Below are 50,287 nucleotides of genomic sequence, written 5' to 3'. Positions count from 1 at the left end.
GCTGTTCGTCAGATACCCACCCAGGCTCACCGTCCAGCCCACCCCAGCGTTGAAATCCTCCGAGACCCGAGCCTCGAACGCCGCCTCCGAGAAGGAGAACGGACGCGTCTCCACATCCCAGACCTTGGCGTTGTAGGTCAGACGCAGGCCGTAGGAGAAGCCGCCACCCAGCGGGTACTGGCCGCCCAGCGGCAACGCCAGCACCAGGTTGCCATTGAACAGGTTGACCGAATCCAGACCCGAGTAGTCGTAGACCTCCCCGGGGGAGAAACCGCGCGCTTCCACCGGCTTCGGCTGGGCAAGGGCCGGGGCAGCGAGCGCGAGAAGAAGAATGAGAATCGCGGCAAGGACGAGGCGGCTCACGGCGACACCTCCTCACCGGTCCAGATCAGCTCAAGGGTCGACGTGTCGATCACCACCAGCACATCCTCCGGCTGCAGAGAGCCCGGCAACTCCGAGCCACCGTCCCGGGAGGCGAGAGACGACAGAGACAGGCTCACCGAGCCATCCTCGAGGCCGTCGCCGTCCGTCAACGAGCCGTCACCGATCGACTGGCGCCAGCCCGAGGTCCCAGGACGCACCAGGAATGCCTCCACCTGGCGGTGCGGCAAGGTCAGTGACTCCCCCGAGGGATCGAGCGCCGTCGCCGGCAAGCTCGACACCGAGCCCTCCCAGCCCGGCGACGGGAGGACCGTCACCGCACCGGTGGAAAGATCCGCCACCCCCCAGGAGGCCAGCGCCGGCATCCCGCCGGCGGGCTCGTAGGTGATCCGGCCATCGCCGTCCGCATCGCTCAACGTCTCCGAGTAGGTCGTCAGCACCCGGTTGTAGCCGTCTCGGCCCTTGCCCACTCCGAAGACCCAAAGCTCCGAGTCCGCCGGGACCCGGGCGATCGTCAGGGACTTCGATCCCGACAACAGCTCCAGGCCTGATAGCGAACCGCCTACCGTCAACGATCCCAACACCGCCAACATCAACGCTCGATGCATCACGTCCAACCTCCCAAGAAATGCCCTCTGCTCTAGCCCGTCCTTCTCACCGGCTCTCTGCTGCAAGGCCGTAGGTCACTGAATCTGCGGCGTTATCCGCCGGCTGCACTCCTCGCAGTACGTCCAGTACGGCTGCGTCGCGGCACCAACGGATGTCTTGCATCTCCAGCAACCTACGACCTTTCGCCACGAGATCCGATAAGAAGGACGGGCCAAGACAACGTAAAACTGGATTCAGTTCCTTGCCAAAGCGCTACAGCAAGCCACGTGCCATGGGAGCCTCCGCCGTTTTACAGGCGTTTTCGGCGATCAGGCCCGAAAAAGATGTCCGAAAGATGTCCGGAAGACGTCCGGAAGATGTCCGAAAGATGTCCGGAAATCTCTTCCGAGCCTTCGATCGGCGGTTCAGGAAGGGAGTCGAGCCCCCGCCCTCAGCCAGGCAGGACCTTTCCCGGATTGAGGATGCCGTCCGGGTCGAAGACCTGCTTGATCGCCGCCATCGCCGCCAGCTCGGCCGGTGATCGGCAGAGCGGCAAATGCTCTCCTTTGAGCCGGCCGAGGCCGTGCTCGGCGCTGATCGAGCCGCCGAGGGTGGCGACTCGGCGGTAGCTCTCGACGTCGAAGGCGCGGCAGCGCTCGGCGAAAGCGCTTTCTTCGAGGCCGTCCGGCCGCAGCAGGTTGACGTGCAGGTTGCCGTCGCCGACGTGACCGAAGCAGGTCAGAGGAAGATCGATCTGCCGGGCCAGAGCAGTGAGGTCGCGATGCAGCGTCGGCAATGCCCTCGGCGGCACCGAGAGGTCGTTCTTGTGCACCCGGTGGCGCTGCGCCAGGGTGTCGCTGATCTCGAGTCGGTGCCGCCAGAAGCGCTCGGCCTCGGCGCCATCGGCGGCGGGCCGATGCGCGATGCCCGACGGCAGGGCTTCGAGCCAGGCAGCGAGGACCGCCGGCGGGGGCGTCTCGATCTCGAGCAGGGCCAGGAAGTGCCACGAGCGATCGAACAGCGGCTGCCCGACCACCTTGGACATCATCTCCTGGCAGGTGCCATCGAACATCTCGAAGGCGAGCACCGGACGGGGCAGCCGATGGCTTCGACGCAGGATCGCGAGGAGCCCTTCGAGCTCGTCCGCGGCGAGCGCGATGAGGGTTCTCTCCTGCACCGGTCGGGTGAGGCGAAGGGTGACCTCGGTGATCAGCCCGAGGGTTCCCTCGCTGCCGACGAAGAGCTGCTTGAGGTCGTAGCCGGCGTTGTCCTTGAGCAGACCACCGCCCAGCTCGAGCACCTCGCCGGCGCCGCTCACCACCGTCAGTCCGAGCACCCAGCGGCGGGTCATGCCCCAACGGAGGACCCGCACGCCGCCGGCGTTGGTGGCGACATTGCCGCCCACCTGGGAGCGGTCGCAGGCCGCGAAGTCCACCGGATAGAGCCAACCTCGCTCGGCCGCCGCCTGCTGTAGCCGGCCGGTGACCACGCCGGCCTGCAGGCGTACCGCCGGAATCTCGGGCAACCATTCGAGGATGCGATCGAGGCGCTCGAAGGCGACCACCGCCTCCCCGCCGGTGGCGGTCGCGCCCCCCGAGTAGCCGCTGCGTCCCCCGGCCGGCACCAGGGGGACCCGGCGCCGCCGTGCCCAACGCACCAGCCGCTGGACTTCATCGGTACTCGCCGGGCGCACCACCAGCGCCGGTCGCCCCTCACCGGCGGGGCTGCGATCCCGGCCCCAGGCGGGGTGCGGTGGCGGCACTTCTTCGGCAATCACCGCGGCGGATCCGAGCAGCTCCGCGAGCTCGGCCCGCCAGCGGCGGATGTCGGCGGAATCCATGGCCCGCAGCTTAACGCCGACGGCGCCGAGCTGCGGGCTGGGCCCTTCCCGAAAAACCTCTTACCAGGTGTCGATGCGGTTCAGGAAGCGCCGGATCGGACGCTCGACGAACCGCCGATGGTCGGCGGAGAAGAAGTGATCGCCGTGGCCGAACTCTTCGATCTCGACGAAGGTGCACTGGTGCGAGCCGAGAATCTTCGCCAGGTCGCGGTTCTGAGGCCCGAAGGACTGGCCGCCCCCCATGAAGAACACCGGCTTGGTGAAGTTCGCCAGATTGCCGGTGAAGGTGCGCTCGCCGGCGAAGCTGCAGTTCAGATCGCGCAGGATGCGATTGTCGAAGTAGTTGTTGAAGATGGTGAGGAAGGCCGTCAGACGGGCGTCCGTCGAGAAGAAGAAGACGTCGGCCAGCGGATCACCGGCAGCGCGAATGAAGTTCGGGGTCTGATTGAGCGGCGTGAAGGACGGCACCGCCAGGCTGAAGACCAGCACCTGATGGTTGGTGGTGCCGGGCGGAAATCCCGGGAACGGCGTCTCGCCGTCCGGATCCGTCGCCGCCAGGTTGGCGGTCAGGCCGATCAACGGCAAGCTCTGGCCGTCGAACAGGAAGCCCTGAGCCAGGAAGTCCTCCATGGTGGCGCAGTGCTGCTGGTTGAGGGCGATGACCTCCGGATCCTCGCTGTAGAGGGCGCCTTCGAGAATCAGAGCGCCGGCGTAGTCGTCGGGATGGGCGTTGATGGTGGCGATGGTCGCCGCACCGCCGAGGGAGAAGCCGCCGATCACCGGCGACCGCCCCGGATGGACCTGCTCGATCTCGCCGCGGATGAAGGTCAAGTCCTCGACCATCACCTGGATACCCCAATCGCCCATCACCGAGCAGTCGACCAATCCGGCCTCGCAGGAACCCTGCTCGAGCAGAGTGCCGCGCGGCGAGTAGCCCCAGATCTCGTAGCCGCGACGCGCGAAGTAGGCGGCGAAGGAGCGACCGTAGCGACCGTCTTCGGTGGTCTCCCAGAAGACGAACGGGTTGGCCAGCGGTCCGGTGAGCAGCAGGATGCCGCGCGGCGGCGGTGTCCAGTAGGGCCCACCGCGGCGAACCAGGCGATGCATCAGGAAGGTGTTGACCGGATTGTCGCCGACCTGCACCACCGCATCGGTGCGCTCGAAGCGGCCGATTCGCGTCGTCGATTCCTCCAGGATCTGGTAGTCGTCGGCCGCCACCGGTAGTGCCAACAGGCACAGCAGGAACGCCGTCCAAGCCACGAGCCTCTTCATCATCGAATACCCCCTCGTTGACTTCCTCGTCGATGTCGTCAGGGCCGCCGGTCCGCCGGCGACCGCACGGGATACCCGCCCCTCAGCCCGACTCCCCAGAGATCACCGGCTCGAGCTGCGACAGGCGCAGGTCCGGCTCGAATGCAATCGCCGACAGGTAGCCGCGCAGCACCGCCTGCATACGCGCCGCCGTCGTCGGCTCGAAGATGTCGATGTCGTGCAGCAAGATGACGTCGAGATCGCCATCGTGCTCGCGGATCGAAAGCAGCAGATCGAGGTCGGTGTCGCCGTGATGGAAGATCGGTACCGACTCGATCTCGAGATCGCCGAGGCGGACATCGCCGTCGCGGGTGCCGCTCTGGTAGGAGAACAGCGCCTGGATCGGCGGCTTGCCGGGATTGGGCTCCGGCGGCTCGTAGCCCGGTGCCACCAGGATGAATGGGAACTCCTGGTGCGAGTAGGCCTCGAGGGCCGTCTCCCGAACCCGCTGCAGGAGCTGGCGCAAGGTGGGATCGCCATCGAGGGAGGTGCGCATCAGCATCAGGTTGAAGAAGCTGCCCACCAGCTCCTCGGTCTGCTCCCGGGGGCGGTTGGCGTTGGGGCTCGCCACCATCACGTCGAGCTGCCCGGAGGCCTGCGACAACATCAGCTTGAAGCCCGCCAGGAGAATCATGAACAGGCTGACGTCCTCACTCCGGCTGCGCTCCGCGAGCGCCTGGGACAGCTCCGAAGGTAGCTGCTCGAAAGACAGCGCCCCCTGGTAGCTCGGTCGCTCCGGGCGGGGGTTGTCGGTCTCGAACTTCATCTGCGGCAGACCGTCCGCGAAGCGGCCGCGCCAGTAGGTGGTGAGCTTCTCCATCAGGTCGCCCTGCAACCGCTCCCGCTCCCACACGGCGTAGTCGGCGTACTGAATCGAAAGCTCCGGCAGCTCCGGCTCCTCGCCCTGGGAATAAGCCTCGTAGAAGGCCGCCAGCTCCTGGTAGTAGACGCCGAAGCCCCAGTCGTCGATCACGATGTGGTGGATCAGGAGCGAGTACCACCAGCGCTGGTCTTCGAGGCGCACCAACACCACCCGGAAAAGGGGCGGAGCGGTGAGGTCGAAGGGCACCGCCACCAGGCCCTCGATGGCGCGCCGCGCCACCACCACCCGCTCGGCTTCCGGAAGCTTCCGGAGATCGATCTGACGCACCGCCAGCCCGGCATCGGGCAGCACCTCCTGGTAGCTGGTGCCATCGGCTTGCGCCCCGAAGCGGGTACGCAGAATCTCGTGACGTTGGGCGAGGGCCCGGAAGGAAGCCTCGAAGGCGGCGACATCGAGGGCGCCCTTGAGGCCGAGCACCGGCGAGAAACGGTAGATGCTCGACGGCGTTCCTTCCTGCTGCTCGACGAACCACAGGATCTCCTGCGACCACGAGAGGGGCGCCGGTCCGTCCTCGCGACGCCGCGGAATCGCCTCGCCGTAGACCGCCCGGTCGAGGGCGCGACGCAGACGCAATTCGAGGACTTTGGCCAGAACTTCCGGCAGCTCGCCGCGACGCTCCGCCAGCTCCTCCGCCTCGGGCAGGTCGAGAACCGGCTGCTCCACCGCCGCCACCGGACCGGCCGCCGCCACTTCCGCCGCCGCCGTCTCCGGATCGAGGTTCTCGAGCTCGTCGAGGACCGCCTCCTCGACCAGAAAGGCGAGCTCCTCCAAGGTCTGGGCGGCGAACAGGGCGCGCACCTTGACCGCCACCCCGAGCAGCTCTTCGAGGCGATGCATGTGGCGGGTGGCGTGGAGGGAGTGGCCTCCGAGGTCGAAGAAGTTGTCCTCGAAGGAGATCGACTCGACCTTGAGCAGCTCGCTCCACAAGCCGGCCAGGATCTGCTCGTAAGGGGTACGCGGCCCGTCGCCTTCCTCCGCCGATGCCAGGGCGTCGCGGTCCGGTTCCGGTAGGGCGCTGCGCTGGATCTTGCCGGACGGGGTCAGGGGCAGGGCCTCGAGGGCCATCCAGTCGCTCGGGATCATGTAGTCCGGCAGCGCTTCCTTGAGGAAAGAGCGCAGCTCGGCGGCGCTCGGCGTGGCGCCGGCGCGGGGCACCCAGTAGGCCGCTAGACGCGCCTCGCCATCGTCCTCGCGCACCACCACCACCGCTTCGGCGATGGCCGGATGATCGACCAGCCGCGCCTCGATCTCGCCGAGCTCGACGCGGAAGCCGCGCACCTTCACCTGGTGATCGATGCGGCCGAGAAACTCGATTTCGCCACTCGGCAGCCAGCGCGCCAGATCACCGGTGCGGTAAAGACGTCCGCCGCCCTCGGCCCCACTTGTCCAAGGATCCGGGACGAAGCGCTCGGCGGTCAGCGCCGGTCGCCCGAGGTAGCCCCGGGCCAAGGCCGTGCCGGCGATCAGCAGGTCGCCGGGCACGCCCACCGGCACCGGCTCAAGGCGAGGATCGACGATCACCATGGCGCAGTTATCGATCGGTCCGCCGATGGTCGGCAAAGCCGGCCAGTGGTTGACCTCGCCGGTCAGCTCCAGGGCGGTCACGACGTGGCACTCGGAGGGACCGTAATGGTTGTGCAGAGTGGCTTCTGGAAGGCGCCGGAAGAGCGCCGCCACCGGCCGATTGACCTGCAGCTGCTCGCCGGCGGTGACCACTTCGCGCAGGTCGGCGGGCAAAGGCGCGCCGCCTTCGACCGCCTCGGCGAGGAACTGCAGGGCGACAAAGGGCACGAAGATGCGCCGCACTCGCTGTTCGGCGAGCAACGTCGCCAGACCCCGAGCGTCGCGGCGGGTCTCCTCGTCCACCAGCACCAGCGCGCCGCCGGAGCACCAGGTCGAGAACATCTCCTGGAAGTGGACGTCGAAGCTCAAGGACGCGAACTGCAGGGTGCGGTCGCCGCGCCCCATGGCCGATGCGGCGAGCTGCCAGCGCAGCAGATTGGCGAGGGGCCGATGCGCCATGGCGACACCCTTGGGGCGGCCCGTCGAGCCGGAGGTGTAGATCAGATAGGCGAGCTGATCGGGATCGGCGAAGGCCTGCGGCGGCGCCGCCCCCCAAGAATCGGGGTCGTCCGCCGGATCGTCCACCAGTAGCCGCGGCACCGCGGCGCCGAAGTCCGGAACCGCCGCACTCGAAATCACCACCGCCGCTGCCGAGTCCGCGACCATGAAGGTCAGACGCTCCTCCGGATACTCCGGATCGAGCGGCAGGTAGACGCCACCGGCCTTGAGTACCGCCAGCACCGCCACCGCCAGCTCGGCGGAGCGCTCGAGGCAGATGCCCACCGGCACGTCGGGACCGACGCCGAGGGTGGCGAGGCGATGGGCGAGAACGTTCGACCGGAGATCGAGGTCGCCATAGGTCACGGTGGAGCCATCGACATCGATCACCGCCGTTTCGTCGGCGAAGGTCGCCGCGGCACTGGCAAAGCGGTGATGCAGGCAAGACTCCTCACCGGCCTGCGCCGTCGCGGTGTCGTTCCAGTCGACGACCACCTGGCGGCGCTCCTCCGGCGACAGCCAGGGGAGCCGAGACAGGGGCTGAGCGGGTTCCTCCACCGCCGCCGTCAGCAGCCGCCGCCAGTGGCCGACGAAGCGCTCGAGGGTGGCGCCATCGAACAGGTCGGTGGCGTATTCGAGAGCACCGCGAAAGCCGTCCGGGTGGCGCGTCAAGGCGATCAGCAGATCGAACTTGGCGGTTCCCGTGGGCACCTCCAGACCCTCGATCTCGACCCCTTCGAGGGCCACCGGCTCCGGCGACTGCACCACGAACATCACCTGGAAAAGGGGCGAGTGGCTGAGGGAGCGCTCCGGATCGATCTCCTGGACCAGCTTCTCGAAGGGCAGATCCTGATGGGCGAAGGCATCGAGGGCGACATCGCGCACCCGCGCCAGGGCATCGCGGAAGGAGGGATCTCCCCCCAGGTCGGTGCGCAGCACGAGGGTGTTGACGAAGAAGCCGACCAGGCTCTCCGTCGCCTCCCTCCGGCGGCCGGCCACCGGCGTTCCGATGCTGATATCGCTCTGCCGGGCCCAGCGGCCGAGTACCACCTGGAGAGCGGTGAGCAGCACCATGAAGGGCGACGCGCCGGCGCGCCGCGCCAGCGCCTCGACGGCCACCGCCAGCTCCTCCGGGAAGGTCACCGGTAGACGGTCTCCGCGGTAGCTCTGCTCCGCCGGCCGCGGCCGGTCCGTCGGCAGGTCGAGCACCGACGGCGCGCCCGCGAGCTGCCGGCGCCAGTAGTCCATCTGAGAGTTCAGGAGAGCGCCGTCGAGCCAACCGCGCTGCCAGCGAGCGAAATCGCCGTAGCTCACCCGCAGCTCATCGAGGCGAGGCGCCCGATCGCGGCGCAGGGCGCTGTAGAGCTCAGCGAGATCCTGCGCCAGCACCTTCATCGACCAGCCATCGCTGGCGACGTGGTGCATGGTGAGCAGCAGGTCGTGAAGCTCTCCGCCGAGCCGTAGCAGGGTGGCGCGGAAGAGCGGACCGCGGGCCAGATCGAAGGGCCGGCGGGCGTCTTCGCTCCGCAGGCGATCGGCCTCGACCTCGGCGCGATCGGCGGGCAGGGTCGACAGGTCGACCCGCCGCAGCAACCCTTCTCCATCGACCAACGGTCGCACCACCGGCGAGCCGGCCTCGTCCGGCAGCGCCGTGCGCAGGGCTTCGTGGCGCTGAGCGAGAGCCGCGAAGGCCGCCACCAGCAAGGCGACGTCGAGGGGCCCGCGCAGGCGCAGCGGCGTCGGCAGGTTGTAGGCGGCACGCTCCGGCAACAGCCGGTCGAGGAACCACAGGCGCTCCTGGGAAAAGGACAACGGCGGCGGCGCCGTCGACGTCGACGGCTCGAGAGGCGGCAGCTCGAAGCCCCGGCGGTCACCATCGCCGACCGCCGCCGCCATCGCGGCGACCGTCGGCGCGGTGAACAAGCCGCGCAGAGACAGCTCGCAGCCCAGGGCCTCGCGCACCCGAGCCACTACCTGGGTGGCGAGCAAGGAGTGGCCGCCGAGCTCGAAGAAGTCGTCCTCCACCCCGATCTGCTCGCGACCCAGGACATCGGCCCAGATTCCGGCGACGATTTCCTCGACCGGATTGCGCGGCGCGACGAATGCCGCTCCCAAGGCATCCCGGTCCGCCTCCGGCGCCGGCAATGCGCGGCGGTCGATCTTGCCCGACGGCGTGCGCGGCAGCTCGTCGAGGGTGACGTAGTCGGCCGGCACCAGGTGGTCCGGCAGCACCGCGGCGAGCGCCTGGCGCAGACCGCGCGGCGAGACCTCGGCCGGCGCCACCCAGGCCACCAGGCGATGATCACCGGCGGCCGCCTGGCGCACTCCGACGGCTGCTTCGCGCACCCCGTCGACCGCCTCCAGGGCGGCCTCGACCTCTCCCGGCTCGATGCGGAAGCCACGCACCTTGACTTGATCGTCGAGACGGCCGAGGTACTCGAGCTCACCGTCACGGCGCCAGCGCACCCGGTCTCCCGTGCGGTAGAGGCGTTCGCCCCCGGGCGCACCGGCGAAGGGATGCGGACGGAAGGCCGCGGCGGTTTCGGCGGGCCGATCGCGATAGCCGCGCCCAACGCCGGCACCGCCCAGCCAAAGCTCGCCGGGAACCCCCACCGGCTGCGGCTCGAGATCGCCACCGAGCACGTAAGCGTGCAGGTGATCGATCGGGCGACCAAGGGTCACCGCAGAGCCATCGACGGCGGCGCAGGTGGCATCGATAGTGACCTCGGTGGGCCCATAGAGGTTGTAGATCTCGGCCTGCGGCTGAGCATTCCGGAGGGCGGCGGCGAGATCGTCCGGAAAGGCCTCGCCACCGGCGAAGAGTCGTCGCAGGCTGGCGCTTTGCCGAAAGGTCGGCTCCGCCAGGAGCATCCGCCAAAGGGTCGGCACCGCCTGCAGAACGGTGATGCCGTGCTCGTCGATGGCGGCGACCAGCTCGGCGGGATCGAGGTGAGCGCCGGGCGCCGCCATCACCAGGGTGGCGCCCTCGATCAGCGGAGCCCACAGCTCCCAACCGGAGGCGTCGAAGCTGAAGGGAGTCTTCTGCAGGACCCGGTCGTCCGGCGCCAGCGGCAGGGCGCGAGCCATCCAGCGCATGTGATTGACGATCGCGCGGTGGGAGATGGTGACCCCCTTGGGGCGCCCGGTCGAACCCGAGGTGAAGAGCACATAGGCCGCCGCGGCGGGTGGAATCTCGCTCCCGGCGCCGTCCCAGACCGGGCCGTCTTTCTGCGACTGGTGCGGCCGGAGCCGCGGCAGGTTGGCCGCCGCCAGGGGCTCGAGATCGACCTCGGCGCCGAGGATCAAGGCCGCCGCGGAAGCATCGCCGAGCATCGCCGCGAGGCGCTCCGCCGGGTAGTCCGGATCGAGGGGCAGGTAGGCACCGCCGGCCTTCAGCACGGCGAGGAGCGCCACCACCAGGTCGGCCGAACGCTCGAGGCAGACGCCGACCACCGACTCCAGCCCCACCCTCTGCTGACGCAGCTCGAAGGCAAGGCGACCAGCCCGCTGATCGAGCTCCCGGAAGCTCAGCTCGCGGCCGTCGGCGTCGATCACCGCCGTGGCCAGGGGCGTGCGATGGACCTGGTCCGACAGCAGGGAGAGCAAGGTCTCGCCCGCCGGCACCGGAGGCCGCTCGCCGGCACCGCGAGCCAACAGCTCTCGCCGCTCCGCCTCATCGAGCCAGGCAAGCCGGCTCAGAGCCTGGCCCGGGTCTGCGACGGCGCTGGCGATCAGCCTTTCGAGCTGCCGCGCCATGCGCTCCGCCGTGTCGGCATCGAACAGCTCCGTCGAGTACTCGAGGCGCCCCCGGAAGCCCCCGGCGGCATCGCGCACCAGCGACAGCATCAGGTCGAACTTCGAAGTGCCGACGTCGAGGCTCTCGATATTCCAGTCCATACCCGCCGGCGAGAGCTCCACCGGCGCGTCGTTCTGCAGGGCGAACATCACCTGGAAGAGCGGCGCGTGGCTCAGGCTGCGCTGCGGCGACAGCTCCTGGACCAGTCGCTCGAAGGGCAGATCCTGATGCCCGTAAGCTTCCAGACTGGTGTCGCGAGTGGCCGCCACGGCGGCCGCAAAGGAGTCCTCCGGAGCGAGCTCGGCGCGCAGCACCAGGGTGTTGACGAAGAAGCCGATCAGGCCTTCCGTCTCCGGCTGGCGACGTCCCGCCACCGGCGTCCCGATGCTGATGTCGGACTGGCCGGAGAGGCGCGACAGGAGAACTTGCAGGGCGGTCAGGAGCACCATGAAGGGCGTCGCTTCGAGCTGCTTCGCCAGCACCTCGACGCCGGTCGACAGCTCCTCCGACAGGGCAAAGGGCAGGCGGGCACCCTGATCGCACCGCTGAATCGGCCGTGGCCGGTCCGTCGGCAGCTCGAGGAGGGGCGGGGCGCCGGCGAGGCGGCGACGCCAGTAGTCGGTTTGCTCGGCGAGGACCTCCCCCGCCAGCCAACCGCGCTGCCAGCGAGCGAAGTCGCCATAGGTCACCGGCAGCGGTGCCAGCGTCTCCTCCGCGGCCCCCGTCTCCTGGCCGTAGAGCACCGCCAGCTCGCGCACCAGAATCTCCAGAGACCAACCGTCGCCGGCGATGTGGTGAAGCTCGAGGAGGGCGACGTGATGGTCGTCGGCGTGGGCGATCAGGCTGGCGCGAAAGACTGGACCGGCGGCGAGATCAAAAGCTGCCCGGGCACGCCACCGCTGCACTCGCTCGCTCTCGTGGTCCCGCGGCGCCGCCGGCAGCGCCGACAGATCGATCACCGTCGGCTGCACCGCCGCCGGCGCCAGAACTCGCCGGTAAGGCCGTCCTCCCTGCGCCGGAAAGACCGTCCGCAAGGGGTCGTGGCGCTCCGCCAAAGCGCTCAGGGCGCGGCCCAGGGCGGCGCGATCGAGGGCTCCACGAAGACGCAAGGGAACCGGCAGGTTGTAGACCGCGCGGTCCGCCGCCAGGCGATCGAGAAACCACAGCCGCTCCTGGGCAAAGGAAAGCGGGGTGTCGGCGGAGCGTGAACCAGCCCGCGTCAGGGGCGGCAAAGCAGGCGCCTCGAGGTCGAGGAGGCGCCGCACCTGGGCCGCCAGCGCGGCCACCGTCGGGGCCGCGAAGAGGGCGCGCAGGGGCACCTCGACGCCGAAGGCCTGGCGCAGCCGGGACACCAGCCGCGTGGCCTTGAGGGAATGACCGCCGAGGGCGAAGAAATCGCCATCGCGGGGCACTGGGCCGAGATCGAGCAGCTCACCGTAGAGGCCGGCGACGATCTCCTCGAGGGCATCTTCCGTCACCGCTCCGACGGCCGGCGAGGAACCCTCCACCGTCGGCACCGGGAGGCGGCGCCGGTCGACCTTGCCGTTGGCCGTCAGAGGCAGCTCGTCGAGCACCGTGAGGGTCGCCGGCACCATGTAGTCGGGCAACGACCGACGCAGCGCCGAGCGCAGCGCCTCGACGTCGAGGCGCGTCCCGGCGGCGGGCACCAGATAGGCGGCGAGGGTCTTGCTCTCGGCATCGTCGCCGCGGGCCACCACCGCCGCAACCGCCACCTCCGGCTGGCGCGCCAGCTGACGCTCGATCTCACCGAGCTCGATGCGGAAACCGCGCATCTTGACCTGGCCATCGCGCCGGCCGCGAAACTGCAACCAGCCCTCGGGACGCCAGACGGCGCGGTCGCCGGTGCGATAGAGACGCCCACCGGTATCGTCGAAGGGATCCGGGACGAAAACCTCAGCGGTGGCTGCCGGGCGCTGCCAGTAGCCTCGGGCGAGGCCATCGCCGGCCGTGTAGAGATCCCCTTCGACGCCTTCCGGCACCGGTTGCAGGGCGCCATCGAGAACGTACACCCGGCTGTTCGACACCGGCCCGCCGATCGGTACCGAAGGCTCGAGCTCGGCGCTCGATCCCACCCGGTGGGTGGTCGTGAAGGTGGTGTTCTCGGTCGGGCCATAGCCGTTGATGACGTGACACTCGGGATGGGCCTCGAGAACTCGCCGAATGTGCGCCGGCGACAGCACGTCGCCCCCGGCGAGGAGCTGGCGGACGCCGGTCAGGCCGCCGAGGTTGTCGTCGACCATCTGGTGGAACAGCCCGGCCGTCAGCCACAGCGCATTGACTCCGCGATCCGCGATGACGGAACCGAGGTCGGTCAGCGAGTGGACACCGGCGGGCATGATCACCAGACGACCGCCGTTGAGCAGCGGACCCCACAGCTCGAGGGTGGAGGCATCGAAGGCAAGGGTGGCCTGGAGCAGGAAGACGACCTCCGGACCGAGGTCCATGAAGCGCGAGTCGCAGACCAAGCGCAGCACCGCCCGCTGCGGTATGGCGACGCCCTTCGGCCGCCCCGTCGAGCCGGAGGTGTACATCACGTAGGCCAGCGAATCACCGGAGATCTCCGGCGGTGGGCCACCGTCCGCCACCACCGCCTGGCCGGCGAGGTCGCCGCCTCCGGCGTCACTTTCGAGATCTTCGATCGCCAGCACCGGCCCATTCCAGTCGGCGAGACGGTCGCTGCCGCCAGCGTCATCCCGCCGCGCGATCACCAGCGCCGGACGGCAGTCCGCCAGCATGGTCGCCAGCCGCTCCTCCGGCAGCTCGGGGTCGAGGGGAACGTAGGCGGCGCCGGCCTCGACGATCGCCAGTATCGCCACCACCGCCTCGACGGAGCGCTGCAAGTAAAGGCCGGCGCGCTGCTCCGGTCCCACCCCCTGCCGACGCAGCTCGGCGGCCAGGCGACCCGCTCGGTCGGCCAGCTCACCGTAGGTCAAGGCATCTTCGCCGGCACTCACCGCGATGGCGGCGGGATCCTGCTCCACCACCTCGGCGAAGCGCTGCGCCAGGCTGCCTTCCCGGGGGTAGGTGGTGGTGGTGCGATTGTGGTCGAGGAGCAACCGCCGGCGCTCGTCCTCCTCGAGCAGCGGCAGCTCCGTGAGCACCGCCTCCGGCCGCGCCACCATTGCACCGAGCAACGCCTCGAAGTGGCGCACGATGCGGGCCGCCGTCGCGCCATCGAAGAGCTCGGTGGCGTACACCAGGTCGCCGCGCAGGCCGTCCTCGGCCTCGTCCAGCAACATCATCAGATCGACCTCGACCCGACCCTTGTCGATCGCCACCAGATCGCCGATCGACGAGCCCAGAGGGCCGGCCGATCCCCGAGGCACGTTGGCCAGGGCGAGAATCGTCTGGAAGAGCGGCGCGTGGCTGCCATTGCGCTCCGGGGCCAGCTCCTCGACGAGGCGGGCAAAGGGCACCTGCTGGTGCTCGAAATCTTCGAGAATCGAACGCTGGCTGCGCTCGAGGGCTGCCGCCACACTCGGTCGTCCCCCGAGATCGATGCGCAACGGCAGCGTGTTGACGAAGAAACCGATCAGCCCTTCGAGCTCGGCCCGGCCCCGGTTGGCGACCGGCGAGCCGACCACCACATCGGAGTGTCCGCCATAGCGCTCGAGCAGGGCACCCCAAGCGGTCAACAGAACCGTGAACAGGCTGACCTCGTGCTGCTGCGCCAGCCAACGCAGGGCACGACTCAAGGCGTCATCGAGGGTGAAGGCGAGGCGCGCCCCGGCCAGGCTCGATTCCGCCGGCCGCTGCCGGTCGAGGGGCAACGACACCTCCGGGGAGGACCCGGCGAGGCGGCGACGCCAGTGGTCGAGACTCGGCGCCAGGGCTTGGCCATCGAGCTGGCGGCGTTCCCAGAGGGCGAAGTCTCCATACTGCGCCGAGAGCTCCGGCAGGTCGACCTCGCGACCCTGGGAGTAAGCCTCGTAAAGGGCTCCCAGCTCGCGCAGCAGCAGGCCGAAGGACCAGCCGTCGACCACCAGGTGATGAACCGTCAGCAGCAAGCGATGATCTTCGGTGCCGAGCCGCAGGAGGCGGGCTCGCAACAGCGGCGGCGACGCCAGATCGAAGGGCCGCCGAGCCTCCGCAGCGGCCAGGGCGTCCACTTCCTCGGGGCTCACCTCGTCGACCTCGATGACCACCTCGACGGCCTCGGCGATCGCCTGCCGGGGCTCGCCATCGACCTCGACGAAAGCCGTGCGTAGGGCCTCGTGACGATCGACCACCGCCGCCAGGGCGCGCTCGAGGGCGGCGCCGTCGAGGGCACCCGCGAGGGGCAGCAGGCGGGTGATGTTGTAGAGCGCCGTTCCTGGGTCCAGACGCTCGAAAAACCACAGCCGTTCCTGGGCCAGCGACAGCTCCACCGGGCTGCGATCCTGGCGCCGCGGAATTCCCGCGCGATTGCGCGCCAAGCGCCGCCGCAGTAGATCGCGCTGAGCCGACGACAGGCGCGATTTTCCGGCGGCCGTCGAGCCCTGTTCCACTTCTGGCTGGTCTGAGACCAAGGTGTCGTCCCGCCCCGCCGCGCTCACGACGAAACCCGCCCGGCCTCGCCCAACAGCTCCTCGGCGAGCAGCGACTCGATGCGCTCGGCAAGCTGCTCGATGGTCGGTGCTTCGTAGAGGGTGCGAATCGGCAGCGAGACTTCGATCAGGGACCGGATGCGGTGCATGTGGCGGGTGGCGTGCAGCGAGTGCCCTCCGACCTCGAAGAAGTTGTCGCGCACCCCGACCGACTCAAGGCCGATGAGGTCACACCAGATCTCGGCCAGCAGCTCCTCGACCTCGTTGCGCGGCGCCACCGCCTCGCCGGACGGCGTCGCGATCTGCAGCGAGGGATCCGGCAACTGGTCGCGCCCGACCTTGCCGGTGGGTCCCAAGGGCAGCTCCGAAAGCTCCACCAACGCCGTCGGCAGCATGAAGTCGGGCAGGGCCTCGCGGCCGAAGTCGCGAACCTCGGCGAGGCTCGGCGCTGCCGCGCCGTCGGTCGCCACTACATAGGCCACCAAGCGCTTCTCGCCCCCCTCCTGCCAGGGCTGGACGACGCACTCGGCGATCGCCGGATGCCCCAAGAGGCGATTCTCGACCTCGCCGACTTCGATTCGGAAGCCCCGGATCTTGACCTGACCGTCGCGCCGGCCGGCGAAATCGAGCCAGCCCCCAGGACGCCAGCGAGCCCGATCGCCGGTGCGATAGAGGCGCTCCCCCGGCTCCCCGAAGGGATGCGGCACGAAGGCCTCGGCGGTGGCGCTGGGGCGATGCAGGTAACCCCGCGCCAATCCATCGCCGGCAACGTAGAGATCGCCCTCGATACCCAGCGGCACCGGCTGCAGGGCGGCGTCGAGGACGTAGACCTGGCTGTTGGCGACCGGGCGACCGATCGGCACCAGATGCCACTCGTCGCGCCACGCGGTCATCGGCTCGCAGGTCGAGAAGGTGGTGTTCTCGGTCGGACCGTAGGCGGCGACGAAGGTGCAGTCGGGCAGCCAATCGAGAACCTTGGCCACCCGCTCCGGCGACATCACCTCGCCGCCGGAGAACATCTGCTGCAGACCCTCGAGCCCCGCCACCCGTTCGTCGACCAACTGATTGAACAAACCCGAGGTCGCCCACAGGGTGGTGACACCGTAGCGCGCGACGGCCTCGCCGACCTCGGCCAGGGTGACGGCGCCGGCCGCCGGCACCACCAGGCGGCCGCCGTTGAGCAACGGCGCCCAGATCTCGAAGGTCGAAGCATCGAAGGACAGCGGCGCGAGCTGCAGGAACACCTGATCGGCCCCGAGGTCGGCATAGTTGGTGTCGCGCACCAGCCGAACCACCGCGCGATGATTCACCGCCACTCCCTTGGGACGACCGGTCGAGCCGGAGGTGTACATCACGTAGGCCAGGGACTCGGGCCAGGGGCCGCCCTCGAGGCGCTCGGCGGGACAGGCGGCGAGCTCCGCGGCATCGCGATCGAGGAGCAAACGGTGGTCGCCATTCGGCGGCAGCCGGTCGCCGAGGTCCGAGCGCGTCACCACCACCTGGGCCGCGACGTCGTGGGCCATGAAAGTCAACCGCTCCTGCGGGAAGGACGGATCGAGGGGCACGTAGACGCCGCCCGCCTTGACGATCGCCAGCAGGGTGACGATGGCGTCGACGGAACGCTCGAGGCACACTCCGACCCGCGCCTCCGGCGCGATGCCGTGGCGGCGCAGCCAGTGGGCCAGGCGATTGGCGCGCCGCTCGAGATCACCGTAGGTGAGCTCCTCCTCGGCACTGGTCAGAGCGACGGCGTCGGGGTCGCGGTCGACCTGCTCTTCGAACAGCTCGGCGAGGGTGCGGCGCCGCGGGTAATCGCTGCGCCCGCCGCTCCATTCGGAGGTCAGCTGGCGGGCCTCGTCGTCGGACATCAGGGCGAGGCGCGCCAGGGGCTGCGCCGGATCGCCAGCGGCCGAATCCAGCAGGCGCCGGTAGTGGGCGCTCATGCGGTCCATGGTGGCGCGGTCGTAGAGGTCCCGGTTGTACTCCCAGGACAGGGTGACGCCGTGGCGGCCGCCGTCCTCGGAGCGCCCCAGCCGCTGCTCGCGCCGGGGAATGCCGATGACGTTCATGTCGAACTTGGCGCTGCGGTTGTAGGTGCCTTCCTCGAGGCGAATCTCGAGCCCCGGAAGATCGAGTCGCGGCAGCGGCGAATCGTGAAAGTTGAACATCAACTGGAAGAGCGGGTTGAAGCTCTGCTCGCGCTCCGGGTTGAGGGCGCTGACCACCCGCTCGAAGGACATTTCCTGGTGATCCCAAGCTTCGAGGATGGTGGCCTGGACTTGCCGCAGCAGCTCGCCGAAGGTGAGGTCGCCATCGAGCCGGTTGCGCAGGACGAGGTTGTTGACCAGCATTCCGTAGAGCCCTTCGGTGCCCGGCCAGCGACGGTTGGCCACCCCGGAGCCGACGGTCAGGTCACCCTGGCCGGTGTAGCGCCAGAGGAGTGCCAGGAAAGCCGCCTGCAGAATCGAGAAGAGGGTGGCGCCATGGTCCGTGGCGACGGCTCGCAAACGGTCCGCCAGCTCCCCCGGAAGCTCGACCAGGAAGGCGTCGCCGCGGTAGGTCTGGCGCGCCGGCCGCGGCCGGTCGTAGGGCATGCCGGCGAGCGGTGGCGCGCCGCGCAGGCGCTCGGTCCAGAAGTCGAGCTGGCGCTGCGCCGCGGCCGTTTCCATCCAGCGCCGCTGGGCGATGGCGAAGTCGGCGAACTGCACCGGCGACGCCTCGAGGGGCGCCGGCAGGCCACGGGTCAGGGCGCGGTAGGTGGTCAACAGCTCTTCGAGGAAGATGTTGAAGCCGGCGCCGTCGTGGGTCAGGTGATGCTCGTGGTGGAGCATCAAGTGGCGATCTTCGGAGACCCGGTAGAGCAGCCAGCGCACCAGCGGCAGGCGCCCGATGTCCATGCGCCACTGCAGCTCGCCGGCGATGCGCCGTCGCGCCTCGGCCTCGGCCGCCTCGGGCCCGCGATCGCTGAGATCGTGGAACTCGAAGAAGGCCGGCGACGGCAGGTGGATGATCTGCACCGGCTGGCCTTCGTCGAGCTCGAAGGTGGTGCGGTAGATCTCGTGCCGCAGAATGACGTCGTCGAGGCTGGCCTGCAGCGCCGCCACGTCGAGCTCGCCCTCGAAGACCATCACCTGCTGCACCTGATAGGCGAGGGTGTCGTGGTCGAGCTGCTCGAGGAAGACCACCCGCTCCTGGGGCAGGGAGAGCGGCGCCCGCTCGCCGCGGTCCTCCGGCCGCACCTCCGGCAGGGGCTCGCCGCTGGGGGCCGCGTTCTGGGCGCGCCGGGCGAGGTCGGCGACCGTCGCCGACTCGAAGAGGTCCCCCATCGAGAGCTCGACGCCGAAGGCCTGGCGCAGACTGGAGATCAAGCGAATGGCGAGCAGCGAGTTACCGCCGAGGGCGAAGAAGTCGTCGTCCAGTCCGACCCGCTCGATGCCCACCAGATCGGCGACGATCTGCGAGATCTCGGCTTCGAGATCGGTTCGGGGCGGCACGTAGGCGCCGTCCGGATCGTGGCGTTTCGACTCCGGCGCCGGCAGGGCCCGGCGGTCGATCTTGCCATGGGCGGTGAGGGGCAGCTCGGGCAAGAAGACGAAGCTAGCCGGTACCATGGCGTTGGACAGGCGCTCGCCGCAGAACAGCTTGAGCTCGTTGGCCGGCGGCGGGGCCGCGGCCGAGGTCACCAAGTAGGCGACCAGGCGACGGGCCGCCCCGTCGCCCTGGGGCACCACCACCGCCTCGCGAATCTCGCCGTGCTCGCGCAGCACCGCCTCGACCTCGCCGGGCTCGATGCGCACGCCCCGGATCTTGACCTGGTGGTCGACCCGACCGACGAACTCGAGCTCGCCGTCGGCGCGGCGCCGGACCCGGTCGCCGGTGCAGTAAACCCGCGCCCCGGCCTCGCCGGCGAGAGGATCCGGCCGAAAGCGCTCCGCCGTCAAGGCCGGCTGGCCGAGGTAACCACGCGCCAGGCCGGCGCCGGCGATCCACATCTCGCCGTCGTCGCCGACGTTGCCGGCAGCATCCACCAGATGAACGGCCTTGCCGTCGAGGGGACGGCCGATGGGCGGCTCCTGGTCCGACGGCGTGACCGTGAACCAGGTGGTCGCCACCGTGTCCTCGGTGGGGCCGTAGAAATTGTAGAAACGGTAGGGCAAACCCTCCGGCGCCAGGGTCAGACGGTCACCGGCCACCACCAAGTGCTCGAGAGCCAGCCCTGCGGGCCGGGGCTCCTGCACGAAAATCTCGCCCAAGGGCGTCGGCAGGTAACTGCGGGTGATGCCTCGCTCCGCCATCCACTGCAGCAGCCGGCCCGGCGCGAAGCGCAGGGCTTCCTCCGGGAAGTGGACGCTGGCGCCGGCGGCGAGGTTGGGCCAGAGCTCGAAGACGGAAGCGTCGAAGGCCGGGCTCGACACCTGGCTGGCGCGGTCCGCCGGCACCAAGCCGAAATTATCGACCAGCCAATCGAGCAAGTGGACCAGGCTGCGGTGGGCCACGCCCACCCCCTTCGGCCGCCCCGTCGATCCGGAGGTGAAGATGACGTAGGCGAGGTTGTCGGGCAGCACTTCCACCGCCGGCCGCTCGGCCGACGGCGCGGCGATGGCGCCGCCGTCAGCGAGCACCAGAAGGCAGCGATCGGCCACCGGCAACCCCCCGGCGAGGGCCTCGTCACTCACCACCCAGCGCGCCGCCGAGGCCTCGAGGATGTAGCTCAAGCGCTCTTCCGGGTAGGCCGGGTCGAGGGGTAAGTAGGCGCCGCCGGCTTTCCAGATGCCGAGCATCGCCACCACCCGGGCGGGGGTGGCCGAGCAGGCGACGGCGGCCACCTTCTCGGGCCCGAAGCCCTCGGCGATCAGGCGCTGCGCCAGCCAGTTGGAACGCTCTTCGAGCTCGCCGTAGGTCAGCGAGCCCCCGCCGCCGGTGACCGCTTCCGCCTGCGGCTGCTCATCGGCCCAATATTCGATCAAACGGTGCGCGACAGCCGGCGCCGAACCGTTCTGAAATTTCTCGATCATGATTCTCTCTTCCTCCCGGACGGCCCCCGAAGAGCGACGGCCCCGGTGCTCACGAGCGATGCGACGAAGCCGCCCGGCGGCCTTCGCCCTGCCCGGTTACTCAACGATCCGTGAACGGTCGTCTCTCAAGATGCGTCGCCCACTCCGAAGGCGGCCGCCAGGCCGGCCTCCACGCGCCGCGCCATCTGCTCCACCGTCGGCGCTTCGTAGAGGGCGCGGATCGGCAGGTCGATCCCCAGTAGGTCCTGAAGTCGGTGCATGTGTCGGGTGGCGTGCAGGGAATGCCCGCCGATTTCGAAGAAGTTGTCGCGCACGCCCACCCGGTCGACGCCGATCAAACCGCTCCAGACGTCGGCCAGGAGCTCCTCGACCTCGTCCCGCGGCGCCAGGTAGTCGGCGCTCGCCAGGGCCGCCGCGTCGGGCGCCGGCAGGGCGTCGCGATCGACCTTGCCGTTGGCGTTCCAGGGCAGGGCCTCGAGGGTGACGAAGGCGGCCGGCATCATGTAGTCCGGCAGGCGCGTCGAGAGGGCGGCGCGCAGGTCGGCGGCGGTCACCGCCGGCAGCTCTGCGTCGGCGGCCGTGACCTCGGGCACCCAGTAGGCCACCAGGCGCAGATCGCCAGCGTCGGAACGCGCCATGACCACCGCTTCGCGCACGCCCGGCAGCCGGGCGAGGGCGGCCTCGACCTCCCCCACCTCGATGCGAAAGCCGCGGATCTTGACCTGGCCGTCGCTGCGCCCCAGGAAGTCGATGGCACCATCGGCCAGACGCCGGACCCGGTCGCCGGTGCGGTAGAGGCGGCTGCCGGCTTCGCCGACGGGGTTCGGCCGGAAACGCTCGGCGGTCAGCGCCGGGCGTCGGTGATAGCCGCGGGCGAGGCCTTCGCCGCCGGCGTAGAGCTCCCCCAGGGCGCCGACCGGCAAGGGGCTCATCAGCTCGTCGAGGACGTGGACCGTGGTGTTGGCGAGGGCTTGCCCGATCGGCACCGTCGCCGCCTCGGCAGCCACCTCGCCGACCTCCTGCCAGGTAGTGAAGGTGGTGACCTCGGTGGGTCCGTAGACGTGCAGCAAGCGCCGCGGCGGACCGGCCGCGAGCACCGCCCGAACCCGCTCCGGGTCACAGGTCTCGCCGCCGAAGAGCACCTGGTCCAGGCCGCGGAAGGCGGCCGGATCGTGATAGGCGATCTGGTGGAAGAGGGCGGTGGTCAGGAAAGCGGTGTTGACGCCGGTGGCGGCAAAGCGCGCCATCAGGTCCGCCGGCGACAGCGAGTCGCCACGCGAAACGATCACCAGCCGGGCACCGTTGAGCAGCGCCCCCCAGACCTCGAAGGTGGCGGCGTCGAAGGACAGGTTGGAGACCTGGGCGATGCGGTCCGCGGCACCGAGCGTCACATAGTCGGTGTCGCGCACCAGGCGGACCACCGCCTGCTGCGGAATCGCGACGCCCTTGGGTGTGCCGGTCGACCCGGAGGTGTAGACCATGTAGGCGAGGGCTTCCGGGAAGCCGCGGCGCGGCGGGCCGTCGGCGCGCGCCCTCGGCACCTCGTGCTCGAAGTCGATCAGCTCGACGCCGCTCCCCACCAGGCCGCGGGCGGTCTCACCGGCCCCCACCAGCACCGTCGCCCCGGAGTCCGCCAGCATCCAGCGCAGCCGCTCCTCGGGATAGTCGGTGTCGAGGGGCACGTAACAGCCACCGGCCTTGAGGATGGCGAGCATGGTGGTCACCGCGGCAGCACCACGCTCGAGGCAAAAGGCCACCGGCGCTTCGCCTTCGATACCCGCCTCGCGCAGTCGCCAGGCGAGACCATTGGCTTGCCGGTCGAGCTCGCCATAGGTGAGCTCGCGGTCCCCGTCGACCACCGCCAGAGCCTCCGGCGTCGCCGCCGCCTGGGCCTCGAAGAGATCGGCCAGGGTCGCCTGCCGGGGAAAGTCGGTGGCGGTGCGGTTCCACGCCGACAGCTGCTCGCGCTCACCCTCGGAAAGCAGGGGAAAGGCCGACAGGGGTCGGTCGGCGTTCTCCGCCAGGCCGGCGAGGAGCGCCTTGAAATGGGACACGATGCGCTGCACCGTCGAACGCTCGAACATGTCCGACGAGTACTCCCAGATCATCTCGATATCGCGCACCTCGTCGCCGCGGCCGCTGCCCAGGCGCTGCTCGCGCCAGGGAATGGTGATGATGTTGAGGTCGAACTTCGCCGAGCCATTCGAGATCGCCGGCGTCACTTCGCACTCGATGCCCGGCAGGTCGAAGCCCGAGAGCGGCGCGTCGTGGAAGCTGAAGGCGGTCTGGAAGAAGGGATTGCGGCTCAGGCTACGGCTCGGCCGTAGCGCCTCGACGATGCGCTCGAAGGGCAGATCCTGGTGGGCGTAGGCCTCGCGGGTGGTCTCCCGGACACGCTCCAGGAACTCGGAGAAACTGGGATCCCCGGCGAGGTCGGCGCGCAGCACCACGGTGTTGATCACCATGCCGATGAGGCGCTCTGTATCCCGGAGGCGGCGGTTGGCGATGCCGCAGCCGATGTTGATCTCGGGCTGGCCGGAGTAGCGGTGCAGCAAGGTGACGTAGGCCGCGAACAGGGTCTGAAAGAGGGTCACGCCGTGGCGCCGCCCGACCTCCCGCACCTGCTCGGCGAGCTCCGCTCCGAGGCGAATGCGCTCGGCCGAACCGCGGAAGCTCTGACGTGCCGGCCGCGGCCGATCCGACGGCAGGTCGAGGACCGGCGGCGAATCCCCCAGACGGTCACGCCAGTAGTCGAGCTGCTGGCGGGCGTGGGCGCTCGCCCCCCAGTCCTTCTGCCAGGCGGCGAAGTCGCCGAACTGGATCGCCAGCTCCGGCAGCAACGGCTCCTCGCCGGCGAGGCTGGCGCGATAGACCTCCGCCAGCTCACCGAGCAGGACATTGAAGGACCAGCCGTCGTGCAGCAGGTGATGCTCGACCTGCAGCAGCAGGTGATCGTCGTCGCTCAGGCGGTAGAGCAGCCAGTCGATCAGCGGCAGACGCGCCAGGTCCATGTGCTGCTGGGTGCGCTCCCAGATGCGTTCCGCCAGCGCCGCCTCGGGGTCCGCCTCGGCCGCGAGGTCGATCACCGGCAGCGTGATCGGCACCGCCGGATGTACCCGCTGCACCGGCTCGCCGTCGACCGTCGGGAAAGTGGTGCGGAAGATCTCGTGGCGCCGCACGATCTCGGAAATTGCGGCCTCGAGGGCCGGCACGTCGAGGGCGCCGCGCAGACGAATGGTGCCCTGGAAGTAGTAGGCCAGGCTGTCCGGCTCGAGCTGTTGCAGAAACCAGATGCGCTCCTGGGCGGCGGACGGCGGCAGGTCACCGCCCCGCGGCACCGGCGCGATCGACTCCACCGGCCGCCGCTCGGGGCCATCACTGATCTCCTTCGCCAGATCCGCCACCGTCGGCTGGGCGAAGACCAGCTCGAGGGGAATCTCGCGCCCGAACTGCTCACGCAGACGCGACACCATGCGGGTCGCCAGCAGCGAATGGCCGCCGAGCTCGAAGAGGTCATCGTCGACGCCGACCTCGTCGAGATCGAGGAGATCGCACCACAGGGCCGCAATCCGCCCTTCGAGGTCGTTGCGCGGCGCCACGAAAGCGGCGCGGGTCGGCGGCCGGCGACGGCTCGGCGCCGGCAGCGCCTGGCGATCGACCTTGCCGTTGGGGGTGCGCGGCAGCTCGTCGAGGGCGACGAAGGTGGTCGGCACCATGTAGGCCGGCAGAGTCGCGGCGAGGTGGTCGCGCAGGCCGTCGAGATGCTCCCGGGTCGGGCTGCCATCGACGCCCTCGGCCACCCAGTAGGCCACCAGATCGCGCTCGCCGGAAGGGGCGGACCGCGCCGTCACCACCGCGTCGCGCACCTGGGGGTGGCTCAGCAACCGGCTCTCGATCTCCCCCAGCTCGATGCGAAAGCCCCGAATCTTGACCTGGTGATCGAGGCGGCCGAGGAACTCGAGCTCGCCGTCCTCTCGGCGGCGTACCAGATCGCCGGTGCGGTACCAGCGCTCGCCGGCGCCGACCACCGGGCAGGGCAGGAAGCGCTCGGCGGTGAGGGCCGGCCGGCGAAAGTAGCCCCGCGCCACGCCGGCACCGGCGAGGCAGAGCTCCCCCTCGTCGCCATCCGGCACCAGCCGCAGATCGGGACCGACCACGAAGGCCTGGGTGCCGGCCACCGGCCGACCGATCGGCGGCTTGCCGGCGCCGCGATCGATCAAGGCCCAGGTGGAGTAGGTCGTGTCCTCGGAGGGACCGTAGAGGTTGTAGAGCTTTTCGACACTCCCTTGGCCGTAGATGTCGTCGGCGAGGGGGCGCGGCAGCGGCTCCCCAGCGAGGTTGACGGTCTTCACCGCCGCCGGCAGCGCCCGCGCCCGCATCAGCTCGGCCATCGCCGAAGGCACCGTGTTGACCAGGGTGACGCGCGACGCCGCCGGCAGGCGCGGCAGGGCGAGGGCGTCGTCCGCCAGCACTACCTCGCCACCGCTCGACAGGGTCACCAGCAGCTCGAAGACCGACAAATCGAAGCAGACGGAAGTCGCCGCCAGCACGCTGGCGAGCTCTTCCGGCGAAAACAGACTCTGGGCCCAGGCGACCATCGCAGCCGCCTGGCGATGCTCGATGGCCACCCCCTTGGGCACTCCGGTGGAGCCGGAGGTGTAGATCAAGTAGGCGAGACTCTGCGCCGTCGGCGGCTCCGGGAGAACGCCATCGCCGGCGACCTCGAGCCCGCCGAGTTCGATCACCGCCCCCTGGAAGGCGGTCGGCAGTCGCTGCCTCGTCGCCGCTTCGACCAGCGCGACGCCGGCCCCGGAATCGGCCAGCATGAAGGCCAGGCGATCCGCCGGGTAGGCCGGATCCATCGGCACATAGGTGCCGCCAGACCGCAGGATCCCGAGCAGGCCCACCACCATCTCGACACTGCGCTCCGTGAACAGGGCGACGCGATCTTCGGGTCCCACTCCGGCTGCCGACAGAAGACCGGCAACCCGGGAGGCACGCTGGGCGAGATCGGCGTAGGTCAAGGTGGTCTCACCGACGGTGAGGGCCGGGGCGGACGGCCGGGTCTCGGCCTGGGCGAAGAACTTGCTATGCAGAAGGAGCTGGGTAGCCCCCGAATCGGAGGTCGCGGTCGGCGTTGGCATCAGCGGATCCCTCTCATCGACCGCGCCCGACGCGGGCGAGGCCGGAATCTCGGTGAGTTCGGTTGGGACGATCGGTGGCGCTCAGGTCCGTCGATCACTTTGACTAATCGCCACTAGTCTATATATTAACACGCACATGTTGTGTGTATTGAGTAAAATATATTGCTCAGCTCAATATTAAAATGTTTACTTCAATTACTGCAGACACTTCTCCCTTGCCAGGTCCTACGCTACGGGGGTAGCTCCCGTCCAGTACCGCAAGGCGTCCGTATCTGCGGGTAAATACGGAGAACCCACCACAATGGATGCCCTCAATCGGCAAAGTGACGGCGCAGTGATCAGCCGGGACACGGAGGGCCCATCGCCCGGCGATTTCTTCTGCGACTACGCCGCGGCCCACCCCGAGCTCCTCGATCTAGCGACCTTCGAGCCCCTCACCCAGCAAGCTCGCCAGATCTTCCCGCGCCTGGTCGATGATGCCGAGGACGGCTACGGCCTCCACCCCTGGCCGATCTTCGTCGACCAGCCGGAGGCTGCAGCGCTGGCCCGGGCGGTCACCGGCCTGGCGGCCCTGCACCGCCAGCTACCGGCGCGCTTCTTCGACAATGATCCCGACCAGCTACGCCGCTTCTACGGCCTCGAGAGTGACCTCTTGGCCCGCCTGCTGGTCACGCCACCCACCGGAGTCGACGCCCTCTTCGTGCGCGGCGACTTCATCGCGACGGCTCACGGCTGGCGCTGCATCGAGCTCAACTTCGGCAACCTCGGCGGCATGCAGTACGCCCCCTTCGCCGATCTCTACCGCGATTTCCCGCCCTTTGCGGACTTCGCCCGCGATCGCGGATTCGCCCTCGATCATCCCTCCACCCTGCGGGCGATGTTCCGCCACGCCCTCGCCCATCGCCAGGTCGTCCCGGACGCGGGTCCCTACCACCTGGCGATCGTCACCGCCGATGATCAGAGCATGAACTCGGCCCTCGGCCACAACCTCGAGCTCTATCGCCGCATCCTCGCCGAGGAAGCCGCCGCTGGCGACACCGTTCTCCACTTGCTGAGCGACAACGACCTCGAATTCCGGCGCCGCCGGGTCCAGGCCCACGGCCAACGCCTCCACGGCATCATCGAACAGAGCGATCGCGACACCAGCCGCCAGATGTTCCGCGCCTTCAAGGCCGGCTCGATCGACCTCTACTCCTGTCCGGTGAGCATGATCCTGGGCGACAAGCGCAATCTCGGCCTGCTGTCGCAGCATGGCGAAAGCGACCGTTTCTCGCCCGAGGAGCGCCGACTGATCGCCGACTTCGTCCCGTGGAGCCGCCGCATCGAAGCCGGCCCGGTGACCTTCCGGGGCCGCACCCTGGCGATGCCCGAGCTCCTGCGCCAAGAACGCGAAGCGCTCGTTCTCAAGGCCGGCGACGCCCTCGGCGGCACGGCCGTGGTGATCGGCCCGAAGACCTCGTCGCAGGACTGGCAGCGGGCCATCGACCACGCCCTCGGCGAGGGTTCCTGGATGGTCCAGGAGTACCTCGAGCCTCAGCCGTACCCGCTCCTCCGTCCCGGACGAGGCATCGAGCCCCACGACATCGTGTGGGGAGCCTTCGCGTTCGGCGACGAGTTCGGCGGCCTCTTCGCCCGCCTGGCGGCGCGCCGCGACACCAACGGCATCCTCAATCTCAGCGGCGGCGCCCAAGTGGGCGTGCCGTTCCTGGTTCACCGGTCGCGCCGACCGAGGCGCACCCAGTAAGCAGCGAGACCCGATGCTTCCACCGACTCCGCTCTCGACCATCGACCGCACCCCGGGGCAGGGCCGGTCGCGCCGCGAGAGGGAGCCTTCTGTTTTTTCCTCGATCCGTGTCCTGCCGCCGGCCTCTCCGGCGGAGCTCTTCGGCTTGCGGTCCGTCATCCGCTCCTTGAAGTTCTTCAAGTTCCGTTCAGCAGCCGAAATGGCCGCCCGCGGCGGCCCCGAGGACACCCATGACCCGTCACTCCGAAGCAGACTTCCTCACCTACGTCGACCACCACCCCGAGCTTCGCCTGCGGCAAACCTTCGCACCCCTCTTCGAATCGGCGCGGCGACTGATTCCGCGGGTCTCGAACCGGACCTCCTCCGGCGACTACGGCCTTCAACCCTGGCCCTTGCTACTCGATGCCGAGCAGGAGCAGGATCTCGCCCGCACCGCCGTTGCCCTGACTCGCCTCATCCGCCAGATTCCCTGGCGTTTCTTCGCCGGTGATCCCGAGCGCCTGCGCTCCTTCTACAGCCTGTCGAGCGACCTGCTGGCCCGGCTGTTGATGGCAGAGCCCACCGGGGCCGACGCCCTCCTCGCCCGCGGCGACTTTCTCGAAACGGACGACGGCTTCCGTTGCCTCGAGCTGAATTTCGGCAACCTCGGGGGGCTGCAGTACTCGGCCTTCGCACCGCTCTTCGAGACCTTTCCCGCCTACCTCGAGCTGTCCCGCGGCGGCGACCGCCCCTGGCGCCACCGCGACTCTCTCGCACCGCTGTTCCGGCACGTCCTGCGCCACCGGCGGGTGGAGCCGCGGCGCCGCCCCTATCGCCTCGCCATCGTCACCGCCACCGGCGACTCCGCCTACTCCCCGGCGGGGCACCCGTTGCCGCTCTACCAGAAGACCCTCGAAGAGACCATCCGCAGCACCGCCCCGGGCGAAGCCATCGAGCTCCTCCTCCTGCCCCACGATGAGCTCAGCTTTCACCGCCGACGGGTCCACGGCCGGGGCCATCGCCTCCACGGCATCGTCGACCTCAGCGATCAGGACACCGGACGCGAGCTCTTCCAGAGCTTCAAGGCCGGCTACGTCGACCTCTACTCGAGCCCCGTCGGCATGATTCTCGGCGACAAGCGCAACCTCGCCCTGCTATCCCAAGGACTGGAATCGGCCGCTCTCAGCCCCGAGGAACGGGACCTCATCGCCACCGCCGTTCCCTGGACCCGCCCAGTGACCCGTGGCGAGGTCGATTTCCGCGGCGAGCTCTACGACCTCGAGGAGCTCGTCGAGGAGCAGCGAGAGCAGCTCGTGCTCAAGGCGGGAGAGTCCCTCGGCGGCCGCGCCGTGGTGATCGGCCCGCGGGTCGACCAGGACACCTGGAGCGAGGCCTGCCGCAAGGCCCTTGCCGGCGGCGACTGGATCGTTCAGGAGTACGTCGCGGCGCGGCCGCGCGAGCTGCAAGCCGGAGCCGCCGGCTCGCAACCCCACGACATCGTGTGGGGACTGTTCGTCTTCGGCGACGAGTTCGGCGGCATCTGGATCCGGCTGGCGCCGCGACTCGCTTCCAGCGGCGTCCTCAACCGCAGCCAAGGGGCCACCATCGGCGTGCCCTTCTTCGCCTGAGCGCGGCGGCCGCGCCGGTGCTGCGTCGCAGCTCACCGCATCGCCGCCTCCTCAGCGACTCACTCGAAGGCCTCCCCGAGCTCGGACAGCGGCGCGTCCGGGCTCGCCACCATCGCCTCGAGATAGGCGCGGTACTCGGCCTGCATCTCGTCGAGGGTCTCGGCGGTGAAGACGTCGCTGTCGTAGACCAGGCCGACGTAGAGCTCGTCGCCGGCGTCCTTGATCGACAGCAGGAGGTCGAGATCAGTGGCGACGTGGCTGTCGACGTGGACGCTCTCGACCTCGAGGCCGTGGAGAGCGACCCCGCCCGGCGGCGCGTTCTGGAAGGTGAACAAGGCCTGGATCGGCGGCTTCCCCGGCGGCAAACCCTCGGGCTGATAGCCGGGCGCCACCAGGATGAACGGAAACTCCTGGTGGGCGTAGGCGCCGAGGGCGGTTTCCTTGACCCGCCCGAGGAGCTGCCGCAGGGTGGGATCGCCGGTCAGCTCGGTGCGCAGCAGCATCAGGTTGAAGAAGCTGCCGAGAAGCGCTTCCGCCTCTTGCCGCGGGCGGTTGGCGTTGGCGCAGGCGACCATCACGTCGCGCTGGCCGGAGCGGCTCGACAGCACCAGCTTGAAGGCCGCCAGCAGAGCCATGAAGAGGCTGGCGTCCTCCTCCCGGCTGCGCTGCCGGAGGGCCGAAACCAGCTCCGCCGGCAGGACCGCCTCGGAGTAGCTGCCGCGATAGCTGGGCAGCGCCGGCCGCGGCCGATCGGTGCGCAGTCGAATCTGCGGCAGACCGTCGGCGAAGCGACCGTGCCAGTAAGCCTGCAGGCGCTCGAAGTAGTCGCCGGTGAGGCGCTGGCGCTCCCACAGGGCGTAGTCGGCATACTGGATCGAGAGCTCCGGCAGGGCGGACCGCCGGCGCAGACAGAAGGCCTCGTAGAGGGCCGAGAGCTCGCGGAACAGCACCCCGAAGGCCCAGTCGTCGACGATGATGTGGTGCACCGAGAGCAGCAGCCAGTGGAGCGTCTCGTGATGGCGGAACAGCACCGGCCGCATCATCGAGGGTCGCGACAGGTCGAAGGCATGGTTGCTCTCGATGCCGATTCGGCGCGCCGCCTCGGGAGCGCGCCGCTCCTCCGGCAAGGCGGTGAGATCGACCTCCAGGGGGTGGAGCTCAAAGTCCGCCACCACTTCCTGGAAGCTGTGGCCCTCGGCATTGGCGGCGAAACGGGTGTGCAGAATGTCGTGACGGCGCCCGAGGGCCTTGAAGGTTTCGGCCAGGGCCGCCCGATCGAGTGCGCCGGTGAGCCCGAGGGTGGGATAGAAGCGATAGATGCTCGGCGGATTGGTGCCCTGGTTTTCGACGAACCAGAGAATTTCCTGGGACCAGGACAGGGGCGCCGGTCCGATCTCGTCGCGCCGCGGAATCGCTTCCTCATAGGCGCTGCGCTCGAGAGCCCGCCGCAGGCGACCGTCGAAGGCCCGCCGCAGCTCCTCCGGAAGAGACTCCTCGGTGGCGTCCGAGTGACGCATGGCGCCCTCCTGCCAGGCGCCCTCGGTGAGCAGTGACTCGTCGCTCTCCTCGGCCTCGCCACCGGAGCCGTCCTCGACCGCCTCGAGCAAAGCCTCCTCGAAGACCTCGGCGAGCTCCTCCACGGTCTGGGCGAAGAAGATGTCGGTGACCTCGAGAACGATCCCGGAGACCTCCTCGAGGCGATGGATCAGGCGGGTGGCATCGAGGGAGTGACCGCCGATGTCGAAGAAGTTGTCCTCGACACCGATGCGCCGCCGATCGAGGATCTCGGCCCACAGCCCGGCGAGCAGCTCTTCGCTGGCGGTTCGCGGCGCCAGGTACTCGTCATCGGCGGCTTCCTCCGCCGAGATCGCCGGCAGGGCGCTGCGCAGAATGACGCCGTTGGGGGTTTTCGGCAGAGCGTCGAGGTGCACCAGGGCGGCGGGCCTCATGTAGGGCGGCAGGCGCTCGGCGAGGTGATCGCGCATCTCGCCATCGTCGACCTCGCCAACCAGATAGGCGGCCAACATGCGCTCCTGGGAACGTTCCTCGAGCGGCGCCGTCACCACCGCTTCGCGCACCGCCGGATGAGCCAGCAGCGCCGCCTCCACCTCTCCGAGCTCGATGCGGAAGCCGCGCACCTTCACCTGATGATCGCGGCGACCGAGGAAGTCGATGGCACCATCGGCCAGGAAACGGGCTCGATCGCCGCTGCGGTAGAGACGGCCGCCGGGCTCGCTGGCGAAGGGATCCGGCACGAAGGCGGCCGCCGTCTTGCGCGGATCGCCACGGTAACCGCGGGCCAAACCCTCGCCGCCGAGAAGCAGCTCACCGGGGACTCCCCACGGCACCGGCTCGCCGCGATCGTCCAGGATGCGCACCTCGCGGTTGCCCAGGGGCCGCCCGATGGGGACCCGCGGTCGCTGGCCATCGCGGGCCCCGTCGAGGTCGTGGATGGTCGCCGTGATGGTGGCCTCGGTGGGCCCGTAGGCGTTGAGCACCCGTACCGCCGGCGGACCGACCTGGTGCCACTCACCCACCGAGCTCGCCGGGAAGACGTCGCCGCCCACCAGCACCAGGCGGAGAGAGCCCCAGTCGGCCGCCTGATCACCTCCGACCGCGCCCTGCGCATCACGCACCAGCTGCTGCCAGTAGGCGGACGGTAGATCGACCACCGTCAGGTTGGTCAGCCGACGGCGCAGCTCGTCGGTGGTCCACAGGCGGTGGCCGCGCAGCACCACCGTCGCCCCCGCCATCAGCGGCGGCAAGAGCTGCTCGAAGGCGACATCGAACACCGGCGCCGCGAACTGCAACACCCGATCCACCGGAGTCAGCTCGAGCTTCTCGATCATCTCGAGGCAATGGCGCGCCAGGGCGCCGTGGGAAACCTCGACGCCCTTCGGCGTGCCGGTCGAACCCGAAGTGAACACGACATAGGCGAGGGCCTCCGCCTCGACCGCGGTGAGAGCCCCGGCTGCCGGCGCTGCGCCGGCCAGCAACACCGCTTCGAGGCCGGCCGGCAACCGCGAGGTGAGCTCACCGCGGGTGATGACCTGCTCGACCCCGGCCTCTGCCAGCAGCATCTGCAGACGCTCGTCCGGATAGTCGGGATCGAGGCGCAGCAAAGGCGCGCCGGCGAGCCAGACGGCGAGGGACGCCACCACCCCCGCCGTATCCGAATCGAGGAGCACCGCGATCGGGGTCTCCTCCGCGCCGCGTCCTTTTCGCAAACGCGCCGCCAGGGCGCGCGCCCGCTGCGCCAGATCACCGTAGGACAGACGGCCACCATCGTCCTCGACGGCGGTCTGCTCGGCGCGTTCCTCGGCCCGGGACAGAATCTCCGCCGCCACCGAGCGGAAAGGCGGCCGACGACGCTCCGGCCCCCGCCAGGCAGCGAGGACCTCGGCGCGTTCGGTCTCGTCCATCCAAGGGGTGTGCTCGAGGGGTCGCCGAGCGTTCGCCGGCAGCGCGGTGAGCAGGTGGGCGAGGTGGCCGGCGAGGCGCTCGGCGGTACTGCGATCGAAGAGATCGGCGCGATAGCCGACGAGCAGCTCGAGACCGTCGTCGAGCTCCGTCGCCTGCAGGCTGAGGTCCGACTTCGAGGTCTCCTGCGGCACCTCGACGGGGCTCACCTCGAGGCCTTCGAGGGCCAGCCGGCGGCGCCCCTTCTCGACGAAGGCATAGACCGCCTGGACCAGCGGCGCGTAGGCCAAGCTGCGTTCCGGCACCAGCTCTTCGACGAGCTTCTCGAAGGGCACCTCGGCGTGCTCCTGGGCCGCCAAGACCGCTTGCCGGAGACGTTCCAGGGCCTCGCCGAAGGTCGGGCGCCGACGGAAGTCGCCGCGCACCACCAGGATGTCGAGGAAGAGCCCGATCAAGGGCTCGAGCTGGCGCCGCCGACGGCTGTCCATGGCGGTTCCGGTGACCAGGTCCTCGACGCCGCAGTAGCGCCGCAGCAGCTCCTGGTAAGCCGTCAGCAACACCATGAAGAGACTGACCCCGTGCTGCCGCGCGAGCTGCCGCAGGGCGTTCGCCGCTGATTCCGGCAGCACCCGCCGGACGAGCCCACCGCGATAGCTCTGGGTCGCCGGCCGCGGCCGATCGGTCGGCAGGTCGAGCACCGGCGGCAATCCCGCCAGATTCTCTCGCCACCAGTCGACATGCTCCGCCATCGCGGCCGCCGAGAGGCGAGCCCGCTGCCACTCGGCATAGTCGCCGTACTGTACCGACAGCGGCTCGAGGTCGGCCTCGAGGCCGGACCGGCGGGCGTCATAGAAGGCCGCCAGGTCGCCGAAGAGGATGTCCAGGGAGACGCCGTCGCCGACGCTGTGATGCAGCGTCAGGAGCAGGCCATGATCGTCGTCCCCGAGCTCCACCAGCACGGCTCGGAAGAGCGGGCCGGTGGTCAGCTCGAAAGCCACGGCAGCCTCCTCGACGGCCTGTTCCCGCAGGCCGTCGTCGCCCTCGGCGACCACCCGACGCAAGGCCACCGGCGACGGCGGCGAGATCACCTGCACCGGCTCACCGCCATCGACGGCGAAATGGCTGCGCAGAACCTCATGGCGCCGCGTCAGGTCTTCGAGGGCCGCCGACAGGGCCCCGTCGTCGAGCTCGCCGCGCAGGCGGAAGGCCACCGGCAGATTGAACGCCACCGCCCCCGGCTCGAGGCGATCGATGAACCACAGGCGGCGCTGGGCATAGGATGCGGGCGGCTGCTCGGCGGCCCGCCGGGGGATCTCCCCGCCGCCTTCCGGCAACGCTCCGACGGATGCCAGGTGGGCGGCCAGACGCTCCACCGTCGGAGCCTCGAAGAGGGTCCGCAGGGGAAGCTCGACTCCCAGCTCCTGGTAGATCCGGGAGAGCACCCGCACCGCCTTCAGGGAGTGCCCCCCGAGGGCGAAGAAGTCCTCCCGGACGCTGACCGAAGAGCGCTCCAGCACCTCACCCCAGCAGGCCGCGACCACCGCCTCGAGACGGTTGCGCGGCGCCACCGGTGGCGCCGTCGGAAGGTCATCATCCTGCCCCACCGGCAGGGCGGCGCGATCGAGCTTGCCGTTCGGAGACCGCGGCAGCTCGTCGAGACGTCGAAAGCTCGTCGGCACCATGAACTGCGGCAGTTTCCGCCCGAGGAAGGTCCGCAGCTCGTCGTCCGACAGAGGCTCGCCGTCCGCCACGTACCAGGTCCGCAGCACGGCATCCTCCGCCACTCCCTCGACGCCGGCCGCCGCCGCCCGCACGGCGGGATGAGCCTCGAGGGCGGTCTCGATCTCGCCCAGCTCGATGCGCAATCCGCGGACCTTGACCTGATGATCGAAGCGGCCGAGGAACTCGAGCTCGCCGTCGGCGCGGCGCCGCACGCGGTCGCCGGTGCGGTAGACCCGGCCACCGGGCTCACCGCTCCAGGGATCCGGGCGAAAGCTCTCGGCGGTCCGTGCCGGCTGACCGTGGTAGCCGCGAGCCAGCCCGGCGCCGGCCAGGCAAAGCTCGCCGGCCGCCCCCTGGGGAAGCAGCTCGAGGCGATCATCGGTCACGTAGGCACCGGTCTCGGTGATCGCCGTTCCGAGGCTCGGCTCGGTGGCTTCTCGACGCGGTACCAACACGCCGGTGGAGTAGGTGGTGTCCTCGGAGGGGCCATAGAGGTTGTAGACCTCGGTGACGCCGGGCAGATCGTAGAGACCATCGGCGAGGGAGCGGCGCAGCGGCTCACCGGCCAGGGAGAGGCGCTGCACGGTCGGCGGAATGGCCTCCTGGCGCAGCCACTCGGCGGCCACCGAAGGCACCGTGTTGAGCCAACGGATCCGGCTCGCCAGACCGCTCGGCAGGCGCCCCAGCGCCAGGGGATTCTCGAGCAGCACCACGCTGCCGCCCCAGGCGAGCGGAAAGAAGAGCTCGAAGACCGACAGGTCGAAGCACACGGAGGTCACCGCCGCCACACCGTCGGGAACCTCGTCGGCAAGCTCTCGGCGCGCCCAGCGCAGCAGACTGACGGCGCCGCGATGGCTCGAGGCGACGCCTTTGGGGCGCCCCGTCGAGCCGGAGGTGTAGATGATGTAGGCGAGCCGCGAGTCGGCCCCCAAGACCGGACTCAGGTTGCCCTCGTGCTCGTCGCCGGCAGCGACCGTCACCACCTGGCGGTCGGCGACCAGCTCCCGCGGCAGCACTCCCGCCTCGCTGATCACCAGATCGGCACCGCTGTCGTCGAGCATGTGCTCCAGGCGAGTCCGCGGGTAGCTCGGATCGAGGGGCACGTAGGCCCCGCCCGCGGCCATCACGGCGAGCAGCGCAACGACCAGATCGCCGCTCCGCGGCAGCGCCACGGCGACCGCCACGTCAGGCCCCACGCCGAGGGATTGCAGATGAGCCGCCAGCCCTTCGACCCGCTCGGCGAGCTCGCCATAGGTCAAGGACTCGTCGCCATCGCCCAGCGCCCAGGAGAGCGCCACCTTCTGCGGCTGCACCGCCGCCTGGGTGACGAAGAGATCGTAGAGGCTGACGTCGCGCGGCCAGTCACCGGCCACCGGCACCACCACCGCCTCCGGCGGCACCAGAGGGATTCTCGCCGGCAGCCCATCCGGAGCCGCGGCCATCGCCGCCAACACCTGGCGGTATGCGTCCAGGAAGCTCGTCGCCGTCGCCTCCGTGAACAGCTCTGTGCGGTACCCGAAGCGCCCATCGACGGCGCCGTCGGGGCGCTCCTCGAGGGTCATCATGAGGTCGAGCTCGACGGCGCCCTTCTCGACCACTCGCGGTCCGTCGACCTCGACACCGGAGAGCTTCAAGGCCTCGCCCTGGGCATTCTGGAAGGAGAACAGGTTCTGGAAGAAAGGGGTGTAGCCGAGACGGCGTCCCGGAGCGGCATCCTCGACCATGCGGGCGAAGGGATAGCCCTGGTGGGCCAGTCCTTCGAGCAGCCGCTCATGGACCCGCTGCAGCAGGTCGAGGACGGTGCCCTCGCCGGTCACGTCGAGGACCAGCGGCAGGGTGTTGACAAACAGACCGATGGTGTCTTCGGTCTCCTGCCGCAGCCGGTTGGCGACCGGCGTGCCGACCACGACGCGGCCCTGCTGGGCGAGGCGGCCGAGGGTCAGGGCCCAGCCGCTGAGCAGCACCGAGAACAGGCTGACCCCAGCGCGTTGGGCGAGCTGCCGCAGCTCCGCCGTCGGCAAACGAAAGTGCAGGCCATCACCGGCCAGGGAAGCGACCTCCGGCCGCCGATGGTCGGTGGCCAAATCGAGCACCGGCAGCGGCCCAGCCAGTAGATCCCGCCAGTAGGCGCCATCGGCGTCGCGCAAACCACCGTCGGCCTGCCAGCGCTGATAGTCCGAGAAGGGCACCGCCTCCGGCGCCAAGCCCGCCGCCTCCGAGCCCCCTCGCGGCGGCGCCCCCAGGGACTCCCACAGCGTTCCCAGCTGGCGCAAGAGAACGTCCAGCGACCAGCCATCGAAGACCAGGTGATGCAGCGACAGCAGCCAGCGGTAGTGGTCCTCCTCGACCCTCACCAGAAGAGAGCGCAACAGGGGCGGGGCCTCGAGGTCGAAGGGCCGCCGCGCCAGCTCTGCTTCGATCTCCTCCAGGGCCACCGACCGCGCTGCCGAAGCGAGCTCCGTGAGATCTCTGCGCTCGAGGGCGAAGCTCGCCGACGGAACGACGAAAGGCAGCGGCTGGCCATCGACGGTGCGAAAGCCGGTGCGCAGGGCCTCGTGGCGGGCGATCAGCCGATCGAGGGCCTGCTCGAGGCGATCAGCGTCGAGGGCACCCCGCAGCTCGAAGGCCCGGGTGATGTTGAACAGCGGCGTGCCGGGGGTGAAGCGCTCGAGAAACCACAGGCGTTCCTGGGCGGAGGTCATGGCGGCGTCGGCAGCGGCCGACGAGGCCTGCTTCTGCGAACGTCGCGCCTCGAGGGCACGGCGCAGCAGGGCGTTGCGCTTCCCGCGGTCGAGCTGGGTAGCAGTCATGGCTGGAGTTCCTCATGGCTGGTGCGAAATCGAATTCAAGGGACAGCAAAGCGAGGGCGGTCGACCGTCGTCAGGAAGCCACCCGGTGGCGAACCCAGACGTTGGGCTCGACGTAGGTCCCACGGTCGTGGTCGCGGTCGACCTCGAGGGGAACCAATCCCCCGGTGATGGGATAGGAACCGCTCTCGGGAAATTTCAGGCGAGTCCACGATTCCCACTCCCGAAGAGTTCCGGTGTAGGTCATCGAGGCATGGGCGATGGCCAAGGTCTCGGCCCCGAGGCGGGCGTGGACGCGCAGCCAGGGGTCCCAGGGCAGACCATCGTCGCGGCGCCAAGCGACGTAGTCTTCGATCGCCATCTCGAGGTGCTGGTGCTTCAAAGTCGGCCGCACCGGCACGATGCAGGTGTCGAGGGCCTGACGCCGGGCGAGATGAACGAACTCCTGGACCATGCGGCCACTCAGGCCCTGCCCTTGATGCTTGGAAGACAGCACCATCGACAGCACCCCGAGGGTGTTCGGCGCGCGCCCGGCGCGGTGATGGTCGAAGCCGCGCACCAGGGAGTCGTCCCAGCCGGCGGGCAAGCCTTCGATGCTGCCGTCCCACCCGTAAGGCAAGCTGTGGGAAGCGGCGATCACCTTGCCACCGACCAAGAAGCAGATCTGGTACGCCGCGAAGGTCTCGAAGATCGCCGACCAGTAGCGCTCCGCCGCTTCATCGTGGCCCAGCCACATGAAGAGCGGCCAGGCCCTGCGCTGCAGGGCTTCGACTTTGCGCCGCAGGTCCGGTCGCTCGGCCAAAGAGCAAACGGTGAGGTCCATCAGCCCACCTGTGGCTCGGCTTCCGGCGAATCCGTCGGCGACGGTTCCTGGGCCGCTGCTTGGGGCAACACCGCGTCTGGCAGCTCGTCCTCGAGTCGCCGCAACGAACCCGAAGCGAATGCCAACAAGGTGAGAACCAGGAAGACTCCCCCCATGGTCACCATCAGGAGCCCGACGCCCCGTCCCGCGCCCACTCCGATCACCTGCCCCACGAAGGTGTCGGCGAGTGGGCCCCCTTCGGCCAGCAATGGGCCGAATACCCGGTCGGAAAGGGGACCCGCCAGCAGAAAGCCGAGGGGCGCAGTGCCCTGCGCCACCAGCGAACGGATGGCGAAGACCCGCCCCTGAACGTCCGGTTCCACCTTGGTCTGCCAGATCGCCTGACTACAGCCGTTGAGGATCGGGAAGGTGAAGAAGACCAAGAACAGCCCGCAGGCGATCCACGGTACCGAGGCGGTGGCTCCGGTCACCACCAACCCGACGCTGATCAGCGGCGCCAGACCCAGGATTCCCAGGATCTTCTTCTTGGGACCTCCCCAGCCGGCCATGAAGATGCTGCCAACCAGAAAGCCGATTCCGCCGATGGCCTGCACCGTGCCGAGCTCGGCGGCAGTGCGGAAGGAGAGCACCAACGGCACCGCCAGCAGCATGCCGAGGGGGACCAGAAAATTGAGCCCGGCGAAATAGGCCAGCAGCCTCAACAGGCCACCGCGTCGACGGATGTAGTGCCAGCCGAACGCCGCTTCGCGCCACAGCGAGCTACGCGCTCCGGCGCCCTCAACGGAGACCTCCGGTCGTGGAATGCGCACCGTCAGCAACAGAATCACCGCCAGCAGGAAGGTCGCCAAGTCGACGGCGATGACACCGGCGAGCTGGATCTTGATCAGCAGGAAGCCGGCGACCAGCGGGGCCAGGATCTGGGCTCCGGCCTGCCCCATCTGAACCAGACCGGCGGCACGCCCGAGGTGCTCCCGCGGCACCAAGAGGGTGGTCACGGCGGAGAAGGCCGGATGCTGGAAAGTCCCGAAGGCGGCGCTCAGGCCGGCGATCACGAACAGGTGCCAGATCTGGAGGGCTCCGCTCCAGATCAACAGCACCAACGCCCCCGTCGCCAGCGCCGCACCGGCGTCGCTCAGGATCATCAGCCAGCGGCGGTCGTGGCGGTCGAGGAGCGCGCCGGCAAAGGGCGAGAGAAAGATCGGCGGCAGAGAGGCGGCCACTGCGATGAGCGAGAAGAGCGTCACCGAGCCGGTGGTTTCGAAGGTCCAGACCCCGACCGCGAAGGCGGTGAGGCCGGAGCCGAACAGCGAGATCGACTGTCCCAACCAGATACGAAGAAACGCCCCGAGTCCGGGCGGCGAGGATTCCCCCATGACGGCCTCTCCTTGCATGACTGTCGTCATGTATTTAAGTAACTGAAAATATTTTTCTCATTCTCTGTTCGGAATCATACCCCTATTACGATATTGAAAAGCAAATAGGTTTATCCGATCTTGCCCGCGGTCGGGGCAACAGGGACTACGCTCGGTGCGATCTCGTCCGCGGAAGAAGGCGCGGACTAGCGCCGCTTGCGGAAGCGGTCCAGCGAAACCACCTTGTCGGACTCCTCGATCTCGCCATGCTCCGGTACCGGCTCCTCTTCCGGATCCGGATCGGGCTCCGAGGTCGGTGCCTCGAACTTGAGACCGAAGGGCCCCTCGGGATCGGCGAAGGAGGTCATCGCCGAGAACGGCACCACGATGCGCTGACGCCGACCGCTGAAGGAGAGAACGACGGAAAACTCCTCGCGGCTGACCTCGAGGTCCCAGTACTGGTGCTGCAGGACGATGGTGAGCTCTTCCGGGTGGAGAGCGAGCAGGGAGGACGGGATCTGCACCCCGGGGTCGGTGGTGCGAAAGGCGATGTAGAGATGATGATCGCCCGGCAGACCATCCTCGACGACCTGTTCCAGCGCCAGGCGCACCACATCCCTCAGCGCTTCTTGCACCAGTGCCGGATAGTCCAGGTTGCCGTCGGCCATAGGTTCCCTCCCCCGCCTGCACTTTAGCAGGCTGCTGCCTTTCGAGGGGCGCCGGGCGCCCCCCACAGGTCGTGCGTCTTCACCACCATCCTCAGCGGCTCTACCGCTGCCTCGCGCCACTCGCTTCGGCTCGAGTAGCAGGCGCCTGCTTGCTGCCGACAGCAACTCGCGGTCCTTCGTCGACAGGACCCCGAAGCGCCTCCCTCAGCGGGCGAACCGAGCTCTCCGTCACGGCCGTCGAGGCTGATAGGATCGCCCTCCCCGAGGGCGTGATGCCCGCTGCGGCCTGCGGAAGGCCGAAACCACTCAGAAAGTGAATTTCATGGAAATCTACGACGATATTCTGCAAACTCTCGGCAACACTCCTCTGGTTCGATTGAGCCGCTTCGCCCCCGGCGGGGCCACCCTGGCGGCCAAGATCGAGAGTTTCAATCCGGGCTCCAGCGTCAAGGACCGCATCGGCCAGGCACTGATCGAGGCCGGCGAGAAGCAGGGTCTCCTGAAGCCGGGAGGGACCATCGTCGAGCCGACTTCCGGCAACACCGGTCTGGGCTTGGCGATGGCCGCCAACCTCAAGGGCTACCGCATGGTGTGCACCGCCGCCGACAAGATTCCGCAGGAAAAGGTCACCCTGCTCCAGGCCTTCGGCGTCGAGGTCATCCTGTGCCCGACCAACGTCGAAGCCAACGACCCGCGCTCGTACTACAAGGTCGCCGAGCGCATCCGCGATGAAGAGGGCGCCTATCTGCCGTACCAGTACCACAACCAGGCCAACCCGGAGGCCCACTATCAGACCACCGGGCCGGAGATCTGGCGGCAGACCGAAGGACGCATCACCCACTGGGTGGCGGGGGTCGGCACCGGCGGCACGATCAGCGGCACGGCACGTTTCCTCAAGGAGCAGAACCCGGACATCCGGGTGGTCGGCGTCGACACCGTCGGGTCGATCTATGCCTACTACCACGAGCACGGCGAAATGCCCCCGGAAGACCAGATCCACCAGTACCTGATCGACGGTATCGGCGAGGACTTCCTGCCCGGGAGCTGTTGGATGGACACCATCGACGAGATCATCACCGTCGACGACGGCGCCGCCTATCGGGCGGTCCTCGAGCTGGCGAAGAAAGAGAGCATCTTCACCGGCTCCTCCGGTGGTGCCGCGGCGGTGGCGGCGCGGCAAGTCGCCGAGACGGCCGGCCCGGAGGCGGTGATCGTCACCCTCTTCCCGGACTCCGGGGAGCGCTATCTGTCGAAGCTCAACCAGGACTGGATGAGGGCCCAAGGCCTGGAGGCCTGACCCGACGTGTCGTATCCCAACCTGCGCACCTTCGTCGACAACCTGCGCCGCCAGGGCGACCTGGCGGTGGTCGAAGCGCCGGTCGACGCCCGCCTCGAGGTTCCGGAGATCCACCGCCGGGTGATCGCCGCCGGTGGCCCGGCCCTGCTGTTCACCAACGTTCGCGGTGCCGACTTCCCCTTGGTCACCAACCTCTTCGGAACCGCCGGACGAGCCGAGCAAGCCTTCGGCGAGCGCCCCCTCCGCCTCATCAAACGTCTCGTCGAGCTCGCCGAGACCCTGCTGCCGCCGACCGCCGGCAAGCTGTGGGGGGCCCGCGACGTCGCCCGCGAGGCGCTGCGGGTCGGCCTGCGCAATCGGCGCCGGGCGCCGGTCCTCGAGGTGGTGAGCCGCGAGCCGCGCCTCGACCGCCTGCCGGTGCTGACCACCTGGGCCGAAGACGGCGGTCCCTTCGTCACCCTGCCGCTGGTCTACACCGAGCACCCGGACGGCAAGGGGCACAACCTCGGCATGTACCGGCTGCACGTTCACGACCGCACGACCACCGGCATGCACTGGCAGATCGGCAAGGGCGGTGGCTTCCATCATGGCCTCGCCGAGGAGCGCGGCGAAGCGCTGCCGGTGACCGTCTTCCTCGGCGGTCCGCCGGCCCTCATCCTGTCGGCCATCGCGCCGCTGCCGGAGAACGTTCCCGAGCTGATGCTGGCCTCGCTGATCGCCGGCCACCGCCTTCCGCGCACCGCCGGCCCACTGGCGAGCCATCCCCATCCGTTGATCGCCGAAGCCGAGTTCGCCCTCATCGGCAAGGTGCCGCCGAAGATCCGGCGTCCAGAAGGCCCCTTCGGCGACCACTACGGCTACTACTCCCTGCGCCACGACTACCCGGTCTTCGAGCTCGAGGCCATCGCCCATCGCAAGGACGCCCTCTACCCGGCCACGGTGGTGGGCAAACCGCGCCAGGAAGACTTCTTCATCGGCGACCTGCTGCAGGAGCTGCTGGCACCGCTCTTTCCGCTGGTCATGCCGGCGGTGCAGGATCTCTGGTCCTACGGCGAAACCGGCTACCACTCGCTGGCGGCCGCCGTGGTCAAGGATCGCTACCCCCGCGAAGCGATGGCGAGCGCCTTCCGCATCCTCGGCGAAGGTCAGCTCTCGCTCACCAAGTTCCTCATCGCCATCGACCGGCCCCTCGACCTGCAGGATTTCCGAGCCGTCCTGACCCATCTCCTCGAGCGCACCCGTCCGGAGACCGACCTCTACGTCTTCTCGCATCTGTCGATGGACACCCTCGACTACAACGGCCCCCAGGTCAACCGCGGCTCGAAAGGGGTCTGGCTGGGCATCGGTGAGCCGTGCCGCGAGCTACCGCGGGAGTTCTCACCCCCGGTGGAGCCGCCGCCGGAGGTGTCCGGAGTCGAAGTCTTCTGCCCCGGCTGCCTGGTGGTCGGAGGGCCCGCCTTCGGCGACGATCCGGCGGCCGCCGAGCGCCTCGCCGCCCATCCCGCCTTCGCCGACTGGCAGCTGCTGGTGCTCACCGACGAGCCCCAGCGGGCCGCCGCCAGCGCGGTCAACTTCCTGTGGACGACCTTCACCCGCTTCGAGCCCGGGGCCGACATCTACGCCCGCGACATTCGCCGGGTGCGCAATCACCTCGCCTTCGAAGCCCCGGTGCTGATCGACGCCCGTCTCAAGCCGGACTTCCCGGACGAGCTGTTCTGCGATGCGGCCACCGCCGCGACGGTCGAGGAACGCTGGCGCGAGTACTTCCCCGAAGGCGGCGTCGAGATGGGCGATTCGGACCGCGCCCATCTCGATTGAGGCGAGGACGGCGGCGTCCGCGACAGTCCTCGGGCCTGGCTCAATCGTTGCCTGAAGGCGGCGCCGGAAAGTGCTCCAACGTCACCTCGGGCAACTCCCCAAGGGCGTTGAAGGACACCGACCGCTGGCGCACGTAGCGGTCGAAGAAGCTTCTCAGCAGCGCTCTCGTCCGCTCGAGGCCGAGCCCGGAGTCGACCTCGGCCCCGTAGGTCGCCGGATCGAGCAGCGGTAGATCGGTCACCGAGTTGTGGCCGAAGCCCTCCAGACGAGCCAAGAACACATCGTTGCGCCGGTTGGCAATGATGTCGCGCAGATTGGGCTGGGCGATGTCCGGCAGGGAGCTGCTGTAGAGCACCAAGGCGGCAGCATCGAGGCCGCCCTGGCGAACCTTCCGCGGCGCCACCCCCTCCATCGCCGCAAAGGCGCGGACTCGCTCATCGCTGCCGGTCACGGCGCCGGCGATCCGCCCGCCCAGAGAATGGCCGAAGACTCCCAACCGGCCGAGGTCGACTCGCCCGGTCAGGCGCCCGGACGGATCCGCGCGGTCGAGCTCGGCGAGGCGTCGCAGGGCGAAGGCGATGTCGCCGGCACCAAGGGCGGTCGGGGGCTCGAAGAAACGGTCGACCTCCTCGTAGGGCCCCATCATCAACTCGCGGCTCGGTCGAAACCGAGGGTCGGGAGAGATCAATCGCCCATCGGGATAGATCACGCGACCGATATAGGGACTGTCGACGGCCAGCACCAGGTAGCCGTGGCTGGCGAGATCTTCCGCCACCCCGGTATAGAAGTGCCGCGCCATGCCCCGGCCCGGGCTCAACACCACCACCGGCAAGCGCCCCCCTGCGGCCACCAGCGGCGCCGAAGGGACGCTCCACGGGCGAACCATCGTCAGCTCGGGATGGAGCGGTGCATAGGGCGCCCGCGGCGCGTCCTCCGCGACCGTCGCCGGATACCAGACCTGGGCCATGATGGCGCGGCGGTCTCCGCTGTCGGCGCTGAGCTCGTCGGGGCGCTCCTCGTCGATCCAGTGCCAGACCATGGTGCCGACGCCATCGGGCCCGGAAGGGCGGGGCAGAACCAGCGTCTGCTCATCCCCCGCCGCCAGCGAAGCCCCGAACGCCAGGCTCAGAACCAACCCGAATCGCATCCACCGCAAAGCACCCTTCACCGCTCGCCCTCCTGTCGCCCTCGCGCCACCGCCGGTAGCGGCCCAGCAGCTCCGAGAGCCGATGATCCCAGACCAAGGCCGCGGCAAGGTCGAACCGCACGGCACCACGGTCCTTCCCCACCGCGGCCTGAATCCCATCCCCAAAGGGGAAAACGCACCCCGCGGCGCAAGGTTCCCGCAGGTCGCTCTCGCGGCGATTCGAAGCGAAAGTTTGATCTGGTTGGATGGGGCTCGATCGTCCAGCCCGGAGGATCAGCCTCCGGGGCCAGGCTCCCCTGGCATACCGGAATCGTCCTCGAAGCGCTCGAGGTCGGAGTTCCAGATTCGGGTCTCGTCATCGCCGGCGATGACGAAGGTCGACGCTGGCAGTGGAAGATCGAACTCGAGGGTCGAGATCAGAATCTCGGTGCGGAGGGTTCCGGCTTTCGGGTCCACCACCTGCACCGAAATGCCGGCCGGGAAGAGCAGCCCCTTGGGCCCATAGGGACGATAATCCCGCAGCTCGATCAGGCTGTGACCAGCGGAGCCCGTAGCCCGCTGCTGGATAACCCTCGGAACGGCCTTGCCACGCTCGGTCTGAGTCACCACCCGGTAGGCATCGCCGAAGATGAGCTCCGCGTCGCCCTGCTGCGGCCGCTCGACGACAGCAGACGCCCGGACCACGTCCGCCAGTCGCAGGGCCCCTTCACCGAGGCGGCCATCGGAACGCAGGAACTGCACCGGCAGAAAGAAGGGATTCTCCATCGCGGAGGTCGGGACCTTCGAGTCCTGCCGCGCTAGCGAGAGAATGTTCTCGTCGCGCAGCCAGAGCTGGAAGGACTCGCCATCGAAGGCGGTCTCGGTGTCGGCGACCAGCTTGAGGCCGCGTTCCGAACGGCTCACCAGGCGATACCTACCGCCGGACTCCCAGTACTCGATCTGGACACTGCCTACCCGAGGCCCTTCCGGGGTCTCGAGCGAGACGATCGCCGACGCCTTCATGTGCAGGCTCTCGATGCGCGAGTACTGGGCGAGGAACTCATCGAGCGGCCCGTTTTCTCCCACCATAGCGGCTGGCGCCAGCAGCAAGAGCGTCAGCGAGAGGCCAGAAGTTCGGGTTCGGAGATCAGCAGCCATCGCAGATCTCCGTCATCAAACGCTTACCGCACGGGCAGCGCAGTACCAGGAAGCAGCTCTTCGTCCCGCACTTCGTCTTGAGGGGATTGCTCCACCAGCCCGAGAGACCGGCAGCCAACCTCGCTCCCTGCGGGCGCAGGCTGGTCGGCAATTGGATGCAGCCCGGCGTGAGACTACAGACGCCGATGCCGCGGCAGTAACCGAGCTCATCGAGAATTTCCGGAGAGTCGCCGGGTTTGAGCTCTTGGTTCGAGTCCGTCGCGACATCCGTCTGCCCTTCGAGCCAGCCCAGAGAATCATCAGCGGGTTCGACCGCCGGATATCCGTAGGTCGCGCTCGCGACCAGAATGAGCAAGATACAAAAAAGCCATTGGTTGATTTTCATCGAGGATCCTTTCTAGCCGAGGCCACGGCGCAGCGCGCCCATTGAAGTCGATAGATCCAGCAAGTTCCTCGATGACGCAGCGGCGCGCATCTGTATTTCTGCACTAACGATCTACAGAAAACATTCAATGAATCACAACTTATCCTCTGATAACTCAGACTGTCAAATACTTTCTATTGCCTTCGCTCAGAGCTGCGGGTGTCACGACGGAAGCGGAGCGGCTCAACAGGAGCCGAGGGACCAACCACTGAAGACGTCTCGAAAGGTCACCTTGGGGGTCGGCGGCGCGAGGCTGGTCAGCCCCGGGGCGGAATGGCATACTCCCTCCGCCATGGCCGACCCCGCCCGCCCCTTCACCCTGGTCGAGAAGATCTCGGACCTCTTCGCCCGGCTGTTGCTGCGACCTCAGATCCGGGTGCCGGAGCCGCCGGCCGAGGCCGGCCATGACCTCGCCACCCGCGCCGACGAGCTCAATACGGCCGCCGAGCAGTACTACCTCGACACCGAGGCCAAGCACTACATCCAAGGCAAGCCGTTCAGCGATCCCTTCGCCTTCCCGCGCTACCTGTTCAACCTCGGGGTGCTCTTCGAGCATCTCCAGGTCGGTCCCGGCGATGTGGTTCTCGAGCTCGGGGCGGGCAGCGCCTGGGTGTCCCACTTCCTCAATCTGTTCGGCTGTCAGACCATCGCCGTCGACGTTTCTCCCACCGCCCTCGAGATGGCACGGGAGGTCTTCGAGCAAAACCCCCGGACGCGCTGGGATCTCGATCCGCAGTTCCTGCCCTACGATGGCTACCGCCTACCGCTGGCCGACGGCCAATGCGATCGCATCGTGCTGCACGACGCCTTCCACCACATTCCGAACACCGACCAGCTACTCGCCGAGATGGCCCGGGTGCTGCGCCCCGGAGGCATCGTCGCGATGAGCGAGCCGGGGCGCGAGCACTCCGCCTCCGAGGTCGGGCAGCAGGAAGCGGCGGAGACCGGTGTGCTGGAGAACGACGTGGTGGTCGAAGAGCTCGATCGCCAAGCCCGGACCGCAGGCTTCGACCGCACCCTGGTCGTGCCGGTGGCGCTGAATCCCCCGCCGGTGCCGGCGGCGGACTTTCCCCGCTTTCTCCAGGGCAAGGGCTTCACGCGCTTCTGGAAGGGATTCACCGGCGAGTTGCTGGCGCAACACTTCATCTTGATCTACAAGGGCGAGCCACAGCCGACCACCCGCCGACCCGGTTGGCTAGCGGCCGAGATCGCCGTCGAGACCGCGACGGCGCCCCTCATCGCGTCGGCCGGCGAAGAGCTCCAGCTGGACTGCCGCCTGCGCAACCGGGGCGATACCCGCTGGATCGCCGGCGGCGCTCGGGAAAGGGCCGGCGACACGCGCCTCGGCGCTCGCCTCCAGAAGCCCGGCGAAGACGGACTCCGCGACTGGGCCCGCGCCCCCCTGCCGCAAGATATCGCCCCCGGCGGGGAAGCCGCCGTGACCTTGACCCTGCGAGCCCCCGACGAGGCCGGCTCCTATCGCGTAGTCCTCGATCTGGTGGCGGAGCAGGTCGCTTGGTTCGCCGACCGCGGCTCGCCAACGACGGTGCTCGAGCTCGAGGTCGAGGGTCCTCAACCAGCCTCGAGCTGACGCTCGATTGCCGCGCTGGTCGCCGCTGCCAGGTACTGGTCGAGGAGGGCCTCGGCGCTCACCAAGAGCTCCAATGCGAGGCTGTCGAGACGGTTGCGGGTCACCAGCGTCGCCGTCATCGAACCGGCGAGGAGCTCCGCCGTCACTCGCGTCAGCCATTCGAGGGTCTCGGCCGGATCCGCCGCCGGATTGAGCGACGACTTACTCGTCGCCACCAGCTGCTGGGCACCGGCGGGCGGAGCATCCTGGGGCTTGCCATCGGTGTCTTCCACCGCATCGGCGGACAGCGACGGAAGAGCCTCCCGGCGAGCCCCGTCATCGGCGGCATCGAGGGAACCGAAGAGCGAAGCGAGCTGTTCGAAGAGGGTCACGAGACCACTTTCCTGCGCCTGAAGTAGCCGATTCTCGAGCTCGAGGGCCTTCACCAGGGCCTCCGTCAGGTCCACCATCTGCTGCGCCACCGGATTCTCGATCACGGCCGCTTCGTGGTCCCCACTCATGAGATTCTCCCGACACCACCGAAGGCCGCCCTGGGACGACATCCAACGAACTTTCGACTCATACATCCTCCCTATCGCGATTCGATGCGAATCGCCGTGCCGCAGGCCGGGACATTCGCGCCCCGCGTTCGTAAGAGAGAACGGCGAGGGACTGACTTCGTGAATAAACACCCGGCCCTTGTTTCTCGTACAACCGTAGTAGAAAATCTGCAGCGCCGTCCGTCGATGGCGAATCAGAGTCCTTTTGCAGTCACCGCTTGGGTGGGAGGTCGAGGGATGCTCCAGTGCCGGCAAGGCATCGAGTGGCAGTGTGGTTTGCGCCGGGTCGCCATCGCGGCTCTGGCGGCGGTCTTTCTCTGGCCCCTGGCCATCATGGCGGACGAAGGCCAGGGTGAGGTGCCCGAAGTCCGGGCCCTTCGGACCGCAGGCGAGATCACCCTCGACGGTCGCCTCGACGAACCCATCTGGCAGCAGGCGCCAAAGGCCACCGGCTTCACCCAGCGCAATCCCGAACCGGGAGCGCCGATCAGCCAGCACACCGAGTTCCAGGTGGTGTTCTCGGACACCACCCTCTATGTCGGCATCCGGGCCGACGACGACGATGCCGCCGGCCTGGTGGCGCGGGAGATGCAGCGCGATGGCTCGCTGTTTCGGGACGACGGCCTCGTGGTGCTCCTCGATACCTTCCACGATCACCGCAACACCTACATGTTCGAGACCAATCCCCTCGGAGCGCGCACCGATGCGCTGATCGCCGATGAAGGGGAGATGAACAATTTCCAGTGGGATGGCCTGTGGCGGGTCGGCACTTCACGCGGACCGGAAGGCTGGATCGCCGAGTTCGCGATTCCCTTCTCGACCCTGCGCTTCGATCCCAGCCTCGACACATGGGGCCTGCAGATTCGCCGCGTCGTGCGGCGCAACAACGAGTTCGCCTTCTGGGCTCCGATCGGCCTCGACGCCAACCTCTTCCGGGTCTCGCGCTATGGACACCTCACCGGTCTCGAGCTCCCCGAGCCCAGCCTCAACCTGCAGATCATGCCCTTCGTCACCGGCGCCTACCGGGACAACGTCGACACCGGCTCCGACGACGAGACCGACGCCGGCCTCGACATCAAGTGGGGGCTGACCCGCAACTTCGTCCTCGACCTCACCTACAACACCGACTTCGCCGAGGTCGAAGCCGATGCTCTGCAGGTCAATCTCACCCGCTTCTCCCTCTTCTTCCCCGAGAAGCGCGACTTCTTCCTCGAGAACTCGGGCATTTTCGGCTTTGGCCCCGGGGCCCCGGTCCTCGGACTGTTCTTCTCCCGTCGCATCGGCATCAGTCCGGAAGGCAACCCGGTACCCCTCGAGTGGGGTGCCCGTCTGTCAGGGAGGGCCGGCGGCTGGAACGTCGGCTTTCTCGACGCCCAGACGGACGCCGCCACCTTCACCGACGAGGACGGCGAGCGCGAGGTCGTTCCCGAGACCAACTGGGGCGTGCTGCGGGTGCAGCGCAACCTCGGCGAACGCTCGACGGTGGGAATGATGTTCACCAACATCGACACCGAGGACGGCAGCGGCGACCAGCGCTCCTACGGCCTCGACGCCAACATCAAGCCGACGGACCGCCTCACCCTGTCGGCCTTTTGGGCCCGCATCGAAGACGACTCCGCCGCGGGCGACGCCTCGGGATCACCGCAGGACGGCGCCTGGGCAGCCGGTGCAGAAGCCGAGTGGGAGAGCGACCTGTGGGGTTGGGAGCTCGAAGTCCAGGAGATCGGAGAGGACTTCTCCCCCGACTTCGGCTTCGTGCGCCGCAACGGCATTCGCCGCTATCGCGGCGAGCTCGACTGGGAGCCGCGCCCCGAGACGCCCTGGATCCTCAATTACAACTTCGGCACCGATATCGACGTCTTCACCCGCCTCGATGACAGCCTCGAAAGCCTCTGGGCCTCGTTCCGATTCTTCGGCATCGAGCTCGAAACGGCCAACGAGATCTTCTTCTTCGCCGAGCACTCCGTCGAGGATCTCGACGAGCCCTTCGAGATCCGGCCCGACATCTTCATTCCCGTCGGACGCCACGAATTCAGCTCCCTGCGCGGCTTCTGGGCCACCAACAGCAGCCTGCCCCTGTCGGGGTTCTTCGCGGCTCGCTTCGGCGAGTTCTTCGACGGCGATCGCACGGGCCTCGAGGTCACCGGCCGCTGGCGCCCAAATCGCTTCCTGCGCCTCGAGACGAGTTGGTTCTACAACGACGTCGAGCTTCGCGGCGGCGACTTCTCCACCACCTTGCTGCGGCAACGGATGGCCGTCGCCTTCACCCCGGATATGTCCTTGAACGGCCTGCTGCAGTACAGCGACGCCAGCGAATCCCTCGGCCTCAACCTGCGCTTTCGCTGGACCTACCGCCCCGGCTCGGACCTTTTCCTGGTCTACAACGAAGGCTGGGATGCGCCGTCCCTGAGCGACCCCATGGAGCGCGAGCGCCAGGTGATCTTCAAGCTCGGCTACCTGTTCTGAGCCTCTCTCGCCGTTGCTCTGGCCTCGAGACCGAGGCCACGACGAAAACGGCCGCCATCCCTCGCGGGAGGCGGCCGTCTCGTCCCCAGACTGACGCCGACGGCTAGCAGGTTGCTGAAAAGCTCATCGGCAACCTGCGACCGGGCCCGGAAGGGCCCG

General features: G+C 68.9%; 21 protein-coding genes. 6 read left to right on the top strand and 15 right to left on the bottom strand.

Translation table 11 applies throughout. The features are described 5' to 3' along the window. The 7 genes from AAF604_17935 to AAF604_17905 form a co-directional block, all read right to left on the bottom strand. The coding region (locus AAF604_17935) for a hypothetical protein (protein MEM7051553.1) at positions 1 to 363 on the bottom strand (363 nt) is incomplete at its 3' end. Continuing rightward, entirely contained in the window at positions 360 to 992 is a 633-nt protein-coding gene (locus AAF604_17930; protein MEM7051552.1) for a hypothetical protein, read from the bottom strand. The genes AAF604_17935 and AAF604_17930, both read right to left, overlap by 4 nt. A 428-nt stretch (positions 993 to 1,420) precedes the next feature. After that, positions 1,421 to 2,809 (bottom strand): FAD-binding oxidoreductase, encoded by a 1,389-nt coding sequence (locus AAF604_17925; GenBank protein ID MEM7051551.1) that lies wholly within the window; start codon positions 2,807 to 2,809, stop codon positions 1,421 to 1,423. 60 nt (positions 2,810 to 2,869) lie between these two features. Then, a complete protein-coding gene (locus tag AAF604_17920) occupies positions 2,870 to 4,084 on the bottom strand; it encodes an alpha/beta hydrolase (protein MEM7051550.1) in 1,215 nt (404 codons plus the stop codon). A 79-nt stretch (positions 4,085 to 4,163) separates the two neighbouring features. Beyond that, positions 4,164 to 15,416 (bottom strand): amino acid adenylation domain-containing protein, encoded by an 11,253-nt coding sequence (locus tag AAF604_17915; protein ID MEM7051549.1) that lies wholly within the window; start codon positions 15,414 to 15,416, stop codon positions 4,164 to 4,166. Next, a complete protein-coding gene (locus AAF604_17910) occupies positions 15,413 to 20,422 on the bottom strand; it encodes an amino acid adenylation domain-containing protein (GenBank protein MEM7051548.1) in 5,010 nt (1,669 codons plus the stop codon). Before AAF604_17910 ends, AAF604_17915 begins: the two co-directional genes overlap by 4 nt. A gap of 125 nt (positions 20,423 to 20,547) precedes the next feature. Further along, complete coding sequence (locus AAF604_17905; GenBank protein ID MEM7051547.1) at positions 20,548 to 25,566, bottom strand: amino acid adenylation domain-containing protein; 5,019 nt, start codon at positions 25,564 to 25,566, stop codon at positions 20,548 to 20,550. 301 nt (positions 25,567 to 25,867) lie between these two features. Here AAF604_17905 and AAF604_17900 point away from each other — a divergent pair, with 301 nt between their 5' ends. Beyond that, positions 25,868 to 27,310: a hypothetical protein gene (locus AAF604_17900; protein MEM7051546.1), complete on the top strand. Its 1,443-nt coding sequence runs from the start codon at positions 25,868 to 25,870 to the stop codon at positions 27,308 to 27,310. Between the two features lie 230 nt (positions 27,311 to 27,540). Further along, positions 27,541 to 28,917, top strand: coding sequence for a hypothetical protein (locus AAF604_17895; GenBank protein ID MEM7051545.1), 1,377 nt, complete (start codon positions 27,541 to 27,543; stop codon positions 28,915 to 28,917). Positions 28,918 to 28,976: 59 nt separating this feature from the next. Here AAF604_17895 and AAF604_17890 read toward each other — a convergent pair whose 3' ends face one another. The 4 genes from AAF604_17890 to AAF604_17875 all read right to left on the bottom strand — a co-directional run bounded on the left by AAF604_17890 (position 28,977) and on the right by AAF604_17875 (position 39,709). Continuing rightward, positions 28,977 to 36,869 carry an amino acid adenylation domain-containing protein gene (locus tag AAF604_17890; protein MEM7051544.1) on the bottom strand — a complete coding sequence of 2,631 codons (7,893 nt, stop codon included), beginning with the start codon at positions 36,867 to 36,869 and terminating at the stop codon, positions 28,977 to 28,979. Between the two features lie 70 nt (positions 36,870 to 36,939). Continuing rightward, on the bottom strand, positions 36,940 to 37,689 hold the full coding sequence (locus tag AAF604_17885; protein MEM7051543.1) for a GNAT family N-acetyltransferase: 750 nt from the start codon (positions 37,687 to 37,689) through the stop codon (positions 36,940 to 36,942). Further along, complete coding sequence (locus tag AAF604_17880) at positions 37,689 to 39,062, bottom strand: MFS transporter (protein ID MEM7051542.1); 1,374 nt, start codon at positions 39,060 to 39,062, stop codon at positions 37,689 to 37,691. The genes AAF604_17885 and AAF604_17880 overlap by 1 nt, the downstream gene beginning before the upstream one ends. Positions 39,063 to 39,247: 185 nt before the next feature. Continuing rightward, positions 39,248 to 39,709, bottom strand: coding sequence for a ClpXP protease specificity-enhancing factor SspB (locus AAF604_17875; protein MEM7051541.1), 462 nt, complete (start codon positions 39,707 to 39,709; stop codon positions 39,248 to 39,250). Between the two features lie 322 nt (positions 39,710 to 40,031). Between AAF604_17875 and AAF604_17870 the strand changes: the two genes are divergently transcribed. Both AAF604_17870 and AAF604_17865 read left to right on the top strand, forming a co-directional pair. Then, a complete protein-coding gene (locus tag AAF604_17870) occupies positions 40,032 to 41,006 on the top strand; it encodes a cysteine synthase family protein (GenBank protein ID MEM7051540.1) in 975 nt (324 codons plus the stop codon). A 6-nt stretch (positions 41,007 to 41,012) separates the two neighbouring features. After that, positions 41,013 to 42,824, top strand: a complete 1,812-nt coding sequence (locus tag AAF604_17865; GenBank protein ID MEM7051539.1) for a UbiD family decarboxylase — start codon at positions 41,013 to 41,015, stop codon at positions 42,822 to 42,824. Between the two features lie 40 nt (positions 42,825 to 42,864). Here AAF604_17865 and AAF604_17860 read toward each other — a convergent pair whose 3' ends face one another. The 3 genes from AAF604_17860 to AAF604_17850 all read right to left on the bottom strand — a co-directional run bounded on the left by AAF604_17860 (position 42,865) and on the right by AAF604_17850 (position 45,493). After that, positions 42,865 to 43,992 (bottom strand): hypothetical protein, encoded by a 1,128-nt coding sequence (locus AAF604_17860; GenBank protein ID MEM7051538.1) that lies wholly within the window; start codon positions 43,990 to 43,992, stop codon positions 42,865 to 42,867. Between the two features lie 252 nt (positions 43,993 to 44,244). Beyond that, complete coding sequence (locus AAF604_17855) at positions 44,245 to 45,108, bottom strand: hypothetical protein (protein ID MEM7051537.1); 864 nt, start codon at positions 45,106 to 45,108, stop codon at positions 44,245 to 44,247. Further along, complete coding sequence (locus AAF604_17850) at positions 45,098 to 45,493, bottom strand: hypothetical protein (protein ID MEM7051536.1); 396 nt, start codon at positions 45,491 to 45,493, stop codon at positions 45,098 to 45,100. The genes AAF604_17855 and AAF604_17850 overlap by 11 nt, the downstream gene beginning before the upstream one ends. Before the next feature lie 331 nt (positions 45,494 to 45,824). Here AAF604_17850 and AAF604_17845 point away from each other — a divergent pair, with 331 nt between their 5' ends. Then, positions 45,825 to 47,123, top strand: coding sequence for a methyltransferase domain-containing protein (locus tag AAF604_17845; GenBank protein ID MEM7051535.1), 1,299 nt, complete (start codon positions 45,825 to 45,827; stop codon positions 47,121 to 47,123). Here AAF604_17845 and AAF604_17840 read toward each other — a convergent pair. Continuing rightward, positions 47,105 to 47,623: a hypothetical protein gene (locus tag AAF604_17840; GenBank protein ID MEM7051534.1), complete on the bottom strand. Its 519-nt coding sequence runs from the start codon at positions 47,621 to 47,623 to the stop codon at positions 47,105 to 47,107. The two genes, AAF604_17845 and AAF604_17840, sit on opposite strands and share 19 nt — an antisense overlap. Positions 47,624 to 47,899: 276 nt before the next feature. Between AAF604_17840 and AAF604_17835 the strand changes: the two genes are divergently transcribed. Beyond that, on the top strand, positions 47,900 to 50,128 hold the full coding sequence (locus AAF604_17835; GenBank protein ID MEM7051533.1) for a DUF5916 domain-containing protein: 2,229 nt from the start codon (positions 47,900 to 47,902) through the stop codon (positions 50,126 to 50,128). The last annotated feature ends 159 nt before the right edge of the window (positions 50,129 to 50,287 follow it).

This window comes from Acidobacteriota bacterium, assembly GCA_039028635.1.
Taxonomy (GTDB): domain Bacteria; phylum Acidobacteriota; class Thermoanaerobaculia; order Multivoradales; family JBCCEF01; genus JBCCEF01.
The sequence above is the reverse complement of the archived record's forward strand: the minus strand, read 5'-3'. Positions and strand labels throughout refer to the sequence as shown.

Coding starts and splice junctions, on each gene's coding strand:
- AAF604_17925 (MEM7051551.1), bottom strand. CDS start 2,809: ATGGATTCCGCCGACATCCGCCGCTGGCGGGCCGAGCTCGCGGAGCTG.
- AAF604_17920 (MEM7051550.1), bottom strand. CDS start 4,084: ATGATGAAGAGGCTCGTGGCTTGGACGGCGTTCCTGCTGTGCCTGTTG.
- AAF604_17910 (MEM7051548.1), bottom strand. CDS start 20,422: ATGATCGAGAAATTTCAGAACGGTTCGGCGCCGGCTGTCGCGCACCGT.
- AAF604_17905 (MEM7051547.1), bottom strand. CDS start 25,566: ATGCCAACGCCGACCGCGACCTCCGATTCGGGGGCTACCCAGCTCCTT.
- AAF604_17900 (MEM7051546.1), top strand. CDS start 25,868: ATGGATGCCCTCAATCGGCAAAGTGACGGCGCAGTGATCAGCCGGGAC.
- AAF604_17895 (MEM7051545.1), top strand. CDS start 27,541: ATGACCCGTCACTCCGAAGCAGACTTCCTCACCTACGTCGACCACCAC.
- AAF604_17890 (MEM7051544.1), bottom strand. CDS start 36,869: ATGACTGCTACCCAGCTCGACCGCGGGAAGCGCAACGCCCTGCTGCGC.
- AAF604_17885 (MEM7051543.1), bottom strand. CDS start 37,689: ATGGACCTCACCGTTTGCTCTTTGGCCGAGCGACCGGACCTGCGGCGC.
- AAF604_17880 (MEM7051542.1), bottom strand. CDS start 39,062: ATGGGGGAATCCTCGCCGCCCGGACTCGGGGCGTTTCTTCGTATCTGG.
- AAF604_17875 (MEM7051541.1), bottom strand. CDS start 39,709: ATGGCCGACGGCAACCTGGACTATCCGGCACTGGTGCAAGAAGCGCTG.
- AAF604_17870 (MEM7051540.1), top strand. CDS start 40,032: ATGGAAATCTACGACGATATTCTGCAAACTCTCGGCAACACTCCTCTG.
- AAF604_17855 (MEM7051537.1), bottom strand. CDS start 45,108: ATGGCTGCTGATCTCCGAACCCGAACTTCTGGCCTCTCGCTGACGCTC.
- AAF604_17850 (MEM7051536.1), bottom strand. CDS start 45,493: ATGAAAATCAACCAATGGCTTTTTTGTATCTTGCTCATTCTGGTCGCG.
- AAF604_17845 (MEM7051535.1), top strand. CDS start 45,825: ATGGCCGACCCCGCCCGCCCCTTCACCCTGGTCGAGAAGATCTCGGAC.
- AAF604_17840 (MEM7051534.1), bottom strand. CDS start 47,623: ATGAGTGGGGACCACGAAGCGGCCGTGATCGAGAATCCGGTGGCGCAG.
- AAF604_17835 (MEM7051533.1), top strand. CDS start 47,900: ATGCTCCAGTGCCGGCAAGGCATCGAGTGGCAGTGTGGTTTGCGCCGG.